The following is a 53,259-nucleotide window of genomic DNA, read 5'->3' as shown; positions in this document are numbered from 1 at the left end:
CAACGTCGGCAAGTCCACCCTTTTCAATGCGCTGACCCGTAACGACGTCCTCGCGGCGAACTATCCGTTCGCCACCATCGAGCCCAACGTCGGCGTGGTGGAGTTGCCCGACAAGCGACTCGACCGCCTCGCCGAGATCTTCGGCAGCGAACGCATCCTGCCCGCAACAGTGTCGTTCGTCGACATCGCGGGCATCGTCAAGGGCGCCTCCGAGGGCGAGGGCATGGGCAACCAGTTCCTGGCCAACATCCGCGAGGCGGACGCCATCTGTCAGGTCGTCCGCGTCTTCGCCGACGACGACGTCGTGCACGTCGACGGCCGCGTCGATCCCTTCGCCGACATCGAGGTCATCGAGACCGAGCTGATCCTCGCCGACATGCAGACACTCGAGAAGGCCGTTCCGCGGCTCGAGAAGGAAGCGCGTAAGAACAAGGACCAGGCCGAGGTGCTCGACGCCGCGAAGAAGGCCCAGGAGATCCTCGACTCCGGCAAAACCCTGTTCTCGCAGCAGGATTCGTTTGATCTGTCGTCGGTGCGTGAACTGCACCTGATGACTGCCAAGCCGTTCCTCTATGTGTTCAACGCCGACGAGTCGATCCTCACCGACGACGCCCGCAAGGCCGAACTCAAGGCCGCCGTCGCACCTGCCGACGCGGTGTTCCTCGACGCCAAGGTCGAGAGCGAGCTACTCGAACTCGACGAGGCCGACGCCCAGGAACTGCTCGACTCTATCGGGCAGGACGAGCCGGGCCTGCGCTCCCTCGCGCGGGCCGGATTCCACACGCTCGGCCTGCAGACCTATCTGACCGCGGGGCCAAAAGAGTCGCGCGCGTGGACAATTCACCAGGGCGACACCGCACCCAAGGCTGCAGGCGTCATCCACACGGACTTCGAAAAGGGCTTCATCAAGGCCGAGATCGTCTCGTTCGACGACCTCGACGCCGCCGGCTCGATGCAGGCCGCCAAGGCCGCTGGCAAGGTGCGTATGGAGGGCAAGGACTATGTCATGCACGACGGGGATGTCGTGGAGTTCCGGTTTAACGTGTGACGGCTCTCGGTAGCGTGACGGAGTGTGCCTCTTGCCGCGGTTCCGTACGGCTCTACGCGTGAGTAACGCCGACGGTTGGAGTCTCGTCAGCTGTGGTCCGCAGCCCAGGCGTCGACACACGACGGTAGTTTGGCAAAGTTGCGGTTCAGCAGCCACTGAAACAGGGCCGAGTTCAATGCGTCGGCGAGGCGTCCGAGGGCACCGCCGAACGGGGGATCGCCGTAGATTCGAAGCGTGTAGCGGGTCCCGCCCGAAACTGCTTCGAGGGTGTCGCGCGTAGTGACGGGCACGCGTGCCTCGGTGAGTTTGAACTCCATCCCATTTGGAGGGTCGAGATGGGTGAAGGTGCCGGTCCATTCGTCGGTGATGCCAAAGGTGCGATTCACGCCGTGCCAGAGGTCACCGAGCTCGTAGGGTGGCTGCTTTGCTGAGGTTGCCGAGACGACCCCGGGAATGATCGTGTACAGATTCTCGGGCCGGCTGATGTAGTCCCAGACGATGGTCACGGGATGTGAGATGACAACCGAACTTGTGACGTCAGGCATATGGAGAGCGTAGGGCGATTCGGGCGGATTGGGCAGGATTCGGGGCGACAGTGCGACGGCATCGACCGCGACGTGGTGGAGTTTCGATTCAACGTGCGACGGCTCTGGGTAGCATGACGGAGTGTGGCTGCCTACTGCAAGCGAGGCAGTGTCACATGTTCTAACCTCGCCCAACGCAGTGCTCGCTATCGCGCATCAGACGAGTTCGGACCACTCCGTCACCAGTTCGATGTGTTTGCCGTTCGTACCGATGTCCCGCCAATTGGCGTAGTCGCCGAACGGTAGATGCTCCTGGGCCTGATCGGTGACCGTGGTGTACCAATCGCCTTGTGCGCTGCCTGTAGCGCAGACGTTGATCGCGGCCAGATACTTGCGTCCGATCGTGAAGCGGACAACCGCCAGGTACTCGTGCACGCGTGAGTCGCGCTTCCAGCGGACCGGGCTCCACGCGGTTGCGATCGCGAATGTCCTGGCGCGCGCTGCTAGATCAGGCCAAGACATCACCTCGTCAATCGATCCCCAATTACCGGTTGAGGTTGTCTCCCACTGATTCCCACGTCGGACTGCAACGTAGTGATAGCGGCCATTGCCCTTCTCGAACTTGACGACTGATCCGTCCGGTGGCTCGACCGGTGGTGTTGCGAAGGTGGCGGTTATCGGCGGTAGCGGAACGAGTAAGGAATGCATCGGTGTCAGGTCGTAACGGGTGGAGTCGGGAAGTTCGGGACAGAGTGGAGGGATGGTCACCGGTGGTCCGTCGAGGACGGCTGACGTTGCCTCGTTCGCCTTGATCCCATCGACACGTACCTCAGCAGCGACTGCCGAGCCTTTGATATCGCCCCAGGCCGCGGTAGTCAGACCGCGCGCCGCAAGGTGCTGGATCATCGGGAGAAACCGCTGGCTCATCTGCGGCGTCAGCTGTCCTACTCGTTGATCGTCTATGCGAACTTCAACATGCGGCTTTGCCCTGCTGGCCGTGGGTTGGCACTCGACGAGGGTGACAAACAAGAGGCCATGCCCACTCGTCGGCACATGGTGACGCAGCACATCGAAGTGCTCGGCTTCCTTCGTGACCTGGACTATCGCTGACCTCGGAAGGAGCGTATAAGGCCCTGCCGGTGGGCTATTGAGCGGAATAGCAAGGTGCGGTTCGCCTAGTGCGATGTACACGGAAGGACGGAACTCAGGTCCATCCCAGCCGTCGTACTCGCTAGCCCAGATCTTGGCGGAGGTCGTCGGAACGAATCCTGAAGCGACGATACGTCTGATCGGGGCAGCCCACTGGGGCGCTGCCGCCGGATCGAGATACCCGATAGTTCTTTCCTGTGCTCGAATCGAGATAGACCAATTTCCCTGCGGTCCAGTAGGTTCGGGAATCAGTTGTACTTCGGTTGTGAGTTCTTGGCGACCAGATCCGAAGGCTGATGGGAAAAGGCTACGGATTGCCGGTAGGTACAGGTCTTCGACCGTGATCTCGTGATCGCACCACGTGCGGGCCTCGGTCCATAGTCGGTAGGGCGAGCCGAGGGGGATTTCTTGGGATAGCGTGCCGGCGCCAGAAGGATGATGAGCGCTACCGGCCGCACTGTTGTCCGGCGCCGATTCGTTCGTATCGTCAATAGCGACGCCAAAATCTGTCGCCAGTCCGGCCAGGCCGGAATTCCATCCTTGTCCGATCGCTCGGACCTTCCAGTGGTCACCGCGGCGATAGATCTCACCGAACACCAACGCTGTCTCAGTTGAAGCATCGTCCGTTGCGTACCGAGCCAACGAATGGCCCGACGTGTCGACGATGTCGATTGTCACTTCGCTGAGGGCCCCAAAATGGCCGCTCGATAGGCTTCCCGCGAGAGCGATGGACTGCACGTCGGCGCGTACGCGCTGGAGGTCTATCGTGATCCGTGCCCGACTGCCTTGCGCAACAGCCTCGGTGCCGTGGAATTGCACCGAGTTGTCGGGTGACTGCGGCTGATTGTAAAAGATGAAATCGGCGTCTGACCCGACTTTGCCATCGGCTTCGAGTAATAGCGCCGACACATCGACCTCGAACTGCGTCGTACCCCAGCTGACTACGACATCGATGCGCTTTGCCTCGTCGGGCAGCAGTGCATTCTGTCCTTTGGACAGCATCGGAGCAGTCACCACTCCACCTTCCACGGATCATCGCAACGACATTCGTCGCATCGTAGGCCATGCCGCAGCGTCCAGGATTAACGTGTAGCACTTGCGTCGTCGCGCCGCGTACGTTCATTGCATGCCCATAGCTGTGCACGACAGGCGTTTTCGCGCGGGCATCGGGGCCGCTTCGTGATTGTGCGGACCGCGGTCCCGGACGACTATCCGCGTCTCGTCGAAGTCTGGCGTAGTGCGGTCGATGCAACGCATCACTTTCTACGTCCAGCAGACCGGGACGATATCGAGCAGCACCTGGCGGCCGACTTCTTTCCGCACGTGCGGCTGGTCGTCGCAGAAGTCGACGGTCGGATCGTCGGCTTCGCGGGCACTGCGGGGGACAACCTCGAGATGCTGTTCGTCGCCGCTGCTCACCGGGGAACCGGTGTCGGCAGCGTGCTTCTCGCGCACGCCGTCGACGACTACGGAATCAGTCGTGTGGATGTCAACGAGGACAACGTCGACGCCGTCGCGTTTTACCGTCGCCGTGGTTTCGTGGAGGTCGAGCGAAGCGCGCTCGACGACCAGGGCAGGCCATACCCGATACTTCGGATGGTCCGAGTCGCCTCAGGAGACCTGTGACATCGATTCAAACGCTCACCGAAACCGATCGACGGCTGGTGGCGCGGTGGGCGGTCGCATGTGCCGAGCGGGTTCTCCCACTTCTCGAGGCCGACGACCCTGCGCGCACCGACATCGACGACGCCCTTGCGCGAACGCGCGCCTACAGCGCAGGACACGGGACCAGCGGAGAGGAGATCAGCAAGCGGATGATCGCCGTCAAGGCGGCGGGAGCAGCGAGCACGCCGGCCGGAGCCGCCGCGGCGAGGTCCGTTGCGCAGGCGTCGGCGGTGGCACACATGGGTGCCCACGCACTCGGGGCCGCCGCGTACGCGGTGAAGGCGGTCGGACTTGCGAATCCCGGCGATCCGCACGCAGTGGATGCCGAGATCCGTTGGCAGATTACGGAGTTGACGGAGGAGGAGCGGTCGGTGTTACGTCGACTTCCATCGCTCGGCTCCGATTCGTCAGGTCCTCTCGGGCCTGGGCTGCTGTGCCGCGGCGTCCTCGGTACGACGATCCGCGCCATCCAGGCGCAGACGGGATGCGCAGACACTCCGGGTCAGTCCTCCATGAGTGAGCGGTCGGTGGACAGTTCCACCGTCGCCCACACCTCATGTTCGGTGGAGGCGAGTCTGTCGACGATGAAGCGGCGAACCTGATCTTCCTCTTCGACTCGCCAGACGCCGGGCGCCACAAGGTAATCGACCTCCACGTAGAGCCGCCGCCCGAGTCGTGTGGCGCGAATGACAGGGTCAGCGAGGTCGAAGTGCTCTGTGGCCTCGTCGGCGGCCCGCTCGATGATCGCGCTCAGTTCGTCGGGAGGAGCGGCCTCCATCAGTTCGCGAATGGCCTGTCGTGCGAGCTTGACCGCCATCGGGGCGATGGCTGCCGAAGCGATCAGGACCAGCGTCGGATCGACGTAGGCGGCCGCCGATGCGGCGCCGTGATGTCGGAGTGCGAGGGCGATACCACCGCCGATCGCGACCATGACGCTCATCAGGGTGCCGGCGCGCCAGCCGACGAGCTCAGCTCGGACCAACTGCGACGACCGTGCCGGGCGAGTCAGCAGCACGACGACGAGCAGCGACAGAACGGCCGAGACGACACCGTAGAGGGCCACCGATCCGGGATCGGCGTCGGAGCCGCCCGCGATGATCACCGACACGGCGTCGGCGACGCCATAGGTGAGAGTCGCGATGAGCGCCGTGCCCTGCAGCGCGACCGCGAGCGCCGTCGCACCGTGTCTGCCGAACGGGAACTCGACGCTCGGCGGTGAGGCCGCGGCGTGCGCGGCCACCATCGACGTCCCGACGAGCGCGATTCCCGCGAGCATGTAGATGCCGTCGAACAACACCACACTCGAGCCGCTGATCACGCCCCAGATCACCGCTCCGCCGCCGAGCACCGCGGTGGCCACGAGGCTCGTCTTCAGCGCTGTGCTCTCGCTCGCAACTCCGTCGGACACCTTCGCAGTGTCGCATGGGCCACCCCGCGAGTACGCGCAGCACAGACCGGCTGCGTCGAAGATGTCGCCGCATTCGTGGATCGGCGTCGTCGCGATCCGTCCCCCGACCGAAGCCGGGACCGAGGCCCGTCACGCTCGGTAGCGTCCGGGACATGGCAATAGCACTGGAAAACGTTGGCATCGCCGTCGACGACCTCGACGCCGCTACCGCCTTCTTCACAGACCTCGGCCTCACCGTCCTCGGTCGCGACGAGGTCAGTGGCGAATGGGCCGACACCGCAGTCGGGCTCGACGGCAACCACGCGAAGATCGCGATGCTGGCGACACCGGATGGCGCCGGCCGCCTCGAACTCTTCGAATACATTCATCCGGAAGCGATCGCGACCTCGCCGACGCTCCCCAACGAGATCGGCATGCACCGCGTCGCGTTCTCCGTGGATGACATCGACGACGCGCTCGCCATCGCTGCGCGCCACGGCTGCCACCCGCTGCGGGGAGTTGCCAACTACCAGGACGTGTACAGGCTCAGCTACGTCCGCGGACCGAGCGGCATCATCGTGATGTTCGCTCAAGACCTGCGCAAGCGCACGACCAACTCGCCAGACCGGCTACCGTGACCGACATGGCAGACGATTGGCGTGAATCCAGAGTCGATGAGATGCGGTCACTGATCATGCGGGCCGACCCCGACATCGTCGAAGAGATCAAGTGGCGCAAGCCGTCGAATCCCGATGGTGTGCCGACGTTTTCGGCAGACGGATTGATCTGCACACTCGAGACCTACAAGGACAAGATCAAGCTCACGTTCGCCAAGGGGGCGTCGCTGCCCGATCCCGCGCACGTGTTCAACGCAAGCCTCACCGCCGGAACCAGACGCGCGGTCGACATCAGGGAGAACGACGATCTCGACGCCGATTCCTTCGTCGCGCTTGTGCAGGCTGCGATTGCACTCAATAGGGCGTGAGTCCCTCGCTTGCCCGATCAGCTGGGGTGCACGGGTTGAGCGCAGTGATGGCGTCGGTACTCATCGGGAGTGAGGCCGTACTTGGCTCGGAATCGGTTTCGGAAAGCGGCCGTCGAGGAGAACCCGGCGGCGTGGGCGATGTCGTCGAGCCGAGCGTGTCCCGGTTGTTCGAGCTTGGTTCGGGCCCAGTCGAGTCGACGCGCGGCGATCCGGCTCGCCAGTGAGGGTTGATCTGGGTCAGCGAGTTGTCGGTAGAGATGACGTTTGCTGATGTGCAGGTTCGTGGCGATGGTGTCGGCGGTGAACGCGGGGTTCCGAAAGTTGCGGTCGATCATGCCGTCGATCGCTTCTCGCAGGACAACCGGTTGCTCGCGCAAGGTCTGATATCGGCTGGTGTGCTGGTTGAGCAGCATCCGCACAACGTCGATGATGTTCTGCTCGGCATCGGCGTCGACGTCGATGCCGCCGATGACGGCATCGAGGGCGAAACGTGTCACGAGTCCGGTACATGCTCGGGTCAGCACCGTGTCGGCGGGGTTGGGTGCGACGGTCGCTCCGGCAGCGATGTCGTCGCCGAGCATGTCGGTCGGTATCCAGATCCCGGCCACCTCGGAAGTGCTGTGAGTGGTGAGATCGTAGGGCAGGCGGCTGTCGGTGATCGACAACTCTCCGGCTCGCGCCAAGAACTCGTGGCCGTTGGCCGAACCGGTGGTAAGGCCTGTCGAAATGCTGGCCAGTATCAGAAAGTTCGACGGGCACTCACGTATATGCGCCGCGGTTCTCAGCGTCCGGACCGGAGTTTGCAGATAGCAGAATGTGAAGATCGAGCCGAGGGGCCGCCAGTACGCGAGCTGCTCGAAGTCCTCCGGAACCTCCGCATCGAATTCGACGATGGGCAGGTAGAGGTCGATACCCTGGCGACCGCGGGAGCGCACCTGGATCGACCGGTGAGGCCCGAGCGCGCCCACCGGTCCGATTCGCTTGCGCCACTGGTTGACGAGTTCAGGATCGAGTCCGGACCGGAGCATGGGTGAGTCCCTTTCGTCGACTTTCCCGTCCGTGTCCAGAATGGCAGAGCACGGGGCGGTGTGTTCGGCGATGGGAAGCATTGCCCCGGTACAACGGAACACGTCACGGCGCGGCGCAAGATGCATAGTCGACGTGTTCGAGAAGTGTGTACTCGCGAGTGATGCCGAGTTCGTTGAGCACGGTGTCGAAGACGGGCCGGGTGCCGCTGGTGTTGATCTCGAGGGTGCCGACGGTGTCATGGTCACCGTGCAGGAGGAGTCCGCTCTTGACGAGCCGCAACCGAACATCGCGGGCTTGGTCCTTGGCCGGGTTGATGAAGGCGACGTGGGGTGCTTTCGCTTCGAACAACGGTTGCAGGATGGGGTAGTGCGTGCAGCCGAGCACGATGTCGCGGACCGAGTGGGCGTTGAGCAGATCGTTGAGGTGGCTGGTGACCTCGGCATCGATGGCGGGGCTGGTGAGATCCCCTTGCTCGATCAGCGCGGCCAGCTTGACGCTGGGCTCGCCGAACACAGTGATATCGGGGTTGAGTTCGTCGATGAGGGTGGGGTAGCAGCGTGAGGCGATGGTGAACGCGGTCGCGATGACGCCCACCGACTGATAGCGCAAATGCACGACATCCTCGGCCGCCGCTCGCACGATGGACAGGACGGGGATGCCGAACTGATCCTGATATCCGCTGAATTCCGGCAGGTCGAACGTCGTGGAGATGGTGTTGCATGCCACCGCCACCATCTTCACGCCTCGATTGGCGAGGTAGCGCAGCATGTGGGAGGTGAGTTCGACGATCTCGGCGCCGGTGCGGTTTCCGTACGGAGCATTTCCATTGTCCCCGCAATAGATCACATTCTCGCCTGGCAACAGCTTGGACAGCGCGGCCACGGTGGTCAGGCCTCCGACGCCCGAATCGATGACGCCGAGAGGGGAGTGCTTGGTGATCACGTGGTGCTCCTGCATTGGTCGACGCGTGCGCTTGGTGAGAGGTAGCCCTGAAGTTCCAACAGTCAAGACAGAGCGCGTCTTTGGGGCCTATGGGTCGCTGCAACAGATAGCAGGAACCCGTCGTATCCCGGTGCGCCGAGCGCGATTCTGGCGCACTTTTGCAGCCCCATGTCGCAGTTCCGTTGTGTCATTCCGGGAGCCGCTCGCAGAGTCCACCGCGCACTCTGACCGCGTCGAATCCGCCCGCCGGATTCGTACCTCTCCGCGCGGACACAGAATTACTGTCGATAACGATTTGCCCCAGTGGGTACACATCGTGGTCCGAGTCGCCGATACTGCAGCGGTGACCCAAGCCAAACGACGCACCTTCTCCTCGGTGGCGGTGGCGATTCTTGCCGTCGCCGGCCTGATGTTCTCGGACCAGGGGAGTAGCGCCGCTGCGGGATGGCGCTACACGGTGGTGGCCTTCAGCAACACCAGCGACACGTACATGGATGTGTACCAATCCGCCGACGGCAGCGCCTTCGAGCCCGTGGCCAAGCCTGCGTACCGGCCGCCGAGCGGCCGCGTGCGCGATCCCAGCATCTTCCGCCACACCGACGGCTTCTACTACGTCACCTATACAACGGTCGACGGCGCGAACATCGGGTTCGCGCGCAGCCGCGACCGGGTGCACTGGAGTTTCGTGCGCAATGTACCGGTGCCGCTCTGCTGCGCGTTTCTGCCCGGCACCGGTGACGGCAAGGGGCTCGGATCGTCGAGTGGGCCGGGCTCGTCCGGTTCTGCCGGCTCGTCCGACGGCCCGTCGCTCTCCCCGTTCACCACCAAGGCATGGGCGCCCGACTGGTTTGTCGAGGGCGGGCGTGTCAACGTCATCTTCTCGATGTCGACGGGCGGAGGCTTCGTGCCGTACATCATGACAGCGCTCGACTCGTCCCTGCGTGCGTGGGGCCCGCCGATTCCGCTGGCCGGACTCGGCGCAGACCACATCGACACCACCGTCGTGAAGGTCGGTTCGACGTATCACGCGTTCACCAAAAACGAGACGAAGAAGGTTGTGCAGCACGCGGTGTCGTCGTCGTTGTACGGTCCGTACCGGTTCATCGCGCCGGGCAACTGGGGTGCGTTCGTCGAGGGGCCCGCGGTGATTCAATTGCCAGGCGGCGCGTGGCGGATCTACCTCGATGCCTACAAGGCGGGCAAGTACCTCTACTCCGACAGCACCGACGGCCTCAACACCTGGACTCCGGTGAAAGAGCTTCCGGCACTGTCGGGTTCGGTTCGGCATCTGGGTATCATGCGTGAACCCTCGTGACGGCGAGAGTGACGAAGGCGCGATGTCGATGAATGATGCCGACGTCGTCGAGTTGACGACCGGCGACGCAGGCGAACTCCTGACATTGCAGCGAGCGGCGTACGTGACCGAGGCGCAACTACACGACGACGTCTCGCTGCCTGCACTGACGCAGACGCTACTCGACCTGCTCACCGAGCTGTCGGGTTCGGCTGTGCGTGCGTGGGGAATTCGGGTCAACGGCAGGCTGGTCGCGTCGATGCGAATTCGCGTGGACCGTGATGTGGCCGAGGTGATGCGACTCGTTGTCGCTCCCGATATGCAGGGACGCGGGATGGGGACACGTCTGCTCGCGGCCGTCGACTCGGTGATCCCTGAAAATGTCACGCGCGTCGAACTGTTCACCGGGGAGCGGAGCGTCGCCAACATACGGCTGTATCAGCGCATGGGTTACCGGGAGATCCGCAGACGCGACACCGGTCCATATGACCTGGTGTATCTCGCCAGATACCGCGACTGAGTTCTGTCGCGCCGTGGGCGGTCACCTCGCGGCGCGGGTATCAAGGAGTCATGCCCTCAACGTTCACCAAGCACACCTCCGGACGCCCGGCTCGCTGGGAGGTGGCTGGGTTGCGGTGGCTCGCAGAAGCTATGGACTCTGGCGGCGCGTTGGTCGTCGGCGTGGTGTCCACCGACGACGCCACACTGACGGAGACCCGCGTCAATTCGACGTCACCGGACGCCGATGCCGCAACGGATTTCGGCCGCCGACTCGCCATCACGCACACGCTCGACGAGTCTGCTCGCTGGGGCGAGGGGCCACCGGGCTGGGACGGCGCGGGATATCAGGGCCCCAACGAACACCTCCTCGACCTCTCGCTGGTCGGCCACGACTCCTGGGGTGCGATGTATGCAGACGAGAGGCTCATGCCACTCCTGCCCGAGAGCGGCCTGCGCGCCAACGACGCACGCGTCGTAGAACAACTCTGTGAGCGGCTGCGCGAAGGGAACTTCGACACCGACGACGCTCCGGCGCGACTGCACGGCGATCTGTGGGCGGGAAATGTGATGTGGTCACCGGAGGGGTGTGTGCTCATCGATCCGTCGGCGCACGTGGGGCATCGGGAGACCGACCTCGCGGCCCTCGCGCTGTTCGGTACTCCGCACCTCGACGACATCCTCGACGGCTACCAACACCAGTACCCACTGGCCGACGGCTGGCGTGAACGCGTGCCGCTCCACTACCTGTCGATGGTGCTCATGCATGCCGTCGTGTTCGGCGGGGGATACCGGGGCCAGGTGGTCGACATCGCACGCCGCTACGTCTGACAGAGTCGACGCACCATGACCTTTCACGTCGGTACCTCCGGTTGGCAGTACAAGGACTGGCGCGGCCACTTCTATCCGACCGGACTGCCGCAACGCCGCTGGCTGGAGTACTACGCGCAGAAGTTCTCGACGGTCGAGGTCAACAACACCTTCTACCGGCTCCCCGAACGGTCGACGTTTGAGGGGTGGAATGAAGTGCTGCCCAGGGGTTTCTGGTATCAGTCAAGATGAGTCGGTATCTCACCCACGTGCGACGACTGAGGGAGCCTGCAGAACCGGTGGCGCGCTTCCTGGGTCGTGCGGACGCGCTCGGTGCGCATCTCGGGCCTGTTCTGGTGCAACTTCCCCCGAACCTGACGGTAGATCCGGAAGCGCTCGACGCCGTTCTCGCTGAGTTCGGGAAGACGGTGCGGGTCGTCGTCGAACCGCGCAACGACTCGTGGTGGGTCGACGACGTCCGTGCGGTACTGGAAAACCACAACGCCGCACTGTGCTGGGCCGACCGGGGCAGCAGGTCGCTCACTCCGTTGTGGGCGACGGCCGACTTCGGTTACCTCCGAATGCATTCCGGCCTCGCCTCGCCTTCGCCGTCGTACGGCACCCGCGCCATTGACGGGTGGCTCGAGCGGCTACACGCGGCGTTCACGTCGTCCGAAGACGTCTTCGTGTACTTCAACAACGACACCGGCGGCGCCGCCGTCGACAACGCGATGACGATGGCGCGGCGGGCCGGGGCCGTGGCTTGATGCCTGCCTCTGCTGCCATGGGTGTCAGGGCAGTCCGAAGCCGAACGGAAAACGCTGTCCCGAGCCGCCCCCAGAGCCGTCGCCTGGGCCGCTGCCGTCAGAGCCGCCGCCCTGCTGCTGGGGGATCGTCGTCTGTGCCTTGTCGACGGTGCTGCCCAGTGTCACCTGGACGGTCTTGGCCTGTCCGCCGGAACTGACGGTCACGGGCACGGTTTCGCCAGGGGAGTGCGTGAGGATCTGCGCCATGAGGTCGGCGTAGTTGCTGATGGTCGCGTTGCCGATCTTGGTGATCACATCGCCGTTCTTGATGCCGGCGTCCGCTGCCGGACCGCCCGACTGCACGGATGTGACCTTGGCTCCGTTGACCGCATCCGTGCTCGACGCGAGCGAACCTGACACGCCCAGAACGGGTTTGGTGGCGTGACCGTCTTGCATCAGTTCATTCGCGATGCGCTTTGCCGTGTTGATCGGAATGGCGAAGCCGAGGCCGAATGCCTGCGGGCCGCCACTGCTGCTCTGTCCGGTGTCGACGGCCGAGTTCACGGCGATGACCTGTCCCTGCAGATTCACCAGTGGCCCACCGGAATTGCCCGGATTGATCGGAGTGTCGGTTTGTAGCCCGTTGTAGACGGTGACAGAGTTGCCCTGCTCGTCACCCGCGGTCACGGTCCGAGACAGTGCGCTCACGATTCCGGATGTCACAGTGTTGGAAAGGTTTTCGGGACTACCGACGGCCACCACCTGCTGGCCGACCTGAAGCGACCCGGAATCGCCGATACTCGCGGGGGTCAGCCCCGACGCGCCGTCGAGCTTGATGACCGCGATGTCGTACGAGGGAGAAGTGCCCTTCACGCTTGCGGGATAGGTCTTTCCGTCCGGGGTGGTCACCTGGATCTTGGCGCCGCTGCCGACGCCCGACACCACGTGATTGTTGGTGAGGACGTAGCCGTCCGGCGAGAGGATGATGCCGCTACCGACGGCCGTGCCCTGGCTGGTTGCGACCTTGATGTCGGCCGTCGACTTCGACGCCACCTGAGCGGCGTAGGTGACCGAACCGGGTTGCGCGTCAGCGGCATTGGTCGCGGCGGCCGGTGCCGATGCGATTACGGGCGCGCTCGACGACGAGCCGTGATCGAGAAGGGCATACCCTCCGACGCCGACGAGTCCACCGACCAATCCGGCCAGCACCGCCGTCGCGACGACCGGTTTCGCGATGCCACGGGATCGCTGGGCAGGGGCAGGGGGCGTCGGAGCGCCCGGGTATGCGCCAGCGAACTGCCCGGGAGTGGGATTAGGCTCACTGGGATAGGCCGCGGTGGGATATGGCTCTGTGTAAGGGTTTTCGTACGGTGCGCCCTGCCACGGTGTCCCCGGGTCGGGTGCTGGGCCTGGGTTGGGTTCGTTGTGTCCCTGATCCGGGTGAGAACCTTCGATCGGTGAGGTGTCGGACTCGTCGGGCGTATTGCTGTTCACGAGACCACACTGCCGTCCGCTACTGAGAACACTGCCACTGCCGAATTCTGAATTTGCTGACAAAACACCGGTGTTCTCCTCAGCTTCGTGCCAGGTGATGGGTACGACGACGTGTCGTCGAATGTGTTTCCGGCCCCGAGGTGCCGGAGTTCTGTTGTGTAGCGGTGGTTTCCGTCGACGCCGATGTCGTGACTGTGCTCGGCGGCGCGCTCAGGTCATAGACCGTGTAGCTGCCGACGGTGCGGGCGGCGTAATGGCTTGTGACCCACTGCCCGATGGGTGCGGTCACCGAGCTGCCTCGTCCGCTCGCGCGTTGTCCGCCCCCGAACCCGTCGAATGCGGCCGACGCGCTATGTGTTTCGGTTTCTGAATCGCGTGGGGTGGCGACCACGTAGTAGCCGATCTCCTTGTCGGCCACGTACTTCTGGAACTGAGCGAGCGTCGGTGTCGGATCGTTGGAGAATCCGCCGATACCCATGACCGGGACGCGAGCGTCGAGTTCGAGAGACGCTGCGCTCGACGTCCTGTTGGTGGCCGCCGCCCAGCGTGCGGAGCTCGATTGCAGCAGGTGGTCGAGCTGCGGCGAATCCGCCGCGGTGCCCATGCCCCCGCCGCCTGTGCTGCTGTGTCCGGACGTGTCGTGCCCAGAAGTGTTGTGGCCGGGTAGGACCGACGGTCCGCCGCCGGTGTGTGCCACGGCGTCGCCGTTGATCGCGAACGCCGCCGGAGCCGAGAGCACGGCCAGCACACCGCATCCAGCGGCGATGAGGGCGACGGGTCGACGCGCACGTGTCGGCACAGCCGCGAGTACCGCTGCCGCGACAGCGACAAGCAGTACCGCCCAACGCAACCAGGGGAGCCACGACGATTCGCGGTCGAGCAGAACGAACGCCCAGACACCACCCGCGACGATCATCGCTGCCAACCCCACGCGCGCGATGATCGCGCGCCACACCGTCGTCGACTCGCGGGCGCGCCACGCCTCGACGACTCCGATCCCGACCAGTCCCGCGATGGGAGGTGCGATCGCAAGTGAGTAGTAGGGATGGACCGTTCCGCTCATGTAGGACAACACGATTCCGTCGAGCAGTAACCAGAGTCCGAACAGCAGTGCGCCCGCGTGCACGAGGTCGGTGCGTGGTGCGTGCCCGCGCAGCGCGAGCACCACCACGAGCGCGATGAGCGCCGATGGCAGCAGGAACGAGATCTCCGCTCCGAACTCTCCGGCGAAGAGTCGACCCAAGCCGGGGGTGCTCCCGAACATGCCACCGCCGAAACCGCGTGCCAGAGAGGGATTCTGGCGTATGAATTCATCCATAGCGGTCTCGGAGGGACCGCCCGCGTGACTGCGTCCCTGGATTCGGTCGAGTCCGTTGTAGCCGAGGACCAGATTCATGAAGTTGTTGTCCGTCGAGCCGGCGAGGTACGGACGCGACGATGCGGGCCATAGAAGCGTGAGCACCACATACCATCCCGATGCCACGACGAGTGCGAGCGCTGCGACGGCAAGATGCCAGACGCGCCGACCGAGCGTCGTCGGCGCGGCCAACAGATAGACGACGCCCAGCGCGGGCAACACCATCAATCCTTCGAGCATCTTCGCGAGGAACGCGAAACCCAGTGCAACACCGGCCAATACGAGCCAGCGCACCGACGCCCGAGACGTCGCCCGCACCGTGCAGTAGGCGGCCGCGGTCATCAGCAGGACCATCGCGGCGTCGGGGTTGTTGAACCGAAACATCATGGCCGCCACCGGAGTCAGCGCGAGAGCAGCGCCCGCGATGAGTCCCGCGGTCCTGCCGGAGATACGGGTCACCGTGGCGTAGAGCAGAGCGACCGACGCGACTCCCATGATCGCCTCGGGGATCAGCATGCTCGCAGACGAATACCCGAATATCTGGCCGGAGACTCCCATGATCCACTGAGACACCGGGGGTTTGTCGACGGTGATGAAGTTCGACGGATCGACTGATCCGAAAAGGACCGCCTCCCAGTTGCGGGAACCCGCCCACGCCGCGCCGGCGTAGAACGGGTTGGCGCTTCCGTTGATGGTGATGTTCCAAAGGTAGAGCACCGCGGTGCCGACGAGGAGTGCTGCGAAGGCCACTCGATCACGGGTCGTCGCGCGGGGAAGACGATTGTCGACGGTGCCGGTGTCGGGATCGTCTGTTGCCTGCGGTGCGCCGACGTCGGCGGCTGGGTAGGCAGTTGCGGGAGAGACTGCCGAGAGGGAATCCAGGTTCACGAACACGATGGTGCGGCCGATGTGCTGAGGTGCGGCTGAGGCTGCGCTGCCAGGTAGCTGTGAGCGGCAAAAGGCGTTCTCACCAGCGGTGTTTCATGTCCGATCCGTCCGGAACGTCGAGTACTCAGGGCTCTCACAGACGATGTCACTACCGTGATCCAGTCGAGGTGGGGGAGTCCGCCGAAGACCGTCGTGTCGGCTTGTGATGCCGATCACGGGTGTGGCAGTCAACTGTCGAGAGAGGGCGAAAGCGGTGGAGCAGGAGGACACGTCGCGCTATCGCGCGCGCCGCGCACCCTCCGGTGACCGAGGTTTTCGCGGCTCCGACGGTCGACGCCTGACCGCGGGCGAAGTCGCTGCACGGCGGTCACGTACCCCTGTGAGGCCGCCTGTGCCGCAGCGAGCTCCACTCCGACCGGAACCGCGATCGCGGTGGGAGCCGGTCGACGATCTCACCCAGCCAATTCCGCAGGTCACTCCTGCTCGTGGCGCGCGCAGGTCCGCCGCAGGCGATGAAGCTCGCGCCTCGTCCCGTACCCGCTCGTCGCGCCCCCGCTCGACGCGTCGACGCCTAGCGGCCGAACCCCAGCGCCGGTCGTCGGTGGTGCGAATCGGGCGGATCGCGGTCGCGATGTGTTCGGTCGCGATCCTCGGGGTCGTAGGGCTCGCGTGGGGCACAGTCACACACGTCGCCGGAGGGTTCGGTAGGTCGGCGGCATTGGCCGGCGGACCAGCGTCGAGCGGCGGGGCCGAGAACATCCTCCTGATGGGTCTGGACACCCGCAAGGACCGCGACGGCAACAATCTGTCACCCGACATCCTCAAGCAACTCCATGCCGGAGATGGTGACGAGGGTGGCTACAACACCAACACGCTGATCCTCGTGCACATCCCCGCGGACAGGAAGAACATCGTCGCCTTCTCGATTCCGCGCGACGACCTCGTCGACGTCGACGGTCTCGACGTGAGCCAGGCCAAGATCAAAGAGGCGTACGGCCGCAAGAAGGCGATGGTCGAGGACGAACTGACAGCACAGGGCATCACCGATCAGGCCACTCTCGAGTCACGTGGGCGCGAAGCCGGTCGTGCCGAGACCATCCACACGGTGCGTCAGCTCACCGGCGTACCGATCGATCGGTTCGCCGAGGTGAGCCTCGTCGGCTTCTACGACATCGCCAAGGCGCTCGGCGGCATCGACGTCTGTCTGAATTACTCTGTCCGTGACTCGTATTCGGGCGCTCGGTTCCCCTCCGGTCGCCAGCATCTCGACGCGGCGCAGTCGTTGGCCTTCGTCCGGCAACGCCACGGACTCGACAACGGCGACCTCGACCGCACCCACCGACAGCAGGCCTTCCTGCTCTCGGTGTTACATCAGGTACAGAGCACCGGAATGTTGACCGATCCCGGGAAACTGAACAGACTCAGCAGCGCACTGAACAACGATGTGGTTCTCTCCGACGGATGGGACCTCACGTCTTGGGGGCAGCAGATGCTCGCACCCGGCGATCAGCGCGTCAGTTTCCGCACGCTTCCCGTCGAGCGATACGACACCGTCGACGGCCAGGACGTCAACATCATCGACACCGCAAAAGTGCGCACCCAGATCCAGACGGCCTTCGGGATGCAGGCACCGTCGAACACCTCGAGGGCCTCGGCGACGTCACCGTCTTCCGGATCGTCGTCTTCTGGATCGACCGACGCGGCGTCGGGTGCGACGTCGACGAGCGATCCGGCCGACGCCGAGACAACGGCATCGCTCGACGGTGCCGCGCCCGACTCCGGCGGCGCCGTGAGCAATGGTTCGGCCATTCCCTGCGTTGACTGAGTGAGCAGCGGCGTCGCGCAGTCGCGTCGATCACGCTCGACCGTCGAAATGTCGTATCCGCGAGTGAGTGCAACGGACAATCCGTCGGTTGCCGCTCCCGAGCCGACGCAGCACAGTAGCGGCCATGAGTACTGACGCACCCACCGACGACGATGCCGCCGTCACGCAGTTGAACTACGGCAGCAAGGTCCTCGCCGTCGAGCCAGGTGGCAACGAGCCGATTCCGGTGGAGGCCCGCCACGGGTCGCCGCGCGGTCTCTTCTGGACGTGGACAGCCCCCAATCTCGAATTCGCCACGATTTTCGTCGGTGTGCTGGCAGTGGCCGTGTTCGGTCTGTCGTTCTGGCAGGCCGTCGTCGCGGTGGTGCTCGGCAACGGACTCGCCGCGATCGCCCACTATCTGTTGTCGGCCGACGGCCCCCTGCACGGGGTGCCGCAGATGGTGCTCGGTCGGCTGGCCTTCGGATATCGCGGCAACATTCTTCCCGCGACGTTCATGGCGGTCATGTGTGGTGTCGGCTGGTTCGCAACCAACAGCGCCAGCGGGGCGTTCGCGTTGTCGTCGTTGTTCGGGTTCACCCCGCTCGTGGGGCTGATCATCATCGTCATCGTGCAGACCGCGTTCGCGTTTTTCGGACACAACCTCGTGCAGCGATTCGAGCGGATCGCCGCGCCGATCCTGGCTGTGATCTTCTTGATCGCCGCGGTGATCATCTTCAGCAAGTCGCACCTCGACGCGCCTCCGTCGTCGGGTGGCGGGTTCTCGATGGCGGGCTTCTGGCTCACCGTCGGCGCCGCATTCGGGTACACCGCTGGCTGGACGCCCTACGCCGCCGACTACACCCGCTACCTTCCGCCGACCGTGTCGCGGGTGCACACGGGCCTCTACGCATCCCTCGGCCTGTTCGTCTCGTGCACCGTGCTGATGCTCGTGGGCGCGGCGTCGGTGACGATCGGTCCGGCGACGTCGGACAACCCGACCGCCGCGTTCACCGCGAACCTGCCGACGCTCGTCGCGGATCTCACGCTGCTGGCCATCGCGGTCGGCGCCGTCGCGGCCAACGCGATCAACGTCTACTCCGGCTCCATGGCGTTCGTGACCATGGGATTCAAGCTGCCGATGAACACGCAGCGCGCGCTTGTCACAGTGCTGTTCGGCATCGTCGGATTCCTGGTGGCCTGGTGGGCACTTGCCGACGCCGCAGCGTCGTACGAGGCGTTCCTGCTCCTGGTTGCCTACTGGATCGGTCCGTGGCTCGGTGTGGTCTTCGCCGATCGGTTGCTGCGCAAGAAGCGTCCGTCGCTGGATCTGCTGTACGACACCCGTTACGCGAACTGGGGTGGACTCGCCGCGTTCGTCATCGCATTGGTCGGATCGATCCTGCTGTTCTGCAATCAGGAGAAGTTCGTCGGGTACGTGGTCCGCGCGGTTCCCGAGTTGGGTGACATCGGTGCGTTCGTCGGGTTCGCAATCGCATTCGTGGGGTATGTGATTCTGGCCAGAAAGAGCGTCGAGGAGTCGCAGCGCACATACGGCTGACGACACCTGCCACGGCTGTCACACACACGCGGACCTTCCGCCGAGACCCGAACTCGGAGGAAGGTCCGCCTGTGTCATACGGGCGCGAGAGCCCCGGCGCAGTCGGCGCGTAAAGCGCTGAAGGCCAACAGGATCGACGCATACATCTCGGGATCTGTCGGGTCGAAGCCGAGCACCTCGCGCACACGGTCGAGGCGCTGGTAAAGACTCTGGCGTCCGATGTGCAATGCCTGCGCCGAGCGAGTCGCGCTGCAGCCGTTGCGCAGGTGTACTTCGAGTGTGCGCGCGAGGTGTGTCGACGACGCCCTGTCGTGGCGGACGAGCGGATCGATGAGGTCGATCAGTTCGTCGCGCGCCGCGGCAGACATGGTGCCGGCCGCAGCGTCGACGGCGAGCGATCGAGCGGTGAACACGCGTCCGGCAACACCTTTGGTCTGCACGGATTCGACTGCGCTGCCGAGTCTTTCGGCACAGGTGCGCAGCGAGTCTCCGATCGACAGTGACAGTCCTGGCCCGGGCCCGGCGTCGGCGGTCGCACACGGTTGACCGACGACAACGGTCACGCGGCTGGCGTGTGCACCGATGTCGGTGAACGCCGTGCGGACACAGTCGACGGCGTCGTGGTCACCGGTAGGTGTCGGCATCACGACGAGGCCGTACACGGTGGCGTCGACGGTCTCGAAGACAACACCGCCGAGCGTCGCCGCGGCACGAGTGAGTGCACTCTCTGCCATGCGCGAATCAGGCGACTCGACGACGACCGGCACGATCTGAGTCGACTGCGACACCGGAGCGCCCGAGCCCGACAGGCGAGCGAACAGGTCGGCCCGTCGAATCGGGCGTGACGCCAACAATTCCTCGATGAGTCGCGACGCCACTGCGGAGCGTCCGATGCCCGCGCGTACGAGTGCCGACGTGAGTGGACCTGCCGCACAGTCGAGGAGCATTGCGGCGCGATCGCCGGAGTGCTGCGTGGCACCAGGGCCCGCGATCAGCCGTGCGATCTCGCGTCCGCGCGCGATGATCGGTGCCGACGCGACTTGACCGTCGACGGCCCGCCACGCCGATCGATCGTCGTCGACGCCGTGCGCGGCGATCAGCGCACCCCCCGAACCCACCAACACGATCGGGCAGTGCACGGCGTCGGAGACGTGTTCGAGCATCTTGGCGACGCCACCTCCGGCGGCCATGTCGTCGTGAAGAGTGGTGTCGAGCTCGCCCCGTAACCGCAGGTCGGCGAGTTCGGCAGACACGATCGCCGTGTTCGCGGTACGGCACATCGTGATGAACGGCACCACCCGACGCAGCTCGATGATCGGCAGCCGCCGCGCAGATCCCTCTCGGATGATCTCGTCGGGAACGCTGTCGAAGCTGCGTCCGATCTCGAAGGCGAGCGCCACCACACCGCGCTCGGCCAGCTCTCGGATGTAGTGGCGGCGTGTGCCTGCGTCGAGTCCCGCCAACCCGAGTCCGGTCGTCAACAACAGTTCACCGCCCGAGAGCAGGGGCCCTATCTCATAGATCTCGCTTGAATGCACCCAGATCACGGGGCGTTCGAGGTGATCGTGTGCGGTGAGTACGTGCGGATCGGCGTCGGCGAGGTAGTCGTCGATGATCTGTCGCAGGGTGAGCGTCGACCCCGGGGATTCGTGCATAGACAGACGATATGCACGTTGCGGTCGCTGTGCGACGCGACGGACTGTCGGTTGAACACGACGGCGTAGCCACGCACAGTCGAATCATGCTCTCGCGACATGGGACGACGTCCACGTTCGACGCCGTGGCTGCGCTCGACACCGCCTACCGACAAGCACAACTCGGACTCTCCGAGGGTGGCATCCCGATCGGTGCTGCCCTGTTCAGCTCCGACGGCACACTCCTCGGTGAGGGACGCAATCGTCGCGTGCAACACGACGACCCATCGGTGCACGGCGAGACCGATGCCTTCCGCGTCGCGGGCAGGCAGCGCGACTATTCGTCGACCATCATGGTGACCACGCTGGCACCCTGCTGGTACTGCAGCGGTCTCATCAGGCAGTTCGGCATCGGGGCGGTGGTGGTCGGGGAGAACCGCACCTTCGACGGCGGGCAGGAGTGGCTGCGCGAGCTCGGCGTCGACGTGACGATTCTCGACGACGAGCGGTGCGTCGCGATGATGACCGATTTCATCGCCGGGAATCCCGCGCTCTGGAATGAGGACATCGGGGTCGTCGATGCCGGCGTGAACGCGGCGCGCTCCGACAAAATGGGGAGTCTGCGGTGAGCGGCGAGATGTCGAGTCCGATCCTGACCGTCGATCTCGCGCAGTGGCGTGCCGGTGGCGAGGGCGCCGACGCCGTGTGCGCCGCGGTCGACGAGTCGCTACAGAAGGCGGGATTCCTGCTGGTCACGGGTCACGGTATCGATCCGGAGCTGCCCGCCGCGCTGCGTGCCACCGCCCGCGAGTTCTTCGCCATGTCGCCGGAGGTGAAGGGGCAGTACGCCGTCGGAGTCGGTGGTCGGGGCTGGATCGGCCCGGGCCTGGAGGCCAATGGCTACTCCGAGGGCACCGAAACACCTCCCGACCTGAAGGAGACCTACAACTCGGGCGCCCAGACACGAGTCGGCATCCCCGAGGTGGACGACTACTGGTTCGCTCCGGACGTCTGGCCCGCGGAGGCGCCACGGTTACGTGAACTGTTCACCGCGTGGACCGCGGCGTGCAAGAAGCTCTCCGACGATCTGCTCGCCCTGATGGCGGCATCGCTGGGACTGTCCGGCAGCGAGAATCCTTTTCGCGACCTCGCGGGCTCAGCCACCTGGACGTCGAACATCAATCACTATCCGCCCATGACCGATGTCGGCGAGCCCGAGCCCGGGCAGTACCGCATCGGCCCGCACACCGACTTCGGCACCGTGACCATCCTCGACCGCGAGCCGGGCGCGGGTGGGTTGCAGGTCTACAGCGAGGAGGGTGGCTGGGCGGATGCGCCGTACGATTCGTCGGCGTTGACGGTCAACATCGGCGACCTGCTCGAGTACTGGTCGGGCGGCCGATGGCCCGCTGGCAGGCACCGTGTGCTGCCTCCGCAGCCCGACGCGCCCGAGGAGGACCTGGTCTCTCTGATCTTCTTCTACGAGCTCAACCACGACGCCGTGGTGACTCCGCTCGAGCCGCCGGTCGGCAAGGTGGCCGGTCGCCCGCCCGTCACCAGCGGTGAATTCATCAGGGAGCGGCTCGACGCGATCACCGTCGGCTAGCGGCCGCCGGGTCTCGTCGACTGTGCGCTGAAAGTGGTTGAGTGGGCGTCCAATTCGTTCGAGAGTGCGCTGCTGTGGTCCACGGGGCTACTGTCGGGGAATGCGCTCACTGATCCCACTCGCCGCGCCAGTGGATCCCGCGCAGGCGCTGACGAGGATCGCGTGGTTGCTCGAGCGCGACAGGCAGAGCAGCTACCGCGTCGAGGCGTTCCGGCGTGCGGCCGCGACGGTCGTCGAGGTCGGTGATGACGAGATTCGACGACGCTCCGCGGAGGGCTCGCTGACCGCGCTGGCGGGCATCGGCAAGACCACGGCGGCGGTCATAGACGATGCCGCCTCCGGCAGGCTGCCGGACTATCTCGACCGTCTACAGACGGAAGCAAAGCCCCTCACCGCCTCCGGCGATCCGCTCTACAGCGTGTTGCGCGGCGATCTCCATGCCCACACCACGTGGAGTGACGGAGGTGCATCCATCGACGAGATGGCCGCGGCTGCACAGGCTCTCGGTCAGGAATGGCTGGCGATCACCGACCATTCACCCCGTCTGACGGTCGCGAACGGACTCTCGGCGCAACGACTCGATGACCAGATCGGTGTGATTGACGAAGTCAACGCGCGCGGCGAGTCCGACGTCACGCTGCTGACCGGGATCGAGGTCGACATCCTCGACGACGGCACGGTCGACCAGTCTCCGGAGATGCTCGACCGCCTCGATGTCGTGACGGCGTCGGTGCATTCGAAGCTCAGAATGGACGCTGGCCCGATGACACGTCGGATGGTGGCCGCCGTCGAGCATCCGCGGGTTCGCGTCCTCGGGCACTGCACCGGACGGCTGATCACCGGAGGACGCGGTAAGCGACCGCAGTCGACATTCGATGCGCACCAAGTGTTTTCGACGTGTCGCGACACCAACACTGCCGTCGAGATCAACTCTCGACCCGAACGCGCCGACCCGCCCGACGACCTACTCGCGCTGGCACGGGATCTCGGCTGCCTGTTCGCCATCGACTCCGACGCGCATGCGCCCGGTCAGCTCGAGTTCAAGGCATTGGGTGCCCAGCGTGCCGAGGCGATGGGGATCGATCAGGACAGAGTCGTGACCACCTGGTCGTTGCGCCGCCTGCGAGAGTGGCTCGCAGACCCTCAGACCGCCTCATCGTGAACACCGTCATGCGCGCGCCCGGCCGCCACGAACGCGGCAACGGAAATCACTGCGCAACAAGCCATCACGATGGCAAGCGGGCCCGCGGTGTCGGAACCGCGGATGCTCACCAGAGGTGACACAAGTGCGCCGAGCCCGAATTGCAGAGCACCCAGCACCGCAGACGCTGCACCGGCAGCTGATCCCACATGGCTCATCGCAAGCCCGGTGGCGGTGCCGAACACCAGTCCGAGGCTGCTCACGCACACGAACAGGGGCACCGCGAGCCAACCCGTTGGCGCGCCGGTGGCGACCAGAACGCCGAAAGTGGCTGTCGCGAGGCACATCACGACCAACCCGGTGGCCACGATCCCGCGCAGCGAGCGAGTCGACGACAGTCTGGCGGCGAGTCCGCTCACCGCCATCAGCCCGAGTGCGTTGATTCCGAACATCAGGCCGTACACGCCGGAGCTCAGCCCCATCATGTCCTGATAGACGAACGGCGACGCCGAGATGTAGGACATCATGACCGCGAAGGCGAATGCGAATGCGGCGCTGTAACCGAGGAATCCGACGTCGAGTAGCTCCGAGAAGCCGTTGCGAGGAGTGGAGTTTCGAGCGCTGTGTCGTCTCGAGCGCGGGAGGGTCTCGCGGATCACCGTCAGCGCCGACACCAGCATCAGCACTGAGATCGCGAGCACCACGCCGAGGACGCCGCGCCAGCCCAGCGGCGACACCAGGACACCGCCGAGAAGAGGGGCCACCACCGGCGCGACGCCGCCGACGATCATCATCAGGCTGAACGCGCGTGCGGCTTGACGGCCCTCCGAGAGGTCGGAGATGATCGCCCGGCCGATCACCATGCCCGCCGCGCCGCCGAGTCCCTGAGCAAACCGCGCTGCGACGAGCACGCCGATCGACGGCGCGAGAACAGCGACGATGCCTGCGACCACGCACAACGTGGCGCCTGCGATCAGCGGACCACGTCGCCCGAACCGATCAGACATCGGCCCGAAGACGAGCTGCCCGAGCGTGATGCCGATCAGGAACGCTGTCAGCGAGAGCTGAACGGCCGTCGCCGACGTCTGCAACTCCTCGGTCATCTGCGGGAAAGCAGGCAGGTAGAGGTCCGTGGCGAAAGGCGCCACCGCCGACAGCAGCGCGAGCACCACGAGCAGCAGTCCGCCGACGCCGGGCTTGCCGGTCGATGGTGCAGTCGCGGACCGGTGTCCGCTCTCCGGCTGCGAAACAGAGGGGGATGGGGTGCGACCGTGTGCGTCGGTCGGCTGCGTGTCACCGTCGGCGCGAGGGGAGGACGACATACTGGTCATCGAATCACGCGCCGCGCGGACCGGGGATTGCGCCCTCTACAGCGGATTGCGCTCTCGACTGGCGCGAGTGCTCTGACCGCGTCAGGGTGGACCGGAAACAGAGCAACCGGGCGACGTAGATCGTCGAGAGCAGGGAGTCGCGGGTGAACGCACCGATCATGTCCAAATCCGATGCCGCCGAGCTGATCATCGCCGCGCGAATCCGTGCAGGCCTGACGTGGGCCGAGATCGCAGACCGTATCGAGGCGCCGCTGGTGTGGACCGTCGCGGCCCTACTCGGAAAGCATCCGGTGCCCGCAGAGAAGGCCGAGATCGTCTGCGAACTACTCGGGCTCGGCGAAGGGGTCGCCGAGAGTCTGCGTCTGCAGCCTGCCCGTACCCGGGATGATGAACTGGTTACCGATCCGACGATCTACCGGTTCTACGAGGCACTCGCGGTCTACGGCCCTGCGCTCAAAGAGCTCATCCACGATGAGTTCGGCGACGGCATCATGAGCGCGATCAACTTCAAGGTCGACATCGCCAGGCGGCCCGACCCCGACGGCGATCGCGTGGTGGTCACCTTCGACGGGAAGTTCCTCGATTACCGGTGGTGAACGCGATTCTGTGGCGCCGCACATATCCGTCGCGCCCACATCACCGGTAGCATTCCGTCGGATTTGTCCGACAAACGAAGGCAGGGCTGGCGATGGGTGCGGCGCGTGAAGGAATCGTCGGCGGTGCGCGGCGGCAAGCGGCACGCGGGGTGGGACTCGTGTCGAGCTACCTGCGCCCGTATTCGTCCGCCCACGGTGTCGACGACTGTGAAGACGAGTACCGCGACGGCGAATGGGACTACCTCGCCAACGAGCAGGAGGCCCCGCGCTTCCACGTCGTCGCCGGGTACTGCCTGCGCACCTCACCCCGACCCCGAGTGCTCGAACTCGGCTGCGGCGAGGGGCTGTTGGCGCAGCGGCTCTCGCCTGCGCATTACACGGAGTTTCTCGGAGTCGACGCCGCGCAGGATGCCGTCGAGAAGGCTAGTGCGAGGGGGCTCGACCGCGCCGCGTTCGTGCAATCCGACGCCAGCACGTTCAGTCCCGATGACGTCGACCCGACGGGTTCGGCTAAGCGGTTCGATGCGATCGTGTTCTCCGAGATGCTCTACTATCTCCCGGATCCGCTGGCGACGGTTCGCCGCCTGCAGAAGGGGTGGCTGGAGCCGACCGGTGAGATCGTGGTCTCGCATTACAAGTCGATCGACCTTCCCCAGGCCCGCCAGGTCTGGAAGCTGCTCCACTCCGCCTTCGATGTGCGGCTGCGCTCCACGCTGACCACGGGCGATCTCACGTGGACGATCGAGGCGCTCGCGCCGCGGTGATCTCGACAAGCTCGATCAGCGACGGGGTCAGCTCGGTCGGCGGTGATCTCGACAGGCTCGATCAGCGGGGGTAGCTCGATCAGCGGCGGTTGTGGCGCACAACCGGCATCGTCGCCACACTGGAGGGCAGCCCGGTGTTCGCCGGGTGCTCGCAGGGAGGTAGACGATGGCAGGCAACAATCCGTTCGGCATCGATCCGGAGGACTTCGATCGGTTCGCACGCGAGGCCGGCGACGGCCTGCGCGACATGGTGGGCAAGTTCCTCGGTTCACCTTCGTCGGGAGTCGCGTGGTCGACTGTCTTCGAGCAGCCCGCGCGCCGTGCGGCACCCGAACCGGAGACGACAGGAAAGTCCGGCTCGGGCGTCTGGGCGGTCTTCGTCACCGACGCCGACGGCGGTGCACGCGTCGAGCAGGTCTTCGCGAACGAACTCGACGCCCTACGGGCAAACCAACACAACACCGATCCCACCCGTCGGGTTCGATTCCTGCCCTACGGCATCGCGGTGAGCGCACTCGACATCGCTGTCCCGCCCACGGACACAGGCCCCACGCCGTCGAGCGACGGTCCTGCATCCGACGGCGGTCCTGCCTCTGACGAGCCGACGCCCGGTTCCACGTCCTGATCGCCGGTCACGCTGCGTAGGCGTCCGTCGACCATCTCGTAGACGGCGTCCATCCGGTCGAGGTGTGTCGGGTCGTGAGTGACCAGAACGCACGCCGCGCCGTGTGTCCGCGTCATCGCGACGAGGAGTTCGATGATCGCGGCACCGCGTGCCGAGTCGAGCGCTGAAGTCGGCTCATCGACGAGCAGCAGCGACGGCGTGTTCATGAGTGCGCGCGCGATGTTGACGCGCTGACGTTGGCCGCCGGAGAGCTGCGCGGGAAGCTTGTGCGACTGATCGGCCAACCCGACCTGGTCGAGCAATAGTCGGGCGCGCTCACGCACCTCGCGGCGTCGGCTCGGTCCCGACCACCATCGCTGGCCGAGATGAGCGGTGACCTCCAACTGTTCGATCGCGGTCAGCGACGCGATGAGATTGGATTGCTGGAACACAAAGCCCAGGTGTTCGCGACGAGCCCGCGCGGCCTCGCCACGGGAGAGACCATTGAGTTCGACGGTGTCTCCCGACCGGGTCGCAACCGAAACGCGCCCCGAATCCGGTCGGATCAGACGGCCCGCTACGGCGAGCAGGCTCGACTTCCCAGAACCCGACGGTCCGGTGATCGCCACGATCTCGCCCGGCGCTACCGCGAGGCTGACATCCTCGAGCGCTCGCACACGCCCGGTGCCGTCGGGAAAGGTCAGCGTCACTGCCGACATATCAAGGGCAGGAACAGAATTCGTTGAGACAATCGTGCTCATCGAGCACCTCCAAGTGCGGTCAGTGGATCAGTGGTGACGAGGAATCGGAGCGCCAGCGCGGCGCCTATCAGGCCGAGCGCGATGATGGCGGCAGCGGGCAGGAGGGTCGTGGAGGTGGTCAGCACGAACGGTATTCCGCCGAGGAATCCACCGACCAGGGCAGTGATGGCCGTTCCGATCGCGGCTCCGACGACGAGCACCATCGCGGCCTGACCCAGCGCATCGCGCACCAGTGAACCGGTCGACGCGCCCAACGCCTTGAGGACCGCGATGTCGGGGATGCGCTGCACCGTCCACACCGTGAAGAAGGCGCCGATCACCAACGCCGAGATCACGAACAGCATGACTGTCATCAACGTGAGTGAACTGCTCTCGGCCTTGTAGGACGCCAGCGCTGACAGCGCATCGTCGGAACTCGTGACCGTCGTCTGTGTCGCCCGCGCGACCGCTGACATGTCGGCACCGTTCGAATCCGTGAAGGTGACAACGGTTGCGGCGCCGGCGTGCGGTGACAACTGCTGCCAGTCGCTGAGTGCCAGGTACACGACGGGACTGTGCGAGTACCAGTCGTCGCCGACGATCCGCGCAACCGTAAATGGTCGACCGCCGAGGTCGACGGGTGCTCCTTCACTCGCGTGCAGTGTCTCCGCCACCGAGGAACTCAATTCGACGCTCCCGGGTGCAGGCGAGTCGCGGTCGGTACCGATGAGCGCCACGGGCACAGGGGAGTCGGGTGCAGTGGTTGCGGCTATCCGCGACCGCGATATCCCGACGCCGACGCTATCGGGTTGCGCCGAGCGCCATGCGGCCAGTTGCGCTGCGGTGAGCGAGGATTCGTCGAACGAGGGTGCAGTTCCGGCGTCGGAGAACACCACCGAGTTGCCCGGAAGGTGTTGCACCGCCGAGATGTTCTGGTGGCGTAGGCCCGCCGTGAGTCCGCTGAGGAATGTGACGAGTATGGCCACGAGCACGACGACGAGCGCTATCAGCGCGAACCGTCCACGGGCGCGCCGCAGGTCGCGAAGCGCGACAAACATCGAGAGGTCCTTTCTGTCGCGGCGCAGCCGGCGATCCTCGTGATCGGCGGCAGCGCAGCGTCGAACTGTGGTGACTTCTTCATGCTCGGCCGCACACGCCGTAAGCGCGTCGCCCGTCGGGATGGCATCGGCTCCGCCCTCCGTGCGTGTCCTCTCCTCCTTTCGATGGATGCGCGGAGACCGAGCGCGGCTATCGTTGAAAGACATGCACCCGTCCCCACTCACCCCCGTTGTCGCTGCGTTGCGGTGGGGTCTGCACCTGCTCGCAGTCGCATTGACCGTCGTGGTGATGGTGCGCGCGTTGATCGCGACTCCGACCGACGTCGCGGCAGCGATCGTCGCGGGGGTGTGGCTCGCGGTCTACTTCGCGGGCGGTCTTGTGGTGGGCAATCGTCGGCGGGCGCTGCTGTGGCTGGCTGTACTCACCGCGGTGTGGCTGGTCGAATTGGCACTCACCGCGGAGGCGACGTATCTCGTCTTCGTCCTGTTCTTCCTCTACCTGCACCTGATGGGTAGACGCATAGGCTTGGCGGCGGTCACGTTGGCTACCGGTGTTGCGGTAGTCGGCTACGCGCTGCACAACGGATGGTCGGCGGCCGCGATCATCGGACCAGTGCTCGGTGCAGGTGTCGCCGTCGTGATCTCCGCGGGCTACGCACAGCTCTTCGCCGAGGCGCGACAGCGTGAGCGACTCATCGACGAATTGGTCGCTGCGCGAGCCGATCTCAGCGACCAGCAACAGGCCATCGGCAGAGCCGAGGAACGTGAACGGCTCGCTGCCGAAATCCACGACACCGTCGCGCAGAGCCTGTCGAGTATCCAACTCCTGTTGCACGCGGCCGAACAGTCGACCGGAGAACAAGCGGCGTCGTCGATCATGTTGGCGCGCAAAGCTGCTGGTGACGCGCTGACCGAGACCAGACGCCTCATCGCAGAGCTGTCGCCGGCGCCGCTCGACGGCTCCTCTCTGGCGGATGCACTCCGACGAGTCGCCGCCGACGCATCGGGACACGGCATCACCGTCAGCGTGCTCATCGAGGGCGACGCACAACCACTCGCCATGCCCACCGAGGCGGCGCTTGTCCGTGTGGCGCAGGGCGCGGTGTCGAACGTGGTCCGCCATTCTCACGCCGGGAGACTGCATCTCACCCTCACGTACACCGCCGACGAGGTGCACCTCGATATCGTCGACGACGGAACGGGTTTCGCGTCCGATGCGTCGGAGGGATACGGGCTCAGCACTATTCGACGGCGCGTCGACTCTCTCGGCGGACAGGTCGACATCACCTCAGACGACGGAGGTACCACCGTTGCCGTGTCATTTCCCGCGGTCTCATTTCCCGCCGTGTCATTTCCCACCGTGGCGCCTGCTGCCGCGCGGTCGGTGCAGGAGAGCGGCCGGTGATCCGCGTATTACTTGCCGACGACCATCCGATCGTGCGGGCCGGGTTGTCGGCGTTGCTCGCCAACGCCGCTGATATCGACGTGATCGGCGAGGCCGCGAAGGCCGACGACGCGGTGGCCTGGTGCGCCGACACCGCCCGATCCCCACAACCCGATGTCGTCCTGATGGATCTCCGCTTCGGAGAGGGGATTTCGGGAGTGGAGGCCACGCGGAGGATTCACGCCCTGCCACGGGCGCCGCATCTTCTCATCGTCACGAACTACGACACCGACGCCGACATCCTCGCCGCCATCGAGGCAGGGGCGAGCGGGTACCTCCTCAAGGACACCGCGCCCGCGGAACTACTGGCCGCGATCCGCGCTGCGGCGGCGGGGGAGAGTGCGCTGTCGCCGTCGGTCGCGACCCGACTGTTGACGCGGGTGCGCGCCACACCCGACACCGTGCTGACGCCACGCGAGATCGACGTCGTCGCACAGGTGGCCACGGGCCGGAGCAACCGCGAGATCGCGAAGGCGCTGCACGTGAGCGAGATGACCGTGAAGTCGCACCTGGTGCACATCTTCACCAAGCTCGGTGTCGGCTCCCGGACCGCCGCTGTTGCCAGCGCGCGTCGTCAGGGACTCATCGACTGACCGGTCAGCCGCGCACGAGACCGATCACCTCCGCCAGTCCGTCGAGATCCTTCGCCGACGGTTCGATGAACGTGAAGTACGAGATCCCGGCCGTTTCGTTGAGGTGGTTGATCCTGTCGGCCACCTCCGCAGCGCTGCCGTGGAGGATATTGACTGATTCGCGGAGCGCGGCGTCGTCGAGGTCCGGGTTTGCCCCGCGCAGCGCGGTGACATCGGGTTCGCGCCCGACGGCAAGGTCGAAGACGATCACGTTGAGTTCGAGTGCGTCGAAGCGCTCACCGGCCTCGGCACGGACGTGGGCGACTCGGTCGGCGAGCACGTCGTCGGTCGGCAGGTTGGAGAACGCGACGATGTCGGCCTTGCGTGCGGCAAGAGAGAGCACGCGGTCGCCGATCCCCGCGACCATGATCGGCGGATGCGACTGTACGAACGGCGGCGCCTGCGCGGGATCGTCGAAGGCGACGTGCAGATGGTCGACGACCTCCTCGAGATGATCGACTCGCTGGCCGGGGCGGCCGAACGGGATGCCCGCGGCGTCGAATTCGGCTTTCACATAGCCCGCACCGAGACCGATCTCGAGGCGTCCGCCGCTGAGTTGATCGACGGTTGCGAGGTCGCGTGCGAGCAGCGCGGGACTGTAGAAGGGCGCGTTGAGTACGAAGTTGCCGATCCGCAGGTCCGGTGCCTGCGCGGCAGCCGCGACGAGGGCAGGCATCGGCCCGATGAGGCCGAGATGGTCGGGCACGAGAACGACATCGGCGCCGGAATCGGCGACAGCTTGCACTTGCGCACGGAACTGATCTCCCGTGCCGGTTCCCATCAGGTTGACTCCGAAACGGATACTTCGAGTATCTGGCGACATGCCTACTACCAACCGGCGTGGCCCGAAAAGGATTCCACGCTGAAAGAATTCCGGGCAGGGCCGAAGTCAACCGGTCTCCCGGCCGGCCACTACGCCTCGACGATGATGACGTGCAGTGTGCGCGGTCCGTGGACGCCCTCCACGCGATCGAGTTCGATGTCGCTCGTCGCGCTCGGTCCGCTGATCCAGGTCTGGGGGCGGATCGCCGAGCCCTGCTCGATCAGGCGGGCCACTGCTTCGGGAACGTCGCTGACGATCTGATCGGTGCGGATCAGGCAGAGGTGGACATCGGGTACCAGTGACACGGCTCGACGACCTTGTCCCGCGCCGTGATCGAGCACGATGGTGCCGGTGTTGGCTATGCCGACCGCCACGGTGGTGATCACCGCGGACGCGGCGTCGAGTTCGGTGGGGGAGAGATCGTCATCGGACAGCCACACCGGGTCTACCCCGGACAGCAGGTCGCGGACGACGGCGTCGGCGATGATCGGACCGTCGACGTTCTCCAGCAGGGCGTTCACGTGATCCGACAGGTGCGCTGAATTGACGCGTTCGACAACGGCCTTGTAGTCGGCGACGCGCTCGGCGAATCGGTCGACGAGGCCGAGATCGCCCGTGCTCGAGGGTCGGCCGTAGACCCAGTCGACGGGTGTGACGTCGTCGGCGGGTACGTCGGCCAGTGCCGCGCGGACCCGACCGATGATCTCCTCACGTGCGGCGGTCATCGTGTCTCATCTCCAGAAGTGTTGCCGCGCTCGCGTTTCCACCACTCGCGGAACGTCTCGGCGGGTGGGACCGGGGTGTCACGCGCACTCGACCACGGAGTCATCGGCCAGGGCAGCGCGCCGAGCGTGCGCCGGTTGCCGAAGAAGCGGTGACTCACCGTCGCGGCTTTCTGCGCGGCTTCGAGTCTGCGGTGATCGGCGAAGACCTTCTCCATGGCCTTCATCGCTGCAGCTTCGGCGGTCGGAAGCCCCTTCCGATGTTCGTCGACGACGCGGGTGCGCAGATGAACGAGTATGTCCGGTATGGGAATTCGGACCGGGCACACGTCGAAGCATGCGCCGCACAGGCTCGACGCGTAGGGAAGCGATTGATCGATCTTCGACGCCGTGCCGCGCAGCTGCGGCGTGAGGATCGCGCCGATGGGACCCGGGTAGACTGAGCCGTACGCGTGCCCGCCGGTGCGCTCGTAGACCGGACACACGTTGAGGCACGCGGAGCACCGAATGCAGCGCAGGGCAGCGCGCCCGACCTCGTCGGCCAGGATGCCGGTGCGGTTGTTGTCGAGCAGGACGATGTGCACGTTCTGCGGACCGTCGCCCGCGGCGACGCCCGTCCAGACCGACGTGTACGGATTCTCGCGTTCGCCGGTGCTGGAGCGGGGTAGTACCTGCAGGAAGACCTCGAGGTCGGCCCACGTCGGCAGGATCTTCTCGATGCCCACCACGGAGATGAGCGTCTCGGGCAGCGTCAGGCACATGCGTCCATTGCCCTCGGATTCGACGACGACAAGGCTCCCGGTGTCGGCGATCGCGAAGTTGGCTCCGCTGATGCCGACCTTGGCGCGCAGGAACTTCTCACGCAGATGCACGCGTGCCGCTTCGGCCAGCCGCGCAGGCTCCTCGGTCAGGTCGTCGGGTGCGGGGCGTCCCACCTTCGCCATGTTCTGCAGAAAGATCTCGCGGACTTCACTGCGATTTCGATGGATTGCCGGCACGAGGATATGACTCGGCCAATCGTTGCCGAGTTGCACGATCAGTTCGGCGAGATCGGTCTCCCAGGCATCGATGCCTGCGGCGGCAAGCGCCTCGTTGAGTTCGATCTCCTGGGTGGCCATCGACTTGACCTTGACCACTTCCGAGGCGCCGGTGTCGCGGACCAGATCGACGACGATGCGATTGGCCTCCTCCGCGTCGCGCGCCCAATGTACCTGTGCGCCAGCGGCAGTCGCCTTCTCCTCGAACTCGAGCAGATAATCGTCGAGGTGACGTAGCGTGCGGTTCTTGATCGCCTCCGCCGCGAGTCGCAGTTCCTCCCAGTCGGCGAGTTCGTCGACAACCGCTGCGCGCTTGTGCCGGATCGTCGACGTCGCGTGCTCGAGATTGCGGCGCTGGACAGTGTTCGCCAGCTCGTGGCGGGCCGCCTTCGGGAACTTCGGCATCCCGACGAATGTCGCGGTCACCCCGACGTGCGGATGTCCGAGCCCGAAACCGTGCTGGCTCAACGCTTCCTGCTCGGCGTGCCGATCGGACTCATCGACGTGCCGATCGGACTCAACGGTCTCGCTCATGCCGGGTGCTCCTCGGTCGATGCCAGGATTTCTGCGAGGTGCATGGTCCGGACGCCCGCCCGTTCGCGGGAGAGAAGTCCCCCGATGTGTGCAAGACACGAATTGTCGCCGGCGACAAGAACTTCGGCCTCGGTGTCGCGTACATGCCTGGATTTGTCTGCGCCCATCGCCACCGAGACGTCGGCGTTCTTCATGGCGAAGGTACCTCCGAAGCCGCAACACTGTTCGGCGGCAGGCAAGTCGACGAGATCGATGCCACGTACGCTGCGCAGCAAGCGAAGTGGCTTGTCGCCGACACGCAGCATCCGTAGGGAGTGACACGTCGGGTGGTAGGTGACCCGGTGGGGAAAGTAGGCACCGACATCGGTGACGCCGAGCACGTCGATGAGAAACTCGCTGAGTTCGAAGAATCGTGGTGTCATTTCGTCGACCGCGTGGCGGAGCCGGGTGTCGCCGGTTCGGGCGGCAACGGCCGCATGTTGGTGGCGGACCGATCCGATACACGAACCCGAGGGGGCGACGATCGCGTCGTATCCGGAGAAGACGTCGACGAACTGTCGGACACCGCCAATGGCCTCGTCGGCGTAGCCGGTGTTGGTGAACATCTGCCCACAGCATGTCTGCTCGACAGGGAACTCGACTCGGACACCGAGGCGTTCGAGCAACAGCACGGTGGCGCGTGGGGTGTTCGGCCACATCGTGTCGTTGAAGCAGGTTGCGAACAGTGCGACTCTCATCGCCTGTCGTTCTCGGTTCTGCTGTGGTGCATCGCTCACCGCCGGGGCTAGAGGTCAGGGGCTAGGGGCCAGGAGTTGAAGGAGAGGGGGCTGACGAGGGGCTGGTGGCCGGTGTTCCGTGCGACCCGACCTCGCTTCGACGCTATGGCCACCGGCAGTGAGCGTCAACCGCTGCGCGCCCTACATCCGATGGGAGTGCTGCCACGGCGGTCGCGGCTATCCGTCACGCGCGGAGCGCAGCGCCTCGCGGCGGAGTTCAGCCTCGGCGAAGCGTCGTTTCTGGTCGTCGGTCTCGGGCGTGAGCGGTGGTACCTCGCGCGGCCGTCCGTCGTCGCCCATGGCGACCATGGTGAAGTAGCAACTGTTGGTGTGTCGGCGAATCCCGGTATGGATGTTCTCGGTCTCGACCCTGATCCCGACCTCCATCGACGTGCGGCCGGTGTAATTGATCGACGCCGACAGGATGAGCAGCTCGCCCACGCGTATCGGTTCACGAAAGATGACGCGATCGACCGACAACGTGACCGCGTATCGACGCGAGTATCTGCTCGCGCATGCGTAGGCGACCTCGTCGAGCAGTTTGAGCAGCGTGCCGCCGTGGACGTTTCCGGTGAAGTTGGCCATGCCCGGCGTCATCAGCAATGACATCGACAGCGTCGAGCGGTCGGCGTCGGACACGTGATGAGTGCTCTCCGACGATCCGTGCCCGGCATCCATGTCGCGAATCGTAGCCCGCGATCACGGGGTCTGGCGCCCTATAGGCGCGCAAACGCCCCGCGACCGGGCAAACGCGCGTGGTACACCACGGGCGTCCGCGTAGTCGCGGGGCGTTGACAAGAACCGTTGACCCGATCGGGTCGTCACGGCAGGTGGGCAGACCTCAGGATCAGAGGTACTGGCCGCACACGGGCCATGCGCCCGGTCCCTGAGTTGCGAGTACGTTCTCCGCGACGCGGATCTGCTCCTCGCGCGACGCGCTGGACGCGCTGCCGCTGCCGCCGTTGGCCTCCCAGGTGCTCTGCGAGAACTGCAGGCCGCCGTAGTAGCCGTTGCCGGTGTTGGTTGCCCAGTTGCCGCTGCTCTCGCAGTTGGCGACGGCATCCCAGTCGTGTCCATCCGCAGAGGCGGTCGCGGTCGCGACGCCGAAGGGAGCAAGTGCGATCGCGCCGATGATTCCGGCGCGAAGGGCGGTCTTCTTCATCCGCGTGGTCATTGTTCCTCCTATCAGTCACCCGGTCAGGACAAATTGAGTGGGGTGTTCGGGTGACTCGTATTTGGACCAACGGCGACCTTACGGAGTGATCACGGAAAGGTCACATCGACTTTCTGACCTGCGCTGTGACGATTACCCAAGATAAATCTGGCATTTTTCTGAGAAATGCCTGCGCACTCCGGCGTTTCGTCGTGCTATTTCGCAAGTTTAATGAGTGCCTATACTGTGAGACAGATCACCACTATTTTGTGGTCCGGCGCACAGATATCGTCGAGTTGGTTAACGTTGAGCGCGGAGAAATGAGGACGAAATGTCGGAAATGAATTCCACCACGGTCACTGTCTCGCACGACGGGCCGCTGCGTTACCTCACGCTGACCGATCCACGACGACGCAACCCGCTCTCGACGTCGACGATGCGGGCAGCCACAACGGCGCTGCGTGAGTTCGATCAGGACCCCGGCGTACGTGTGGTCGTCATTCGGGCAGAAGGACCCGCCTTTTCTGCGGGACACGACCTCACCGAACTCGTCGACAGAACTCTCGCGGACGAGGAGGCGGTGTTCGCGACGTGTGTCGAGCTGATGGCGACCATCCACGAGATCCGTCAACCGGTCATCGCGCAGGTCGCGGGGGCCGCCTTCGCGGCGGGATGCCAGCTCGTCGCCGCGTGCGATCTCGCCGTGGCGTCCACAGCGGCATCGTTCAGTACGCCGGGCGTACGGATCGGATTGTTCTGCTCGACGCCGATGGTGGCGCTGACCAGGGCGATCGGGCGTAAGCGTGCGATGAAGATGCTGCTGACCGGAGACCCGATCGACGCGGCGACCGCGGCGGATTGGGGGTTGATCAATGACGTCGTCGAACCGGAAGCTCTCGATGACACCGTCCGTGGTCTTGCGCTGCGGATTGCGGCGTCGAGTGCGTCGACCCTGATGATCGGGAAGCGTGCCTTCTATCGGCAGATCGACGAGCCCGAGCCGCAGGCGTACCGCTCGATGAGTTCGACGATGGCCACCAACGCGATGACGTGTGACGCACAGGAGGGGATCACGGCTTTTCTCGCAAAGCGAGAGCCGGTCTGGTCAGATCGCTGACGAGACCATCAGGCGATGCTTTCACCGCCACCTCTCTCCTCGCCATCCCTGCTGTCGCTGTTGTCGCTGTCGCCCGCGCGTAGAGTCTGGTTCTCGACCTTGCGGATCCGCTCCTCCCGATCGTTGTGACGTCGCGCGTCCTCGACCTCGTCCGTGGTCGGTCGACCCGACGAGACCAGTACGTCAGCCCAGCGGGTCGACGGATCGATGTCGATCAGGAGCGACTTGCACAGCAGCGTGAGTGGGATGGCGAGAAGCGCACCGAGCGGGCCGATCACCCAAGCCCAGAAGATCAGCGACAGGAACGTGACCGTCGTGGTGAGACCGACGGAGTCGCCGACGAACTTGGGCTGGATCACCGACTGGATCACGAAGTTGATCACCGAATAGACGATGATGACCCACAACGCGAGCGTCCAGCCTCCGTCGAGGAGTGCCAGGATCGCGGGCGGGATGACTCCGAGCACGAAGCCGATGTTCGGGATGTAGTTGGTGATGAACGAGAGCAGGCCCCACAGCAGCGGGAGCGGAATGCCCATCAGCCACAGGGCGCCGGTATCGAAGACGGCCACGATCAGGCCGAACACCGTCGAGACGACGAGATAGTTACGCGTGCCCGAGGCAAACGTCTGAAACGCGTGCGCCACGTCGGGGCGAACCTTCTTCAGAACGTCGAAACGTTCGTCGGCGTTGATCGAGTCGACGGCCATGAACAGCAGAACGGTGAGCACCAAGATGAGAGCCGACGCCGCGCTCGCCGTGCTCGACACGACGTCGCCGACGACATCGAATACCTTGCCCGCGTCGACGTGCGAGAGCATGTCGTTGACCTTGTCCTGTCCGATGCCGTGGTCGGACAGTGCTTTTTGGATGTCGTCGATGAGGTCGTTGAACTTGTCGCTGTACTGGGGGAGGATCGTCGCGAGCCGGGCGATGCAGTAGATGACCGAACCGAACAGCCCGAGGATGATCCCGTAGACCAGTAGGACCGTCGCGAGGAATGCGGCCCACTTGGGCCAGCCCTTGCGTCGCAACCAGCCGGGCAACGGGGCAACAGCGACGGTCATGATCAGGCCGAGGAACACGGGCCCGACGATCGATCCGATCGATTTGATTCCCAAGACCGCGACAACGATGCCCGCGATGGTCAGCAGCACCACCGTTCCCCGGGGAAGTGCCCAGGTCGGCGAACCCGGGTCGTTGATTGCCTTGTCGTCGATAACCTTGTCGTCGGCAACTTCGCCGTCAATGACCTTGTCGTCAGTCGCGTCTTCGTCCGCCATGTCGACCTTTCTGTCGGCGTCGGCCCCCGCAGATATCCCTTGTGACGCAGCAATCCCGATGGCGCAGCGGTCGTGCCTTTGAGACGCCGCGCTCGTTATGACGGTTGTGACGAAGAAACCCGTCGGGCAAAGCATATAGACGCTCGTGCCATTCGCGAGAGCGAAACACGCGTACCGGCTCGGGCTCAGTCGATCCAATTTCTGGTGTAGAGATCCTGCCACCGGACGTCGATGTGTTGGCGTGCCGTGGCAGACGCCGAGGGACCGAGAGTCGACGCCAACACGTCGTCGGCGACCTCGCGTACGCGATCGGAATCGGCGACGAGATCGTCGTGGTAGCGGGCTATCAGGCCGATGCGCACCCGACTGACAGCGTTCTCCGAGCTGCCCTGCTCGCGCGGGCCCTCGCCGATATCGCGGCTCTCGGGGCCGTCGAGTTCCACCAGCACGACGAGTCGGCCAAGTATGTGTCGGATACGTGTGGCGAGCAGCTGTTTGACGACCCGGTCGTTGACGCTCACCATGCCGTCATCGGTGTCGAGGATGCGGCCGTTGCGTCGGACTCGCCCGAGCTTTCCCGTGATCGACGAGATGAGGCGGGCGATGTCGCGGTCGGGTTCCTCGAGTCGACGACTCGCCTCCACCAGCCAGGCGTCGGTCTCGTCGGAGTCGTCGTCGAGTCTCTCGTAGCGGTCGTCGAAGTCGGTGTCGGGAGAACCCGCGCCGCGCGTTGTCCTGTCTGTTCGCGTCATCGTCGTCCTCCTCTCAACGGACTCGGCCCTGTACTCGTTGGCCCTGTACTTGTCGGCCCTGTACTTGTCGGCCCTGCACCGGGTTTCTCGGTGTTTGTTGCGGCTTCGTTGGACGCGTCGTCGTTGGATGCGCCGGGCCGCCACGGGGCGAGGCGGGTCGCGAGGTACCGCCGACTTCGTTGCAGGTGCCCGCGGACCGAGCCGACAGAGATCTGCAGGACCCGCGAGATCTCGGTGAGCGAGAGTCCCTCGGCTTCTCGCAGCCACCATACGGCGCGCGACGTCTCCGGAAGGGTCGCCAGTTCTCGACGCAACGCGTCGACGAGAGACGTGTGCAGTACCTCGTCGGCGGGAAGGGGATGCGGGTCGGTGAGGTCGGCGAAGCGTTCTTCCGCGGTCGGGATGTCGCGGCGCCGACGCCAATGGTCGACGGTTCTGCGATGCGCAATCCCGAACATCCACGTCTTGAACGAACTGCGGAAAGCGAAATCGGGGAGTCCGCGCCATGCGTCGAGGAGTGTGTCCTGGGCCAGATCCTCCACGGTCTGCGGATCGTCGACCATGCGGCGTAGGTAGCGCAGCAGGGACGGCGAGAGCTTTCCGACGAGGACCGAGAACGCCTCGGCATCGCCCGCCGCCGCGGCGGCGGCGAGTTCATCCTCGGAGAAGTCGCTAAACGCGGGAGCGGGCGATGACGGACCGGGAGCGGAGCGCAGCGACGGACGCGGCGCGCCGGAATGTTGGCCCGCCGCCGACGGTGACTCGTCACTGTGTCCGGCGTCACGCGAATTCACGCGTGCAGATATCGGATTCACTACGACTGACCTTATACGGGCGCGATGAGGAAGCGGGTCAAAGATCCCGCCTTCATTGCTCCCCGTCCCGGTTACCCCCGGACGGCGTGCCGAAAGGTCGGCGCGAGCGTTCGAGGTTGTCGGGGCGCGTCGTCTGACCGTCCATATCGGATGAGAATAAGGAAAGAGGAGCGTCATGGCCGAGAACGCAGCCACAGGAACCGCAACCAACCAGTCGAGCACGACCGGCACCGAGAGCGTCAAGAGCAGCAGCGCGGTCGCGCTGGCTGATGCCTCCAAGAAGGTGGCGCCCGCCGGAGAACGTGGCAAGACGTCGATCGCCGACCAGGTGGTCGCCAAGATCGCGGGCATCGCGACGCGCGAGATCAATGGCGTCTACGACGTCGGCGGCACGACCGAACGCATGGTCGGCAAGGTCCGCGAGGTGATCCCGGGTACGGGCACCAGCACCACTCAGGGCATCAACGTCGAGGTCGGGGAGCGGCAGGCCGCTGTCGACGTCTCGATCGTCGCCGACTACGGCGTCGCCATTCACCAACTCGCGGCGGCCATCCGGCGCAACGTGATCACCTCGATCGAGCAGATGACCGGCCTCGAGGTGACAGAGGTGAACGTCACCGTGCACGACATCCACTTCGGCGACGAAGACGACGACACGTCGAGCGCGCCACGGGTGCAGTGATGTCGGGGTCGTCGCAGTCGGGGTCGTCGCAGTTGGGGTCGTCGCAGTCGGGCGCCGCGAGTGATCCGGGCGCCGCGACTCGCTCCGACGTCGGAGCGGGATCGGTGGCGCAGCAGGTCGCTGCGGCCGCGGAGGCGGTGCCCGGGGTCACCGGTCTGCACGCCGGAGTGTTCGGCGAGGTCGCGACGTATCTGCCAGGTGGCCGGGTCAGCGGTGTGCGCATGTCCGACGACTCGGGCGAGGTACACATCGTCGTCGACGTCAACCACGACCTGCGTGCGGTCGCCGACGAGGTTGTCACAGCCGCGTCGCGGGTAGCGGGCGTGCCCGTTTCGGTGGTCGTCGAGGACATCTCGGTCGGACCCGCCGAGTCTCGCGCCGAACCCGGGACGACATCAGGCGGGGATACACCAGCCGGGGAGATCCCCGTTGGCGACATTCCCATCGGTGACATTCCGATCGGTGACATCCCCGTCGCGAATACATCGACGCAGGCACATCCAACTCGATCAACAGAGGTGAACAACGATGAGTAACAACGCGGTGATCGGTCTGATTGTCGGATTGCTCCTCGCACTCGCGGCGACGACCGGTGGCTTCACGGGTTTCATCCTGGCCATCGTGCTCGGAGCCGTGGGGCTGGTCATCGGGCTGCACCGCGACGGTGTGCTCGATCTCGGTCGATTGCTGAAGAGCCGGAACCGTGGCTGATGCAGTCACCGTCACCCGTGGCGATCTAGGCGCGTCGGCGGTCGGGACGGCAGCGCCGGCCCTGTCGCCGGAGGCTGCCGACGCGTCCGATCCGGGCGCTCGCGGAAGTCTGGTTCTCGACGACCGTGTCGGCGAGAAGATCGCAGAACGAGCCGCACTCGGGGTAGACGGGGTGATCGAATCCGACGGCAAGGGCGCGTCGGTACTGAACGCGCTCAACCCACTCGCGGGTGGGTATCCGTCCGCGTCGACGGACATGTCGCAGACCGCGCCGACCATCACACTCACGGTCGCGCTTCTGTGGCCGTGCGCGGTTGCCGCGGTCTGTGCCGAGGTGCGTGATCACGTCGCGGCAGAGGTCACTCGGCTGACCGGAGTTCGCCCCGGACGGGTGGATGTGACAGTCGCCGAGATCGTGACGACGGCACAGGCAAAGAGCCGTCGCGCAGGGTTTGTCGAGATCCCGAACCCGACGACACCATCGGAGGTTTCCGAAGAATCGCCGGAGGGTCGGGCCACCCGCAGCGAGCGGGTCACCGACAGCGATGAGGAGGAGTCATGAGCACGACCACGCCGGACGCCGCCCCAAAGGACGAGAACACGGCGGACAAGAGCACAGCGGGCAAGAGCACGGGGGACAAGAACACAGCGGGCAAGAACGAGCGCGCCGTCATTGAGGCGCGTACCGCTGACACCCACAAGGGCAAGGTCTTCGTCCCGGCAGCAGGGCCGAAATCCGTTGTGTCCGGCGTGATCATCGGCGTCGCATTGCTCGCATTGGTCGCGGTCGCCATCCACGACCTGCTCGTCGAGGCGGGTTGGGTGTCGGGCACGCGGTGGCTGCAGGCCGCTGCCGACTGGCTCGACGGCGCAACGTGGCAGGACTGGATGTGGGCTGCGGCAGTCGGTTTCATCATCGTGGGCCTTCTCCTGGTGTGGACGGCTCTCGCTCCGCGTCGGCGCACTCACGTCAGCCTCGGCGATTTCGAGGTCCTGTGGACTCGACGCGGCGACGTCGCACGCCGATTCAGCACAGCGGCGCTGTCGGTGCCGGGCGTCGAACACGCGACAACGGTCGTCGGACGACGGCGTGCCAAGGTCCTCGTCACCACCGATTCCGCGGTCGACGAGTCGGCGCTTCGCGACACGCTCGAAAGCGTTGCGTCGTCGTTGGAGAAGAAGATGCGCGTGAAGCTCAAGGTGGTCACTCGACACAAGAAGGGGGCATCGCGATGAACCGCGGACCCGCGTCATTTCACCGGATCACGGCAGGACTGATCGGTCTGATCTGCCTCGTCGTCGGAGTGGGTGCTGTTCTGTGGAAACTCAACGTGCCCAAGGTTCGTGACTGGGCCGATCACCTCGATTCGGGCTGGCCCGCCCGCCTCGACGGCACGGACTGGTGGACGGTGCTGCTGTTCGGAATCGTCATCATCGGTCTGATCTGGGGATGGTCGCTGATCTCAACGGCCATTCGCCCGAGCAAGGTCGACGACCTCGAGCTCGCGGGCAGCAACGACGACGGCGAACTGATCGTCGCGCCCAAACTGATCGCGAACGCGGTCGCCGCCGACCTCGCCGGACACACGATGTTCGACGATGTCTCGGCCAAGGCCCTCGACGACAGAGGTCGCAAACTCATCAGGGTCACCGTGACGGCGCCGCCGACGTACTCCTACGACGACGTCGCCGCTGTGCTCGGACCAGAAATTGAACTGATCCGGGCTGCGGTGGACGGTTCTGACGTCCACGTCCAGGGTCTCGTTCACTTCGAAACCCCCAAGGGCTGACGGGATCTCGCCCGATGCAGCGGTTGTCGGCCACGGATGTGGTGCCGTACTGGATGGCGCCGATCATCCCCAACGACCAGTTCGTGGTCTACATCTTCGCCGACGACCGGCCGGTCGACGCCGCTGAGCTCGCAGCGTGGATCGCGACGAGGGCGGCGAACATCGCGGACCTGAGGCTGCGCGTCCTCGACATACCGTTCACGCTCGATCGGCCCTACTGGGTGCACGCCGATATTCTGCCGCGGCAGTTCGTCGTCGACGACGCCGCGCTCACCTGGCAGGAATGTCTCGCGATTCTGGCCGATCGGATGGCCGAGCAGCTCGATCCGACCGAGATGGCTTGGCGGGTACATCTTTTCGCTCACGTGTCGTCGGTTCCGGGCACGGGAGCTCTCGGTGACGAGGTTCCGGACGCCGCCGGACCGAGAGGTGGCGATGGTCGCGGCGTCGTCGTGACCCTGCAGTTCTCGCACGCACTCGGGGACGGTCGGCGCACCGCGGCGATCGCCCGCGAACTCTTCGGACAAGTGGCCCCATCACCCGCCACCTCCGCGTATCCGATACGCGCACTTCCGGATTCGGCTCTACGGGCCGCGGGAGCGGTGGTCGGGGCGGCGCGCCTGCCCGCGCAGTTCGCTTCGATGATCGCTCGCGGATTCGTTGCCTGGCAACGGTATCGGGCTTCTCCGCCACAGCAGAGCGGCGGTGTGCCGCTCTCACGCCTGAATCGCGCACCGGGAGCGGGTCGAACCCTGCGCACGATCACCGTGGAGCGCGAGGCTCTGCGTATCGGTGACCTCGGTGTCACAGTCGGTGCGCTGGTGGCCATTTCGCTGGCACTGCCGACGTTCCTCGCCGATCCCGAGGGCAGTCTCGTCGTCGAGCTCACCGTCGCACGGTCACCAAAGAAGGCGGTGCGCAACAACTTTCGTAACGTCGGCGTCGACCTCCACGTCGACGAGCCGGATCTCGCGCAGCGGGCTCGTCTGATCGCCGCCGAGATCGACACCGCCCGTCGCGCCGACGACGATCCGGCGCGCGTCGCATCGCGTGCGGCAACCGCCGCGACGCCCGCGGCGTTGACCCGGTGGGGCATCGGACACTTCGATCCGACGTTGGTTCCCGAGAACATCACCGGGGTCACCGTTGTGTCGTCGGTGAATCGGGGTGCGGGCGACCTCGCGCTCGATGGCAGACCGGTCCTCGCGACAACGGGCTTTCCCGCGCTGTCTCCCGTGCAAGGGCTGACGCACGGCGTGCACGGAATCGCCGATCGAGTCACCATCTCGGTGACGACGTCGCCGGAAATCGCTCCCGACGTCGACGACTACGTGACGTTGTTGTCCGAAGCGATCGACCGGCTCGGGACCCTCCGACCCCGCAGCGTCAAAGCTGGTCGTGTGGCGCCCGCGATGGATCGTGGCCGCTCGGAAGAGAATTCCGTGGGCCACGTGTGAGCCGCTTCGGCAGCCGGTCGGCGAGTCCGCCGAGCGGTGCAACAGTCTGGTTGAGAAGATCGACGGTCTCGGCGAGCTCGTGGACCGTGTCCTGCATCGCGATGAGATTCGGGGCGAGCGTCGCGATGACCTCTGTCAGTTCGGTGATGCGATCGAGCGTGCCGCCGGGCGTGATGGCGCGCTCGACCGCGCCGTTCTCGCCGACGAGTTGATCGAGAAGACCACCGTCGGCCGCGAGCCTGTCGAGGACACCACCGGGTTCTGTCGCCTTCTCCAACACTCCACCGGGAGCGGTGAGCTGGTCGACGATCCCACCCTCGGACGTCAGACGCTCGAGGATGCCCTCGTTCTCGGTGAACTGGTCGACGACGCCGCCCTCGCGGGTGAGTCGGTCGAGCGGTCCGTCCTTGGCGGTCAGCCGGACGAGAATGCCGTTCTCGTCGGTGATCTGGTCGAAGATCCCGCCCGGGGCCGTCAACTTCTCGAGGAGGCCGTCCTTGGCGGTGAGGCGATCGATGACGCCACCGGGAGTGACCAGTCGCTCGAGTGGACCTCCCGGCGCGATAAGCCTGCCCAGCGGGCGGTCGGGTGACATCAGATCGCTCAGCTGAGCCAGCAGCGCGAGCGGGGCGCGTGCACCGCCGAGTTCGGCGCCCGAGACCCCGATGGCCTGCCCGATCTCGTGCTGCACACTCGTCGCGGTCACTCGCGCGATGGTGACCGCCGATTCCGCGGCGGTCAGTGCCACACCTGCTATCGCGAACCCTAGGCGGAACGGCAGGTCGACGGCCGAGCGCAGGTCCACAGGCACGATGTCGACATCGGTGTCACGTTCTTCGACCACCACGACACCCTAGCCTTTCGACGACGCCTGATCGCCCGCTTTGGCTGCTGCCTTGGCGGCCTTTTTGAAGTCCCGAACCTTCTGCAGTGAGTCGGGGTCGGTTACGTCCGCAACCGACCGAAAACCCTTCTTGCCGTAGTCGCCGACGACCGTGGTCCAGCCGCGCGGAGCGACGTCGAGTTGCTTTGCGAGGAGCGCCGTGAAGATCTTCGCCTTCTGATCGCCGAAGCCGGGCAGTGCGCGTATGCGGTCGAACAGTTCCTTGCCGGTGGTGGCTGTCGTCCACAGGCGCGCGGTGTCGCCGTCGTACTCGTCGACGATAACCCGGGCGAGCGACTGCACACGGCCTGCCATGGAGCGGCCGTAGCGATGGATGGCAGGCGGTGTGGCGCACAGGTCGGCGAAGGCCTCGGGATCGGCGTCGGCGATCGCTTCGGGATCGAGCGAACCGAACCTGTCGCGGATCTTCGCCGGCCCGGCGAAGGCGCGCTCCATCGGAAACTGTTGATCGAGCAACATGCCGGTGAGCAGTGCGAACGCGTCGGTCGACAGCAGTTCGTCTGCGGCCGGGTCTTGGGCAATCTGCAGTTTTGCCATGGCTCCATCCTAGGGACTCCTACAATGACGCCATGCGCGAAGGGGTAGTCGGTGCAGGCAGGCTGATGGTGCGCCGGATGGCGGTGATCGTGGGTGCGGCAATCCTCGCGATTACGGGACTGACGACCGTCGGCGTCGGCGGCGCGCAGGCGATTCCGGAATACAGCAACCCCAACTTCGTGACCTCGCTGAGGTGCGACAGCGCCAATCCGTGGCCCTTGGGGCCATTGCGCATCCACGTCGATGTCTTCAACGGCATCCGTTTCCCGTCGGACGGTCTGCCACCTCCGGCGATCGAGCTGATCGGCACCGATCGCGGCAAGCCGGGGCTCGTCGAGTACTCGATGGACGTCACGGTCACGTGGCGCAACCTGGCGACGGGTCGCACGGGTGTGGTCAGCGCGCCGAGCCGGGCGCGAAACATCTCCTGGCAGATCGACATTCATCCGGGTTCCGGACCGGTGTCGTTCGTCATTCGACAGAAGATCGGGGCCATCGCGTTCGTACCGATGGTCAACCCGCAGTTCTCGACGTGCCGCGGCACGGCAACCGCCTGAACGCCGGACTGTCACGATCTGAGCTCGATCTCGTCGCGCTGTCACGGTTTCGCGTGTGGTGCCGTGCAAAACGCCTTCACGCTGAACAACATTGGGTAACGTGAAAATCACGTCTGGGGCGCTGCGTCCCCGCGAACCGAGCATCGAGGCGAGGTCAGGCAATGTCACAAGCACGTTCTGCCCCTTCATCTGATCAACACACAGCGCGGGTCATCGGCGTCAGCGTCGCAGCGGCCGTCGGCGGATTCCTCTTCGGCTTCGACAGTTCCGTTGTCAACGGCGCGGTCGACTCCATCCAGGACACCTTCGGGCTGGGATCGCTGTTCAAGGGCTTCGCCGTCGCGATCGCACTGCTCGGTTGCGTTGTCGGTGCATGGTTTGCCGGTCGTCTTGCCGACGTCTGGGGTCGCAAACGCGTGATGGTCCTCGGTGCGGTGATGTTCACCGCGTCGGCCGTCGGAACCGCGTACACCCAAACGGTCTGGGACCTGCTCATCTGGCGCGTGATCGGCGGACTCGGCATCGGCATCGCTTCGGTGATCGCCCCCGCCTACATCGCCGAGATCGCGCCGGCGCGCTATCGCGGCGCGCTCGCATCCATGCAGCAGTTGGCCATCACACTCGGCATTTTCGCAGCGCTGTTGTCGGACAAGCTCTTTCAACAGGCCGCGCCCGGTGGCGACCCCATGAACACCCTGTGGTGGGGACTCGAGGCCTGGCGGTGGATGTTCCTGGTCGGCGTCATTCCCGCAGTCGTGTACGGCATTCTCGCGCTGCTGATCCCGGAGTCTCCGCGGTATCTCGTCGGGCACAACCGCGACGAGGAGGCCGCCCGCATCCTGCAGGAGGTCACCGGAGAGCAGCATCCGCTCGATCGTGTCAAAGAGATCAAACTGACCGTCAAGCGTGAATCGTCGGCCAAGCTGTCGGATCTGCGCGGTCCGTCGTTCGGTCTGCATCCGCTTGTCTGGGTGGGTATCTGGCTGGCGATCTTCCAGCAGTTCGTCGGTATCAACGCCATCTTCTACTATTCGACGAGCCTGTGGACGTCCGTCGGATTCAGCACAGACTCCGCGTTCACCACGTCGGTCATCACGTCGGCGATCAACGTGGTGATGACGTTCGTGGCGATTCTGTTCGTCGATCGAATCGGGCGGCGAGTGCTGCTTCTCTGGGGTTCGGTGGGCATGTTCATCGGACTCGTCATGGCGTGCGTCGCCTTCACACAGTCGCACTACAAGGAGACCGGCTCTGTCGGCGATACGCAGTGCACACCGGGGAACACCAATTCCGAGTGTCTGACGCTCAATGGGCACTGGGGTGTCGTGGCGCTGATCGGAGCCAACCTCTTCGTGATCGCGTTCGCCGCCACCTGGGGTCCGGTCATGTGGGTCATGCTCAGCGAGATGTTCCCCAACCGAATCCGCGGGGTCGCGCTCGGTGTGTGTACCGCGTTCAACTGGCTGGCGAACTTCACCATCTCGATGCTCTTCCCGCCGGCCAGCTCGAGCCTCGGACTCGGATGGGTCTACGGCTTCTTCGCGTTCTGTGCCGCGGCGTCGTACTTCTTCGTCAGGGCGAAGGTGCGCGAAACCAAGGGTCTCGAACTCGAGGAGATGGATGCCGTTGCGGCAGACGATCTCTCCCGCTTCGAGGCGACGAAGCGGGCGAAGTCGAGTTAGGTCCGGGTCAGGCGAGCTCGCCGGCTGCGTCGGGTGACGCCGCGACGTCGACTGCATCGGTGAGCAGATACTGTGCCGCGAAATAGCTTGCGAGGACCCAGACTTCGCTGATGCTGCGCGCGGTGGCACCCGAGATCAGGTGTCGGCGGTTGAGAATCGTGAAATCTGATGCGAGGAACAACAGTCCGCCGATGCGAGCGGACGGCTGCGGGGAGTCGACGGCGCCCGCCAGCGTCGACATCGCCGCCAACGAGGTGCCGTACGGGGAGAGCACGAGCAGCGGACGAGGTCGGTTGGCGGCCAGGACTGCGGCCGACTCACCAAGAGCCGCCATCCTCGGCGCGAACGCCTGGACTGTCGGTCGGGCACCGCGGCGCCAGAACAACGTGGAGTAGCACAGCTGCGCAACACCGAAAAGCGCTGCGCCCGTCGCGAGTCGACGATCCTTTGTCACGCGATCGGCTTCGGTGTCAGTTGGCGTGAACTCTTCGAGAAGCATCGCGCGGTCGCCTGCTGCCGAGAACGCTATGGCACCGGCGAGCAGCGCATCGTCGATGCCCAGACCGGAGTAGTGGTGCTGTCGACGCAGTAGTGCGCGTCCTGCGAGCAGGGCGAGCGGAATCGGCTTGGTGAGTGCGGCGGCGCGTCGTGTTCCGAATGCGCCCGCGGCGCTCGCGACAGCCGATGAGAGTGCGTAGGCGAGGGGAAAGCCTGCCGACGCCGCTCGGTGTCGAAATCCTCCCGACGCGGCTCGCTGTCGAGGACCCATCAGCGCATGACGGTGGCGATGAACGAACGGATGTCGTTGTCGGCCATCTTGTTTGCGCCGTCAGCGGACAGAGTCAGATACGGGCGCGGGGTGACTTGTCTGTCGGCCATCCGGGCGTCGTTGATGTAGTTCAGCGTCAGCGGCACGATCACGGACGGATCGACGAGCCCCTGCGTCATCATCACCGGTCGGGTGAAGCCACGAACCGGCAACACCGATGCCGCCTCGAGAACACCTGCGAGCTCTCGATTGCCCGAGAGTGGTTTGGAGAACAGCGATCCCAGCGACACACCGTCGACCTCGCGGGTCAGATCGGCGACGCACAGTTGCGCCGCACGGTTCAACCAGCTTCTGCCGCTCTCGGTGAGGTAGTCGACCACATCCACTGACGGGCGCGCGCTGCTGATGGCGCTGAGAGTGTAGAGGGCGTCGGCGGTCAACCCGGCGGGCAGGTTGACGGTGCCGGGGCCGAGTTTCGTGAGCAGCGACGAGAACTGTGCCGGGATCGACGACGCGGCGGCGCCGCGGAAGTCCACGTTCGGGCCGCCGAGTGTCGGCCCGATCCGAGCGAGTGTGACCGCAGCTGCGGCACCTTGTCCCTGACCGACGACGGCCCACCGACGCGAGACATCGCTGCGCAATGATTGGGTGGCACGCACCGCGTCGACGATGTTGCGCGCCGTCGCATCGGTGTCGAAATACTGTGGTGTTCCGGCGGTTCCGAGTCCCGCGTAGTCGGTGCTCACCACCGCGTAGCCACGTGACAGCCACGTCCGTGCTTGATCGAGATCAGCGACAGCCGGCCGCACCGACGGAGCGCACCCGTCTGCCAGGCCCCGGGAACCGTGCGCCCACGCGATGACCGGGAATCCGCCTGCGGGAACGGATCCGAAGGGTGTCAGCAGCACGCCGCTCGATCGTTGCGGCTTGTGATCTGCCCCGGTGGTCGCGTAGGTGAACACCGTGCCGCTCGCCGCGCCGGGCACCAGATCCGATCGGGTGATCGGCCGCCGCGAGTACACCGCGCCTGCCGACGCCCCGCTTGTCGTGACCGCATCGACAGTCGTTGTGGTGTCGGAAAACTTGGTGGGGTCGGAAGTCTTGGCGGGGTCCGAGGAGGACTGCGCGCTCGGCTCACCGGCCGACGCTGGTGGGGCCGCCGACGCCAGGGCAGGTGCTGCCGCGAGGCCTACGCAGGCGATGGCTGCGCACGTCGCAATCCGAAGCGATCTGCCCTGTGCCCTCCGCGGTCTCCGACGGCGAGATGACGTGGTCACTTGGCGTTCACCACGCCGACCGCAGGCAGGAAGAAGCACGAGCGTCCCGCGTTGTTCGACGTGCCGTAGATGGCGGCGAGAATGGTGCCGCTACCGGTCTTCACCGGTGCGAGGCGCACACCGGACAGCATCGGCAGCAGAACCCGCGCGGTCGGATCCGTCACCGGGGCAAGCTTTTCGAAGCCGCCCTGGAGCGTCGAGGTGTTGAACCACGCAACCTGCATCTGACCGTCATCGGCGGTGCCGGTACCGACGGCGGCCGGGACGAACGCGAAAGCCGTCTCACCCTTGTCGACGAGATTCAGCTTCTTCGGCAATGTGATGCCGGGGATGAGTTTCAGCAGCGGCGCCAGGGGCTCGACAACCTTCATCGGCTCCTCCTTGGCGGGCCACGGACCGGGCGCCGCACCGGCGGCGCCTGTCACGATCCCGAGCGGGTTGTCGTCGGTGGGCGCTGCGCAGAACGGTGCGATCGCGGGCGAGAACGGTTGGATGCCGAGCGTTTTGAGTACCGACGCGACATCGGAACCGGCGACGGGATGGGGGGCGACGCCGGTGGCGCTCACGTCGCGCGATGCCGAAGCGCCACCGAAGGCAACGGAGAGGGTATTGAGTTTGCTCTCGATGTCGGCGGTGGAGAGCTGTCCCAGCGAGGACTTCACGGCCTCGGCGGCCTTGAGTGCCAACTGGTCGACGCCTGCGGCCTTGAGTGCTTTGACTGCCTCGGCGAGCTCGTGGTCGAGCGGGACACTGCCGAGTGACTGAGGGTCGGGAGCCAGTGTCGTCGGCGCGGTCGGCAACGCGGGCGCAGCCGATGCTGTCGCCGGTACGACGAGCAGCATCGCGGCCGCCGTGACCGCTCCCGCAACGCCAACCCGGATTCGACGGCGGTTCTGCTCGCGCTGCCCGGTCATGGTGCGGTGCCCGAGTGCGGTGTGTAGGGCCGACATCATCATGCTTCTCCTCGACACGACCATCAGCCCACGCGCGAATAGCGTGGTGCAGATGTGACAGATGTTTCTAGAGTTACAAGAGACCACGGTTGAGGTGGGGTCTGCAAGTCGCGAGTCCGAGCTGTGATGTGCACGCGACCCCGATGCGATCCCGCACGGTGACCCCGATTCGACGGCTCGGGCCACATCGGGAGCCGGAAACGGCGAAGCCGGGGAAGCAGATCTGCTTCCCCGGCTTGTCGTTGGTGCTGCGGGCCGAGAGTGGTACCGGTCGAGCGTGGTACCCGGGTCGGATCAGATGATCGCGAGTCCGATCGTCGGGATGATGGTGCAGCTGAGCACCTTGCCCTTGGTCTTGGTGGTCACGTCGCCGTAGATCGTGGAGATCACGCGTCCCTTGCCTGTGGAGGCGATCCCGGTGAAGGTGCCCGGTCCGTTGGTCGCGTTGATCAGCGCGTTGCGCTTGAGCTGGAGCTGACCGGTGCGGCCGTTGTCGATGTTGATCCAGCTGACCAGCAGCTGGCGGGCCTGATTGTTGATCGCGGGGCCGGTGCCGAGGCTGGTGTAGACATAGCCGGCCTGTCCGCGCTTGGGGCCTGGGGCCGGCGCCTTCTGCGGACCCGCCGTCACGAGAGCTCGTCCGAGGGAGTTGCCGCCGCCGGGCATGCAGCCGAAGCCGAGCGTCGGGTAGAGGAACTCCTGGATCTTCGGTGCGTTCGGACCTTGCGGGATCTCCGGATCGCCTGGCTTTGCGGCCTCGATCCGGGCGACCTGCTTGCGGCCGGGTTCGCCGAGGAAGTCGGTGATCTTCTGCCAGGTGGCGGCGACCTGCGGGGGGAGCCCCGGCTGATCGGCCATCGCGCGCGCCTGCTGCAACAGCTGAGCGTTCACCTTGCCGTCCGGTCCGGGCGTGGTGACCGAGCCGATGATCGCGGGCGCGAAGGCTCCGAGGGAATCCAGCGTGCGCTGGTCGACCTTCGTGGCCTGGGTGGGCGCCGGTGCCGCGTGCGCGAGGCTCGGCGCGGCGAGCGAAGCGGCGACGGCGACCGTTGCTGCGGCCACTGCGATGCGGGCGCGACTGGTCAGTGCTGAGAGACGCACTTGTCGGAGTCCTATCGGTTGTCGGTGTACTTATCGGGCACTCGGTACTTGTCGAGCACCGGCTAACGGTGCACTCGGGACCCTACCCGGGCGTCCTGTCCTCAAACGCCGGCGCGTCATTCTAAGCCCCGGCGATGGGGCGGTGTCCAGGGGAGCCTAACGCCGCAAGCACCCCGATTTTGGTGCAGGTGATGCAATTGTTACGAATGTTACGTACGGACGTGCACTGTCTGCTGGTCTGCGGAACGTCAGTGATGCACCTGGTTAGATCGACAGGAGTTCGATCAATGTCGGTCTTCTCGGTGGTGTGTCTTTCTTCAGTGGTGTCGCCCGAGTTCTGTGTGTCGGAAGGCGTCGATCTCGCATGCGAAGAGCACCAGGAGATGTGGATCGCCCGGAGATGAGGAGCGCTGGTGACAGACCGGACCGCAGTGAGACGCCCCCGCTGGGAGCGGAGTACGCGCAGAGGGTTGGTACGCACCGGGGCGGTGGCCGCAGCGGTTGTCGCGGTCGGAGCGTCGATGCTGACCGCGTGTGGCGACGATCCGTCGTCGAATTCTCAGGTCACGCTGTTGACCCACGATTCGTTCGATCTCCCGCAAACGGTCTTCGACGAGTTCAAGAAGGAGACCGGCCAGACGCTCAAGGTCGTCAAGAGCGGCGACGCGGGCCAGCTGGCGTCGACGGTGTCTCTCACGCCGGGTTCGCCGAAAGGTGACGCGGTGTACGGGATCGACAACACGTTCGCGACCCGACCCATTCAGGCCGGGGCGCTCGAGTCGTACGCATCGCCCGCTCTGGCCGACGGCGCCGATCGATACGCGGTGCCCGACTCGAACAACGAGCTGACGGCGGTCGACCGTGGCGACGTCTGTCTCAACATCGACGACGAGTGGTATCGACGCGAGGGCCAGACCCCGCCGAAGAGTCTGCGCGACCTGACCGATCCCACCTACGCCAAGCAGGCCGCGCTGATCGACCCCGGCACGTCGTCGCCGGGTATGGCATATCTGCTCAGCACTGTCGGAGTATTCGGGAACAACTGGCAGGACTACTGGAAGCAGGTGTCCGCGGCGGGCGCGACGATCGTGTCGGG

At 65.4% G+C, this 53,259-nt stretch carries 54 protein-coding genes and 2 pseudogenes; 30 read left to right on the top strand and 26 right to left on the bottom strand.

Annotated elements, in window-relative coordinates; genetic code table 11:
• Nucleotides 1–1,048: redox-regulated ATPase YchF (gene ychF / locus B3T59_RS19680; RefSeq protein WP_287004924.1), on the top strand; the 1,048-nt coding region annotated here is incomplete at its 5' end.
• Nucleotides 1,049–1,134: 86 nt separating this feature from the next.
• On the opposite strand, the gene B3T59_RS19675 is transcribed toward ychF, so the two are convergent.
• Both B3T59_RS19675 and B3T59_RS19670 read right to left on the bottom strand, forming a co-directional pair.
• Nucleotides 1,135–1,593 (bottom strand): SRPBCC family protein, encoded by a 459-nt coding sequence (locus B3T59_RS19675; protein WP_039856486.1) that lies wholly within the window; start codon nt 1,591–1,593, stop codon nt 1,135–1,137.
• A gap of 195 nt (nt 1,594–1,788) precedes the next feature.
• Nucleotides 1,789–3,738 carry a TerD family protein gene (locus B3T59_RS19670; protein ID WP_064867229.1) on the bottom strand — a complete coding sequence of 650 codons (1,950 nt, stop codon included), beginning with the start codon at nt 3,736–3,738 and terminating at the stop codon, nt 1,789–1,791.
• A 105-nt stretch (nt 3,739–3,843) separates the two neighbouring features.
• Between B3T59_RS19670 and B3T59_RS19665 the strand changes: the two genes are divergently transcribed.
• Nucleotides 3,844–4,347 carry a GNAT family N-acetyltransferase gene (locus tag B3T59_RS19665; protein ID WP_005207713.1) on the top strand — a complete coding sequence of 168 codons (504 nt, stop codon included), beginning with the start codon at nt 3,844–3,846 and terminating at the stop codon, nt 4,345–4,347.
• Nucleotides 4,344–4,988 carry a putative immunity protein gene (locus tag B3T59_RS19660; RefSeq protein ID WP_287004920.1) on the top strand — a complete coding sequence of 215 codons (645 nt, stop codon included), beginning with the start codon at nt 4,344–4,346 and terminating at the stop codon, nt 4,986–4,988. Before B3T59_RS19665 ends, B3T59_RS19660 begins: the two co-directional genes overlap by 4 nt.
• On the opposite strand, the gene B3T59_RS19655 is transcribed toward B3T59_RS19660, so the two are convergent.
• Nucleotides 4,889–5,794: a cation diffusion facilitator family transporter gene (locus tag B3T59_RS19655; protein ID WP_005207715.1), complete on the bottom strand. Its 906-nt coding sequence runs from the start codon at nt 5,792–5,794 to the stop codon at nt 4,889–4,891. The genes B3T59_RS19660 and B3T59_RS19655 overlap by 100 nt on opposite strands.
• Before the next feature lie 152 nt (nt 5,795–5,946).
• Here B3T59_RS19655 and B3T59_RS19650 point away from each other — a divergent pair, with 152 nt between their 5' ends.
• Together B3T59_RS19650 and B3T59_RS19645 are read left to right on the top strand one after the other, a co-directional pair.
• Entirely contained in the window at nt 5,947–6,411 is a 465-nt protein-coding gene (locus tag B3T59_RS19650) for a VOC family protein (protein ID WP_005207716.1), read from the top strand.
• Nucleotides 6,412–6,416: 5 nt separating this feature from the next.
• Complete coding sequence (locus tag B3T59_RS19645; protein ID WP_039856512.1) at nt 6,417–6,758, top strand: DUF1801 domain-containing protein; 342 nt, start codon at nt 6,417–6,419, stop codon at nt 6,756–6,758.
• A 17-nt stretch (nt 6,759–6,775) separates the two neighbouring features.
• Here B3T59_RS19645 and B3T59_RS19640 read toward each other — a convergent pair whose 3' ends face one another.
• Both B3T59_RS19640 and murI read right to left on the bottom strand, forming a co-directional pair.
• Nucleotides 6,776–7,786: an AraC family transcriptional regulator gene (locus tag B3T59_RS19640; RefSeq protein ID WP_005207718.1), complete on the bottom strand. Its 1,011-nt coding sequence runs from the start codon at nt 7,784–7,786 to the stop codon at nt 6,776–6,778.
• Between the two features lie 103 nt (nt 7,787–7,889).
• Entirely contained in the window at nt 7,890–8,729 is an 840-nt protein-coding gene (murI, locus tag B3T59_RS19635; RefSeq protein ID WP_005207719.1) for a glutamate racemase, read from the bottom strand.
• A gap of 295 nt (nt 8,730–9,024) precedes the next feature.
• Between murI and B3T59_RS19630 the strand changes: the two genes are divergently transcribed.
• From B3T59_RS19630 to B3T59_RS19615, 4 genes and pseudogenes are all read left to right on the top strand, one after another.
• Nucleotides 9,025–10,044, top strand: a complete 1,020-nt coding sequence (locus B3T59_RS19630; protein ID WP_064867225.1) for a glycoside hydrolase family 43 protein — start codon at nt 9,025–9,027, stop codon at nt 10,042–10,044.
• 28 nt (nt 10,045–10,072) lie between these two features.
• Nucleotides 10,073–10,543 (top strand): GNAT family N-acetyltransferase, encoded by a 471-nt coding sequence (locus B3T59_RS19625; RefSeq protein ID WP_251722913.1) that lies wholly within the window; start codon nt 10,073–10,075, stop codon nt 10,541–10,543.
• Nucleotides 10,544–10,593: 50 nt separating this feature from the next.
• Nucleotides 10,594–11,352, top strand: a complete 759-nt coding sequence (locus tag B3T59_RS19620; RefSeq protein ID WP_064867222.1) for a fructosamine kinase family protein — start codon at nt 10,594–10,596, stop codon at nt 11,350–11,352.
• Nucleotides 11,353–11,367: 15 nt separating this feature from the next.
• A pseudogene (locus B3T59_RS19615) lies at nt 11,368–12,098 on the top strand (DUF72 domain-containing protein).
• 24 nt (nt 12,099–12,122) lie between these two features.
• On the opposite strand, the gene B3T59_RS19610 reads toward B3T59_RS19615, so the two are convergent.
• Both B3T59_RS19610 and B3T59_RS19605 read right to left on the bottom strand, forming a co-directional pair.
• Nucleotides 12,123–13,571, bottom strand: a complete 1,449-nt coding sequence (locus B3T59_RS19610; RefSeq protein WP_005207723.1) for a S1C family serine protease — start codon at nt 13,569–13,571, stop codon at nt 12,123–12,125.
• Between the two features lie 79 nt (nt 13,572–13,650).
• Complete coding sequence (locus tag B3T59_RS19605) at nt 13,651–15,822, bottom strand: ArnT family glycosyltransferase (protein WP_287004912.1); 2,172 nt, start codon at nt 15,820–15,822, stop codon at nt 13,651–13,653.
• Between the two features lie 625 nt (nt 15,823–16,447).
• Between B3T59_RS19605 and B3T59_RS19600 the strand changes: the two genes are divergently transcribed.
• Complete coding sequence (locus B3T59_RS19600; protein WP_141630920.1) at nt 16,448–17,641, top strand: LCP family protein; 1,194 nt, start codon at nt 16,448–16,450, stop codon at nt 17,639–17,641.
• Nucleotides 17,642–17,765: 124 nt separating this feature from the next.
• A complete protein-coding gene (locus B3T59_RS19595; protein WP_005207726.1) occupies nt 17,766–19,181 on the top strand; it encodes a purine-cytosine permease family protein in 1,416 nt (471 codons plus the stop codon).
• 74 nt (nt 19,182–19,255) lie between these two features.
• Here the strand turns inward: B3T59_RS19595 and B3T59_RS19590 are convergent, their stop codons facing one another.
• Complete coding sequence (locus B3T59_RS19590; protein ID WP_287004909.1) at nt 19,256–20,836, bottom strand: PucR family transcriptional regulator; 1,581 nt, start codon at nt 20,834–20,836, stop codon at nt 19,256–19,258.
• Nucleotides 20,837–20,922: 86 nt separating this feature from the next.
• Here B3T59_RS19590 and B3T59_RS19585 point away from each other — a divergent pair, with 86 nt between their 5' ends.
• The 3 genes from B3T59_RS19585 to B3T59_RS19575 all read left to right on the top strand — a co-directional run bounded on the left by B3T59_RS19585 (nt 20,923) and on the right by B3T59_RS19575 (nt 23,583).
• On the top strand, nt 20,923–21,444 hold the full coding sequence (locus tag B3T59_RS19585) for a nucleoside deaminase (RefSeq protein ID WP_051993999.1): 522 nt from the start codon (nt 20,923–20,925) through the stop codon (nt 21,442–21,444).
• Nucleotides 21,445–21,452: 8 nt separating this feature from the next.
• Complete coding sequence (locus B3T59_RS19580; protein WP_039856515.1) at nt 21,453–22,421, top strand: isopenicillin N synthase family dioxygenase; 969 nt, start codon at nt 21,453–21,455, stop codon at nt 22,419–22,421.
• A 100-nt stretch (nt 22,422–22,521) separates the two neighbouring features.
• Nucleotides 22,522–23,583, top strand: coding sequence for a PHP domain-containing protein (locus B3T59_RS19575; RefSeq protein WP_287004906.1), 1,062 nt, complete (start codon nt 22,522–22,524; stop codon nt 23,581–23,583).
• Here the strand turns inward: B3T59_RS19575 and B3T59_RS19570 are convergent.
• Nucleotides 23,565–24,893: a multidrug effflux MFS transporter gene (locus tag B3T59_RS19570; RefSeq protein WP_287004904.1), complete on the bottom strand. Its 1,329-nt coding sequence runs from the start codon at nt 24,891–24,893 to the stop codon at nt 23,565–23,567. The two genes, B3T59_RS19575 and B3T59_RS19570, sit on opposite strands and share 19 nt — an antisense overlap.
• 143 nt (nt 24,894–25,036) lie before the next feature.
• On the opposite strand from B3T59_RS19570, the gene cynS reads away from it, so the two are divergent.
• The 3 genes from cynS (at nt 25,037) to B3T59_RS19555 (ending at nt 26,878) form a co-directional block, all read left to right on the top strand.
• Entirely contained in the window at nt 25,037–25,489 is a 453-nt protein-coding gene (cynS, locus tag B3T59_RS19565) for a cyanase (RefSeq protein ID WP_287004902.1), read from the top strand.
• A 92-nt stretch (nt 25,490–25,581) separates the two neighbouring features.
• Complete coding sequence (locus B3T59_RS19560; RefSeq protein ID WP_287004900.1) at nt 25,582–26,253, top strand: class I SAM-dependent methyltransferase; 672 nt, start codon at nt 25,582–25,584, stop codon at nt 26,251–26,253.
• A 166-nt stretch (nt 26,254–26,419) separates the two neighbouring features.
• The gene (locus B3T59_RS19555; protein WP_039856502.1) at nt 26,420–26,878 is read left to right on the top strand and encodes a hypothetical protein; all 459 of its coding nucleotides are present in this window, start codon (nt 26,420–26,422) and stop codon (nt 26,876–26,878) included.
• Between the two features lie 17 nt (nt 26,879–26,895).
• Here B3T59_RS19555 and B3T59_RS19550 read toward each other — a convergent pair.
• Nucleotides 26,896–27,618 (bottom strand): annotated as a pseudogene (locus B3T59_RS19550) (ABC transporter ATP-binding protein); the annotation flags it as partial.
• The gene (locus B3T59_RS19545; protein ID WP_005207734.1) at nt 27,615–28,655 is read right to left on the bottom strand and encodes an ABC transporter permease; all 1,041 of its coding nucleotides are present in this window, start codon (nt 28,653–28,655) and stop codon (nt 27,615–27,617) included. The pseudogene B3T59_RS19550 and the gene B3T59_RS19545, both read right to left, overlap by 4 nt.
• Before the next feature lie 205 nt (nt 28,656–28,860).
• Here B3T59_RS19545 and B3T59_RS19540 point away from each other — a divergent pair, with 205 nt between their 5' ends.
• Together B3T59_RS19540 and B3T59_RS19535 are read left to right on the top strand one after the other, a co-directional pair.
• Nucleotides 28,861–30,060, top strand: a complete 1,200-nt coding sequence (locus B3T59_RS19540; protein ID WP_039856503.1) for a sensor histidine kinase — start codon at nt 28,861–28,863, stop codon at nt 30,058–30,060.
• Nucleotides 30,057–30,692: a response regulator transcription factor gene (locus B3T59_RS19535; RefSeq protein WP_005207736.1), complete on the top strand. Its 636-nt coding sequence runs from the start codon at nt 30,057–30,059 to the stop codon at nt 30,690–30,692. Before B3T59_RS19540 ends, B3T59_RS19535 begins: the two co-directional genes overlap by 4 nt.
• Before the next feature lie 4 nt (nt 30,693–30,696).
• On the opposite strand, the gene B3T59_RS19530 is transcribed toward B3T59_RS19535, so the two are convergent.
• From B3T59_RS19530 to B3T59_RS19505, 6 genes are all read right to left on the bottom strand, one after another.
• Nucleotides 30,697–31,554, bottom strand: a complete 858-nt coding sequence (locus B3T59_RS19530) for a TIGR03621 family F420-dependent LLM class oxidoreductase (RefSeq protein WP_039856505.1) — start codon at nt 31,552–31,554, stop codon at nt 30,697–30,699.
• A gap of 89 nt (nt 31,555–31,643) precedes the next feature.
• Nucleotides 31,644–32,279 (bottom strand): LutC/YkgG family protein, encoded by a 636-nt coding sequence (locus tag B3T59_RS19525; RefSeq protein ID WP_005207738.1) that lies wholly within the window; start codon nt 32,277–32,279, stop codon nt 31,644–31,646.
• Nucleotides 32,276–33,718 (bottom strand): LutB/LldF family L-lactate oxidation iron-sulfur protein, encoded by a 1,443-nt coding sequence (locus B3T59_RS19520; protein ID WP_168431295.1) that lies wholly within the window; start codon nt 33,716–33,718, stop codon nt 32,276–32,278. Before B3T59_RS19520 ends, B3T59_RS19525 begins: the two co-directional genes overlap by 4 nt.
• 125 nt (nt 33,719–33,843) lie before the next feature.
• The gene (locus B3T59_RS19515; protein WP_064867210.1) at nt 33,844–34,584 is read right to left on the bottom strand and encodes a (Fe-S)-binding protein; all 741 of its coding nucleotides are present in this window, start codon (nt 34,582–34,584) and stop codon (nt 33,844–33,846) included.
• A 216-nt stretch (nt 34,585–34,800) separates the two neighbouring features.
• Nucleotides 34,801–35,232, bottom strand: a complete 432-nt coding sequence (locus tag B3T59_RS19510; RefSeq protein ID WP_039856270.1) for an acyl-CoA thioesterase — start codon at nt 35,230–35,232, stop codon at nt 34,801–34,803.
• A 238-nt stretch (nt 35,233–35,470) separates the two neighbouring features.
• Nucleotides 35,471–35,797, bottom strand: coding sequence for a transglycosylase family protein (locus B3T59_RS19505; protein WP_005207410.1), 327 nt, complete (start codon nt 35,795–35,797; stop codon nt 35,471–35,473).
• 310 nt (nt 35,798–36,107) lie between these two features.
• On the opposite strand from B3T59_RS19505, the gene B3T59_RS19500 reads away from it, so the two are divergent.
• A complete protein-coding gene (locus B3T59_RS19500; protein ID WP_005207409.1) occupies nt 36,108–36,893 on the top strand; it encodes an enoyl-CoA hydratase in 786 nt (261 codons plus the stop codon).
• An 8-nt stretch (nt 36,894–36,901) separates the two neighbouring features.
• Here the strand turns inward: B3T59_RS19500 and B3T59_RS19495 are convergent, their stop codons facing one another.
• The 3 genes from B3T59_RS19495 to B3T59_RS19485 form a co-directional block, all read right to left on the bottom strand.
• A complete protein-coding gene (locus B3T59_RS19495) occupies nt 36,902–38,176 on the bottom strand; it encodes an AI-2E family transporter (protein ID WP_064904371.1) in 1,275 nt (424 codons plus the stop codon).
• A 185-nt stretch (nt 38,177–38,361) separates the two neighbouring features.
• Complete coding sequence (locus B3T59_RS19490; protein ID WP_251722933.1) at nt 38,362–38,928, bottom strand: hypothetical protein; 567 nt, start codon at nt 38,926–38,928, stop codon at nt 38,362–38,364.
• Nucleotides 38,925–39,644, bottom strand: coding sequence for an RNA polymerase sigma factor (locus B3T59_RS19485; RefSeq protein WP_287004926.1), 720 nt, complete (start codon nt 39,642–39,644; stop codon nt 38,925–38,927). Before B3T59_RS19485 ends, B3T59_RS19490 begins: the two co-directional genes overlap by 4 nt.
• A gap of 274 nt (nt 39,645–39,918) precedes the next feature.
• Here B3T59_RS19485 and B3T59_RS19480 point away from each other — a divergent pair, with 274 nt between their 5' ends.
• The 7 genes from B3T59_RS19480 to B3T59_RS19450 are packed head-to-tail and all read left to right on the top strand — an operon-like array spanning nt 39,919 to nt 44,383.
• The gene (locus tag B3T59_RS19480; protein ID WP_287004894.1) at nt 39,919–40,425 is read left to right on the top strand and encodes an Asp23/Gls24 family envelope stress response protein; all 507 of its coding nucleotides are present in this window, start codon (nt 39,919–39,921) and stop codon (nt 40,423–40,425) included.
• Nucleotides 40,425–40,961, top strand: coding sequence for a hypothetical protein (locus B3T59_RS19475; RefSeq protein WP_287004893.1), 537 nt, complete (start codon nt 40,425–40,427; stop codon nt 40,959–40,961). The genes B3T59_RS19480 and B3T59_RS19475 overlap by 1 nt, the downstream gene beginning before the upstream one ends.
• Nucleotides 40,954–41,136 carry a DUF2273 domain-containing protein gene (locus B3T59_RS19470; protein ID WP_005207403.1) on the top strand — a complete coding sequence of 61 codons (183 nt, stop codon included), beginning with the start codon at nt 40,954–40,956 and terminating at the stop codon, nt 41,134–41,136. Before B3T59_RS19475 ends, B3T59_RS19470 begins: the two co-directional genes overlap by 8 nt.
• Nucleotides 41,129–41,698 carry an Asp23/Gls24 family envelope stress response protein gene (locus B3T59_RS19465; RefSeq protein ID WP_064904369.1) on the top strand — a complete coding sequence of 190 codons (570 nt, stop codon included), beginning with the start codon at nt 41,129–41,131 and terminating at the stop codon, nt 41,696–41,698. The genes B3T59_RS19470 and B3T59_RS19465 overlap by 8 nt, the downstream gene beginning before the upstream one ends.
• A complete protein-coding gene (locus tag B3T59_RS19460; RefSeq protein WP_064904367.1) occupies nt 41,695–42,372 on the top strand; it encodes a DUF6286 domain-containing protein in 678 nt (225 codons plus the stop codon). Before B3T59_RS19465 ends, B3T59_RS19460 begins: the two co-directional genes overlap by 4 nt.
• Nucleotides 42,369–42,926, top strand: coding sequence for a hypothetical protein (locus B3T59_RS19455; RefSeq protein ID WP_005207400.1), 558 nt, complete (start codon nt 42,369–42,371; stop codon nt 42,924–42,926). Before B3T59_RS19460 ends, B3T59_RS19455 begins: the two co-directional genes overlap by 4 nt.
• Nucleotides 42,927–42,940: 14 nt before the next feature.
• Nucleotides 42,941–44,383, top strand: coding sequence for a WS/DGAT domain-containing protein (locus B3T59_RS19450; RefSeq protein ID WP_287004891.1), 1,443 nt, complete (start codon nt 42,941–42,943; stop codon nt 44,381–44,383).
• Here the strand turns inward: B3T59_RS19450 and B3T59_RS19445 are convergent.
• Complete coding sequence (locus B3T59_RS19445) at nt 44,313–45,227, bottom strand: hypothetical protein (RefSeq protein ID WP_039856265.1); 915 nt, start codon at nt 45,225–45,227, stop codon at nt 44,313–44,315. The two genes, B3T59_RS19450 and B3T59_RS19445, sit on opposite strands and share 71 nt — an antisense overlap.
• Before the next feature lie 9 nt (nt 45,228–45,236).
• A complete protein-coding gene (locus tag B3T59_RS19440) occupies nt 45,237–45,824 on the bottom strand; it encodes an HhH-GPD-type base excision DNA repair protein (protein WP_005207397.1) in 588 nt (195 codons plus the stop codon).
• A gap of 65 nt (nt 45,825–45,889) precedes the next feature.
• Here B3T59_RS19440 and B3T59_RS19435 point away from each other — a divergent pair, with 65 nt between their 5' ends.
• Entirely contained in the window at nt 45,890–46,381 is a 492-nt protein-coding gene (locus B3T59_RS19435) for a hypothetical protein (protein WP_287004925.1), read from the top strand.
• 161 nt (nt 46,382–46,542) lie between these two features.
• Nucleotides 46,543–48,063 carry a sugar porter family MFS transporter gene (locus B3T59_RS19430; RefSeq protein ID WP_287004890.1) on the top strand — a complete coding sequence of 507 codons (1,521 nt, stop codon included), beginning with the start codon at nt 46,543–46,545 and terminating at the stop codon, nt 48,061–48,063.
• A 7-nt stretch (nt 48,064–48,070) separates the two neighbouring features.
• Here the strand turns inward: B3T59_RS19430 and B3T59_RS19425 are convergent, their stop codons facing one another.
• The 4 genes from B3T59_RS19425 to B3T59_RS19410 form a co-directional block, all read right to left on the bottom strand.
• Complete coding sequence (locus B3T59_RS19425; protein WP_287004889.1) at nt 48,071–48,832, bottom strand: lysoplasmalogenase family protein; 762 nt, start codon at nt 48,830–48,832, stop codon at nt 48,071–48,073.
• Nucleotides 48,832–50,109, bottom strand: a complete 1,278-nt coding sequence (locus tag B3T59_RS19420; RefSeq protein WP_287004887.1) for a lipase family protein — start codon at nt 50,107–50,109, stop codon at nt 48,832–48,834. The genes B3T59_RS19425 and B3T59_RS19420 overlap by 1 nt, the downstream gene beginning before the upstream one ends.
• Nucleotides 50,106–51,062 (bottom strand): hypothetical protein, encoded by a 957-nt coding sequence (locus B3T59_RS19415; protein ID WP_082946583.1) that lies wholly within the window; start codon nt 51,060–51,062, stop codon nt 50,106–50,108. Before B3T59_RS19415 ends, B3T59_RS19420 begins: the two co-directional genes overlap by 4 nt.
• Nucleotides 51,063–51,356: 294 nt before the next feature.
• Nucleotides 51,357–52,163 (bottom strand): hypothetical protein, encoded by an 807-nt coding sequence (locus B3T59_RS19410; RefSeq protein ID WP_005207391.1) that lies wholly within the window; start codon nt 52,161–52,163, stop codon nt 51,357–51,359.
• 413 nt (nt 52,164–52,576) lie between these two features.
• On the opposite strand from B3T59_RS19410, the gene B3T59_RS19405 reads away from it, so the two are divergent.
• A partial coding sequence (locus B3T59_RS19405; RefSeq protein WP_287004885.1) for a thiamine ABC transporter substrate-binding protein occupies nt 52,577–53,259 on the top strand: 683 nt, incomplete at its 3' end.

Source organism: Gordonia sp. UBA7860, assembly GCF_002500165.1.
Taxonomy (GTDB): Bacteria; Actinomycetota; Actinomycetes; order Mycobacteriales; family Mycobacteriaceae; genus Gordonia; species Gordonia sputi.
Note: the sequence above shows the minus strand (reverse complement) of the source record. Positions and strands in the feature narration are given on the sequence as shown.

What these genes read in the sequence shown, in the direction of transcription:
- B3T59_RS19675 (WP_039856486.1), bottom strand. Translation starts at nt 1,593, where the DNA reads ATGCCTGACGTCACAAGTTCGGTTGTCATCTCACATCCCGTGACCATC.
- B3T59_RS19650 (WP_005207716.1), top strand. Translation starts at nt 5,947, where the DNA reads ATGGCAATAGCACTGGAAAACGTTGGCATCGCCGTCGACGACCTCGAC.
- B3T59_RS19645 (WP_039856512.1), top strand. Translation starts at nt 6,417, where the DNA reads ATGGCAGACGATTGGCGTGAATCCAGAGTCGATGAGATGCGGTCACTG.
- B3T59_RS19640 (WP_005207718.1), bottom strand. Translation starts at nt 7,786, where the DNA reads ATGCTCCGGTCCGGACTCGATCCTGAACTCGTCAACCAGTGGCGCAAG.
- B3T59_RS19625 (WP_251722913.1), top strand. Translation starts at nt 10,073, where the DNA reads ATGAATGATGCCGACGTCGTCGAGTTGACGACCGGCGACGCAGGCGAA.
- B3T59_RS19620 (WP_064867222.1), top strand. Translation starts at nt 10,594, where the DNA reads ATGCCCTCAACGTTCACCAAGCACACCTCCGGACGCCCGGCTCGCTGG.
- B3T59_RS19600 (WP_141630920.1), top strand. Translation starts at nt 16,448, where the DNA reads ATGTGTTCGGTCGCGATCCTCGGGGTCGTAGGGCTCGCGTGGGGCACA.
- B3T59_RS19595 (WP_005207726.1), top strand. Translation starts at nt 17,766, where the DNA reads ATGAGTACTGACGCACCCACCGACGACGATGCCGCCGTCACGCAGTTG.
- B3T59_RS19590 (WP_287004909.1), bottom strand. Translation starts at nt 20,836, where the DNA reads ATGCACGAATCCCCGGGGTCGACGCTCACCCTGCGACAGATCATCGAC.
- B3T59_RS19585 (WP_051993999.1), top strand. Translation starts at nt 20,923, where the DNA reads ATGCTCTCGCGACATGGGACGACGTCCACGTTCGACGCCGTGGCTGCG.
- B3T59_RS19580 (WP_039856515.1), top strand. Translation starts at nt 21,453, where the DNA reads ATGTCGAGTCCGATCCTGACCGTCGATCTCGCGCAGTGGCGTGCCGGT.
- B3T59_RS19575 (WP_287004906.1), top strand. Translation starts at nt 22,522, where the DNA reads ATGCGCTCACTGATCCCACTCGCCGCGCCAGTGGATCCCGCGCAGGCG.
- B3T59_RS19570 (WP_287004904.1), bottom strand. Translation starts at nt 24,893, where the DNA reads ATGACCAGTATGTCGTCCTCCCCTCGCGCCGACGGTGACACGCAGCCG.
- B3T59_RS19560 (WP_287004900.1), top strand. Translation starts at nt 25,582, where the DNA reads ATGGGTGCGGCGCGTGAAGGAATCGTCGGCGGTGCGCGGCGGCAAGCG.
- B3T59_RS19555 (WP_039856502.1), top strand. Translation starts at nt 26,420, where the DNA reads ATGGCAGGCAACAATCCGTTCGGCATCGATCCGGAGGACTTCGATCGG.
- B3T59_RS19545 (WP_005207734.1), bottom strand. Translation starts at nt 28,655, where the DNA reads ATGTTTGTCGCGCTTCGCGACCTGCGGCGCGCCCGTGGACGGTTCGCG.
- B3T59_RS19540 (WP_039856503.1), top strand. Translation starts at nt 28,861, where the DNA reads ATGCACCCGTCCCCACTCACCCCCGTTGTCGCTGCGTTGCGGTGGGGT.
- B3T59_RS19530 (WP_039856505.1), bottom strand. Translation starts at nt 31,554, where the DNA reads ATGTCGCCAGATACTCGAAGTATCCGTTTCGGAGTCAACCTGATGGGA.
- B3T59_RS19525 (WP_005207738.1), bottom strand. Translation starts at nt 32,279, where the DNA reads ATGACCGCCGCACGTGAGGAGATCATCGGTCGGGTCCGCGCGGCACTG.
- B3T59_RS19520 (WP_168431295.1), bottom strand. Translation starts at nt 33,718, where the DNA reads ATGCCGAAGTTCCCGAAGGCGGCCCGCCACGAGCTGGCGAACACTGTC.
- B3T59_RS19515 (WP_064867210.1), bottom strand. Translation starts at nt 34,584, where the DNA reads ATGAGAGTCGCACTGTTCGCAACCTGCTTCAACGACACGATGTGGCCG.
- B3T59_RS19510 (WP_039856270.1), bottom strand. Translation starts at nt 35,232, where the DNA reads ATGTCATTGCTGATGACGCCGGGCATGGCCAACTTCACCGGAAACGTC.
- B3T59_RS19505 (WP_005207410.1), bottom strand. Translation starts at nt 35,797, where the DNA reads ATGACCACGCGGATGAAGAAGACCGCCCTTCGCGCCGGAATCATCGGC.
- B3T59_RS19500 (WP_005207409.1), top strand. Translation starts at nt 36,108, where the DNA reads ATGTCGGAAATGAATTCCACCACGGTCACTGTCTCGCACGACGGGCCG.
- B3T59_RS19495 (WP_064904371.1), bottom strand. Translation starts at nt 38,176, where the DNA reads ATGGCGGACGAAGACGCGACTGACGACAAGGTCATTGACGGCGAAGTT.
- B3T59_RS19490 (WP_251722933.1), bottom strand. Translation starts at nt 38,928, where the DNA reads ATGACGCGAACAGACAGGACAACGCGCGGCGCGGGTTCTCCCGACACC.
- B3T59_RS19480 (WP_287004894.1), top strand. Translation starts at nt 39,919, where the DNA reads ATGGCCGAGAACGCAGCCACAGGAACCGCAACCAACCAGTCGAGCACG.
- B3T59_RS19475 (WP_287004893.1), top strand. Translation starts at nt 40,425, where the DNA reads ATGTCGGGGTCGTCGCAGTCGGGGTCGTCGCAGTTGGGGTCGTCGCAG.
- B3T59_RS19470 (WP_005207403.1), top strand. Translation starts at nt 40,954, where the DNA reads ATGAGTAACAACGCGGTGATCGGTCTGATTGTCGGATTGCTCCTCGCA.
- B3T59_RS19460 (WP_064904367.1), top strand. Translation starts at nt 41,695, where the DNA reads ATGAGCACGACCACGCCGGACGCCGCCCCAAAGGACGAGAACACGGCG.
- B3T59_RS19455 (WP_005207400.1), top strand. Translation starts at nt 42,369, where the DNA reads ATGAACCGCGGACCCGCGTCATTTCACCGGATCACGGCAGGACTGATC.
- B3T59_RS19450 (WP_287004891.1), top strand. Translation starts at nt 42,941, where the DNA reads ATGCAGCGGTTGTCGGCCACGGATGTGGTGCCGTACTGGATGGCGCCG.
- B3T59_RS19440 (WP_005207397.1), bottom strand. Translation starts at nt 45,824, where the DNA reads ATGGCAAAACTGCAGATTGCCCAAGACCCGGCCGCAGACGAACTGCTG.
- B3T59_RS19435 (WP_287004925.1), top strand. Translation starts at nt 45,890, where the DNA reads ATGGTGCGCCGGATGGCGGTGATCGTGGGTGCGGCAATCCTCGCGATT.
- B3T59_RS19430 (WP_287004890.1), top strand. Translation starts at nt 46,543, where the DNA reads ATGTCACAAGCACGTTCTGCCCCTTCATCTGATCAACACACAGCGCGG.
- B3T59_RS19425 (WP_287004889.1), bottom strand. Translation starts at nt 48,832, where the DNA reads ATGGGTCCTCGACAGCGAGCCGCGTCGGGAGGATTTCGACACCGAGCG.
- B3T59_RS19415 (WP_082946583.1), bottom strand. Translation starts at nt 51,062, where the DNA reads ATGATGTCGGCCCTACACACCGCACTCGGGCACCGCACCATGACCGGG.